Genomic DNA, 57671 nt, shown 5'->3' with positions numbered 1-57671 from the left:
ACCACACCGCCAGTCCGGAGCAGTCGTAGGTGAGGGGTCCGGTGGCGCCCCATTCGTACGGCTTGCCGACCTGGGTCTGGGCCAGGTTCAGCGCGATCATCGCCCGGGGGCTGGCGAGCGGCAGGGTCGCCGAGCCGCTGGCGCTGCCGGAGGCCGAGCCGGATCCCGAGCCCGAGGCGCTGCCGGAATTGCTGCCGATGTCGTCGGCGCCGGTGGCGGTTCCCGCGGCGACCGAGACGGCGATCAGGCCGGTCAGCGTGGTGAGAAGTAGTCGAACGATGCTGTTGCGCGATGGAGTTGTCGCCATGGCTCGCCCTTCGGTTCGGCGCACACCACCCCGACGGCGAGCGACCGGCGACTACTCAGCACACACGAAGTGCACGGGATGACCGCTTCCCCACGGGCATCTCATCCGGACAGCTTGCCTGGCAGTGCGGTTTTCTCAGCGTGGTCGAACGGACAGAACACAGAAGCTCAACGAGACATTTAAAGTTGCCGTGACATAGCTGTTGTACCGCAATTCACATGCGCCCCACAAGAACTAATTCTCCCCCCACACCTCCACCCCAGGTCAGGGGCGTGTCGACACGAAAGAAGGGCGCGTCGCCGCATTGCTCACACGGCGTCGAGCTGCCGGTGCCGCGTCTCGGGCAGCGCGGCGATGGACACCAGCGAGATCGCGGCCATGGCGGCCATGAACCAGCCCACCGCGACCGTGCCACGCGTCTCCCCCACCTGGGCGACGATCAGCGGCGCGGCGCCGCCGCCCAGCACGCCACCGAGGTTGTAGGCGATGCCGGCCCCGGTGTACCGCACGTCGGTACCGAACAGCTCGGGCAGGAACGCGCCCAGCGGCCCCCACACGATCCCCATGCACAGCAGCGCGCCGGACAGGCCGACCACGATCAGCACCGGGTCCCCGGTATTGAGCAGCGGGAACAGCACCAGGCTCCACACCAGCCCGAAGGCCGCGCCGCCGAGCATCAGCACGCGGCGGCCGACGAGATCGGACCACCGGGCCACCGTGAACGTCGCGGCGCCCAGCACGACGACCGCGATCAGGGTCAGGCCCAGCATCGTATTGCGGGGCACCCCCAGGGTTTTCGTCGTGTAGGTGAGGCAGTAGGTGGATGCCGTGTAGAACATCACGTACACGATCACGATGCTGCCCGCACCGAGCAGCAATTCCCTTGGATAGCGCCGCAGCACCGCCGCCATCGGCACCCGGGTGGCGTGCCGGGCCGCCACGAAGTTCGCGAACGCCGGGGTCTCGGCCACTCGCAGGCGGATCCGCAGCCCGACCGCCACCAGCACGAACGACAGCAGGAACGGTATCCGCCAGCCCCACGCGTCGAACGCGTCCTTCGGCAGGCCCTCCGACAGTGCCCAGAACACCGCGGTCGCCACGAAATACCCGACGGGCGAACCCATTTGCGGGGCGGCCGCGAACAGCCCGCGCCGGCCCCGCGGCGCGTGCTCGGTGGAAAGCAGTGCGGCGCCGCCCCATTCGCCACCCAATCCGATGCCCTGCAGGACGCGCAGCAGTACCAGCAGCACCGGCGCGGCCACCCCCAGCGTCGTGTATCCCGGCAGCAAGCCGATGCACGCGGTGGACAAGCCCATCAACAGCAGCGACACCACCAGGGTGGCCTTGCGTCCGATGCGATCGCCGAAGTGGCCGAACACGATCGCGCCCAGCGGACGCGCGACGAAGCCGATGGCGAAGGTGGCCAGTGACGCCAGCGTGCCCGCCACCGACGACAGGGTCGGGAAGAACATCTTGTTGAGCACGAGCGCGGCCGCGGTGCCGTAGATGTAGTAGTCGTAGAACTCGATCGCGGTGCCGATGAAGCTGGCGGTCGCGATGGTCCGTCCCGTGGTGGCCGCGGGGCGGCCGGACAGGGCGGTGGGTGCGGGGTCGGTCACTGCGGTCCTCATCGTCCGGTGCGAATCGCGGTGATGCTACGCGACCTCGTCAGGTCGTCGTCGCGGCCGACCGGAGGAAGAACATGAGGTTTGCCGGGCGTTCGGCGAGTCTGCGGACGAAATAGCCGTACCACTGGTCGCCGAAGGGGACGTACACGCGTAGGTGTTGTCCGAGGCCGATCAGCCGGGATTGTTCGGTGGGCCGGATGCCGTACAGCATCTGGTATTCGAGGTCGTCGCGGTCGCGCCCGGCGGCTGTCGCGAGCAGCGCGGCGGCCTCGATCATCGCCGGGTCGTGGGTAGCGATCATCGGATATCCCTTGCCCGCCAGGAGGATTCGCAGGCACTCCAGGTACGAGGCGTCCACCTCCCGCTTGTGCCGGAAGGCCACCGATTCCGGCTCGCTGTAGGCGCCCTTGCACAGGCGGATCCGCGCGCCTTCGTCGGCGAGGACGCGGCAGTCGCCCGCCGTGCGCCGCAGGTATGCCTGGAGCACGGTGCCGACGGTCTCCGGGTGGTCGCGGCGCAGTTCGCGCACGATGGCCAGCCGCGATTCGGTGGTCGCGTGGTCCTCGGCGTCGATCGTCATCCAGATACCCGCGGCCGCGGCGGCGCGAGCCAGGACGCGGGCATGGCCCAGGGCGGTCTCGTGACCGTCGGTGGGCAGCGCCCGGCCCAGCGCCGACAGTTTCACCGACACCTCGAGCGGGCGTGGTCCCGCCGCGGCGCCGGTCGGCAGTTCGGCCAGTGCCGCGATCAGCCCGAGATACTCCCGCACGACGCGGTCCGCCTGCGCGGGGTCGGCGGTGTCCTCGCCGAGGTAGTCGACGGTGACGAACCGATTGCCGCGCAACAACTCTCGCACCGCGGACAGCGCCGCGTCCCGCGTCTCCCCCGCCACGAAGCGATCGATCATGCGACCGGTGGCGGGCAGCCGGGTGAGGCCGCGTTCGACCCGACGGGAGCGGGCCGCCGCCAGCAACGCCGGGCGCAACGGGTTGGACAGCGCGGACGCGTTCATCGTTCCTCCACGGGTATCCCGGTGGCCGTACTCACGACCGCTCCGAATCCGGTGCCTGGTGCGGGTATTCGTGCGTCACGGGCGGGACGAACGTCTCCTTCATCGATCGCGGGGAGACCCAGCGCAGCAGGTTCAGCGGCGAACCGGCCTTGTCGTTGGTGCCGGAGGCGCGGGCGCCGCCGAACGGCTGCTGGCCGACCACGGCGCCGGTCGGCTTGTCGTTGACGTAGAAGTTGCCCGCCGCGAAACGCAGGGCCCCGCTTGCCTTCTCGATGGCCGCGCGGTCGCGGGCGATGATCGCGCCGGTCAGCGCGTAGGCGGCCCCGGTGTCGACCAGGCGCAGCGCCTCGTCGAAGGCATGCGGGCGGGAATCGTCGTATACGTGCACCGACAGGATCGGGCCGAAGTACTCGGTGCGGAACATCTCGTCGCCGGGATCGTCGCCGAGCAGCAGCGTCGGTGACACGAAATAGCCGACGGCGTCGTCGTACGAGCCGCCCGCCGCGACGGTCACGCCCGGCGTCGCCTTGGCCCGCTCGATCGCGGCGGCGTTGCGGTCGAAGGCGCGCCGATCTATCACTGCCCCACCGAAATTCGCGAAATCGGTGATATCGCCGTAGGACAGCGACTCGATCCGGCCGATCAGCTCCTCCCCGACGCGATTCCACACCGAGCGCGGGACGAACGCGCGGGACGCGGCCGAGCACTTCTGGCCCTGATACTCATAGGCGCCGCGAATCAGCGCCGTCATCAGCGTCTCCGGGTCGGCCGAGGGATGCGCGAGCACGAAATCCTTGCCGCCGGTCTCCCCGACCAGCCGCGGATACCCGTGGTAGCGGTCGATATGGGCGCCCACCTCCCGCCACAGGTGCTGGAAGGTGCGGGTGGAGCCGGTGAAGTGGATACCGGCCAGCCGCGGGTCACGCAGCGCCACCTCCGACACCTCCGGGCCGTGCCCATGCACCAGATTGATCACACCCGGCGGCAGCCCGGCCGCCTCCAGCAGCCGCATCGTGTAATAGGCGGCGAGGGCCTGGGTGGGCGAGGGCTTCCACACCACCGTATTGCCCATGAGAGCCGGTGCGGTGGGCAGGTTTCCGGCGATCGCGCTGAAGTTGAACGGGGTGATCGCGTAGACGAAGCCCTCCAGTGGCCGGTAGTCGCTGCGGTTCCACACACCCGGGCCGGATTCCGGCTGACCGGCCAGCAGTTGCCGCGCGAAATGGACGTTGAAGCGCCAGAAGTCGACCAGTTCGCAGGGCGCGTCGATCTCGGCCTGATACGGCGACTTGGACTGGCCCAGCATCGTCGCCGCGGCGACGGTCTCGCGCCACGGCCCGGCCAGCAGGTCCGCGGCGCGCAGGAATACCGCGGCGCGCTCGTCGAAAGGCAGTGCGCGCCAATCGGATGCGGCGCGCACGGCGGAGTCGACGGCGTCCCGGGCGTCGGCCGATTCTGCGACGCCGAAGCTGCCGAGCACCGCCCGGTGCGCGTGCGGCTGCACGACATCGACGCGGGCGCCACCGCCGGGGCGGTGCTCGCCGTCGATCACATGACAGATGTCGGTGGGGGTATCGGCCAGTTCGCGCAGTGCGGCCCGCAACCGGACGCGTTCCGGGGTGCCGGGCGCGTAGGAGTTGACGGGTTCGTTGGACGGCGCGGGGACCGTGGTGATCGCGTCCATGCAGGAAATAAACCCCATCCACGCCGGGAGCGGATTGTTCGATCGGACGAATTGCGCCGGATACTTTCGTCCGATTGAATGAAGAACGTGACCCACGCCATACCGCTGTCGGACGTGCTGACGGCGCTGACCAGCTCCGTCGTCACACTGGTGGACGCGCCCGCCGGCGAGGACGTGCTGGTCGGTTCCGTGGCGTTCATGGACATCGACGACCTGACCATGGACATGCCGCCCGGCCGGGCACTGCCGGAGGTGTACCTGCAGGTCGGCGTGGGTGACGACGATGCCACGCGCTGGGTGCGCGACCTGGGCGAGCGCTGCCCGGCCGAGCACCGGCCGCGGGTGGTGTTCTCCAAGAGCGTCTCGGCGCGGTTGCGCGAAGCCGCCCACGAGTCCGGGATAGCGCTGGTCGAGGTCCATGCCCATGCCCGCTGGGAGATAGTCCACGCGCTGATCGAACGGATCACTGGGCACGGGCCACGGGCCGCCGTGGAATCCGTGCCCGCGCTCGACACCGACCTGTTCGGGTTGGCGCAGTCGGTGGGCGAGTCGACCGGGGGGCTGGTGACCATCGAGGACGACCAGTCCCGGGTGCTGGCGTACTCGGCCGACAGCACGGCCTCCGCCGACGCCGTGCGCCGGCTGTCGGTGCTGGGGCGGCAGGGCCCGGCCGGGTACCTGCACTGGTTGCAGCGCGCGGGCGTATTCGATCGCCTGCGCAATTCCGGTGAGCCCGTGGAGGTTCCGGCCCAGCCGGAATGGGAGACGCGGCGGCGCTTGGCGATCGGGATCCGCGAGCCGGGGCGCGACGGGCCGCGCGCACCGGCCGTACTCGGCACGATCTGGGTACAGGAGGCCACCGAGCCCCTGCGCGCGGACAGCGACCGGGTCCTGCGCGGCGCGGCTTCCATTGCGGCACGGGTGATCTGGCGTACGCGCCACGCTCCGACGACCGACGCGCTGCTGATCCAGCGGCTGCTCGGCGCGCACGGCGGCGACGTCGACCTCGCCGCCTTCGCCGAGACGTTCGCCATGGCGGCCGACGGGCAGGCCGCCGTGGTCGGGTTCGCCCCGCACGGGTCGAAGAACGCGGCGGCAGCGCTGCCTCGCGGCACGGTCACACTTCGCTTGCACGCCAGTGCCTTCCGGCAGGACTGTGTGACCACCCGGATCGGCGACCGGCTGTACGTGCTGTTCCCCGAGCACCGGTCGGTGGACCGGGTGACCTCGTGGACCCGGCAGGTCATCGAGCAGCTCGCCGAGGGGTCCGGGCTGACGCTGCGGGCAGCCGTCGCCGCCCCGGTCGCCGGACTCGCCGACGCGGCCCGGGCGCGCGCCGAGGTGGACCGCGTCCTGGACCGCACCGCGAATCTGCCTGCGGCCGAGCCGGTCACGACGCTGGCCCGGTCTCGCACCACCGTGCTGCTCGCGGAGATCCTGACGTTGATCGCCGACCGTCCGCAGCTCCGCGATCCCCGCCTGGACACCCTCGTCGACTACGACACCACCTACTCCGCCGAGCTGCGCGCCAGCCTCGACACCTACCTCACCCACCGCGGCGACGTCCGCGCCGCCGCCGCCGAACTACGCATCCACCCCAACACCCTCCGCTACCGCATCCGCCGCGCCACCCAGCTCATGGGCATCGACCTCGGCTCCGCCCCCGACCGTCTCCTGCTGGAAATCCAACTGGCCGTGCACCGGTCGGGCTGACGACATCGGCAGCAGGCCGGGACCGCGCGAACCGGCCTGAGCGGACGCAAATCGTTGCCGCGCGGCATTTTCCGCCGCGGCGAACTCGACTGTGTCCGCTCAGGCCGGGCCTCACGCCTTGGTGATCGAAACCCGCACGCCCCCCGCCACTTCGGCGGCGTCCGGGCCCGGGTCGCCGAAGGTGAGAGTGGTGGCGAGGACCTCCCCGGCGATCAGGTCGCGGTGGGTTTCGGCCCACTGCTTGTGCGCGGCGGGGACGTCGAGGACCAGGGTGATGCGGTCGGAGACGTCCAGGCCCAGGGACTTGCGGGTCTCCTGGAGGTCGCGGATGAGGTCGCGGGCCCAGCCCTCGGCCTCCAGCTCCTCGGTGACCTCCGAGTTCAGCACCACCAGACCGGCATTGCCGGGCAGCGCGGCGGTGGACTCCGGCTCGGCGGCCACCAGCCGCTGGGTGTACTCCTCGGGCAGCAGTTCCACGCCGGCCGCGCTGACCACACCCGCCGGACTCTCCGACCACTCCCCGGCCTTGACCGCCTTGATCACCGTCTGCACGGTCTTACCGAGCCGCGGCCCGGCCGCCCGCGCGTTGACGACCAGCTCGAACCGGCCGTGCGCGGCGACATCGGTGGTCAGATCGACCCGCTTGACGTTCACCTCGTCGGCGACCAGGTCCGTGAACGGCACGAGCCGGTCCGCGTCCGGCGCGGCGATGGTCAGCTCCGACAACGGCAGCCGCACGCGCAGGTGCTGGGCCTTGCGCAGGCTCAGCGCCGTCGAGCACACCGCACGCACCTCGTCCATCGCCGACACCAGCTCCGGATCCTTCGGCAGCTCGGTGGCGGCGGGCCAGTCGGTCAGGTGCACCGAGCGGCCGCCGGTGAGTCCGCGCCAAACCACCTCGGTGATCAGCGGCAGCAGCGGCGCGGCCAGCCGGGTGGTCACCTCCAGCACCGTGTGCAGGGTGTCTATGGCGTCGCGGTCCTCGTCCCAGAACCGCGAACGCGACCGGCGCACATACCAATTGGTGAGCGCGTCGGCGAAGGTGCGCAGTTCGTCGCAGGCGGCGGCGATGTCGTAGACCTCGAGCGCCTCGGTCATCGCATCCCGGGCCGCGGCCAGCTTGGCCAGGATGTAGCGATCCAGCACATGCGGTGAATCCGTGCGCCACACACCGGGTTTCGACGCGTACAGCTGCAGGAACGTCCACGCGTTCCACAGCGGCCGCAGCGCGTGGCTCACGCCCTCGCGGATGCCGCGCTCGGTGACGATGAGGTTGCCGCCGCGCAGCACCGGGGACGCCATGAGGAACCAGCGCATGGCGTCGGAGCCGTCGCGATCGAACACCTCGTTGACGTCGGGATAGTTGCCCTTGGACTTGGACATCTTCAGCCCGTCGTCGCCGAGCACGATCCCGTGCGCCACCACGGATTTGAACGCCGGGCGGTCGAACAGGGCCGTGGACAGCACGTGCAGGTTGTAGAACCAGCCGCGGGTCTGCCCGTTGTACTCGACGATGAAATCGCCGGGGCTGTGCGCCTTCTCGTCGTGGGTGCCCTCGAACCACTCCTTGTTCTCGAACGGGTAGTGCACCTGCGCGTAGGGCATCGACCCGGACTCGAACCAGCAGTCCAGCACCTCCGGCACCCGCCGCATCATCGACTTGCCGGTCGGGTCATCGGGATTCGGCCGCACCAGCTCGTCGATCGCGGGGCGGTGCAGATCCTTCGGCCGCACGCCGAAGTCGTGCTCGAGCTGATCCAGCGAGCCGTACACGTCCACGCGCGGATACTCCGGATCGTCGGACACCCACACCGGGATCGGCGCGCCCCAGTAGCGATTACGACTGATGTTCCAGTCCCGCGCGTTCTCCAGCCACTTGCCGAACTGGCCGTCGCGGATGTGCTCGGGCACCCAGGTGATCTGCTGGTTCAGCTCCACCATCCGGTCGCGGAACTTGGTCACCGCGACGAACCAGGACGGCACCGCCATGTAGATCAGCGGCCGGCCGGAGCGCCAGCTGTGCGGGTAGGAGTGCTCGATCGTCTCGTGCCGCAACAGTTTTCCGGCGGTCTTGAGGTCCTTGATGATGACCGGATTGGCGTCGAAGATCATCTGGCCCTCGTACGGCGGCACCATCGAGGTGAACTTGCCGCCCTGGTCCAGCGGCTGCACGAGCTCGATGTCGTTGGCCGCGCAGACCTCCATGTCCTCCTCGCCGAACGCCGGCGCGAGATGCACGACGCCGGTACCGGAGTCGGTGGTCACGTAATCGGCCTCGAGGACGCGGTGCGCGTTCGGGTGTCCCAGGAAGAAGTCGAACGGCGGACGGTAGCGCAGGCCGACCAGCGCGGCGCCCGAATACTCCGCGCGCACCCGCGGCTCGTCGCCCAGTTCGCGGGCGTAGTGCGAAACCCGTTCCGACGCCAGCAGATACCGCTTGCCGTCGCCGCCCTCGACGTGCACATAGGTGATGTCGGGATGGACGGCGACCGCCAGGTTGGACGGCAGCGTCCACGGCGTGGTGGTCCAGATCAGCGCGTGCGCGCCATCCAGCTCGTGCAGGGGGTGGTCGGCGGGCACGGTCAGCGTCATCTCGACCGTGACGGCCGGATCCTGCCGCATGCGATAGGCGTCGTCCAGGCGGGCCTCCTGGTTCGACAGCGGGGTCTGCTCGTACCAGCTGTAGGGCAGCACCCGGAAGCCCTGATACACCAGCCCCTTGTCGTACAACGACTTGAACGCCCACATCACCGACTCCATGAAGTCGGGATCGAGGGTCTTGTAGTCGTTGTCGAAGTCGACCCAGCGGGCCTGACGGGTCACATACGCGCGCCACTCGTTGGTGTAACGCAACACAGACGATTTGCACGCGGCATTGAATTCCGCGAGTCCCATCTCATCGATCTGTGATTTGTCCGTGATACCGAGCTGCTTCTCCGCTTCGATTTCCGCGGGCAGTCCGTGCGTGTCCCAGCCGAAGCGCCGCTCGACCTTCTTGCCGCGCATGGTCTGAAAGCGCGGGATCAAATCCTTCACGTATCCGGTGAGCAGATGGCCGTAATGCGGCAACCCGTTGGCGAACGGTGGTCCGTCGTAGAAGACGAACTCCGGTGCGCCGGAACGATTCTCGACGCTGGCTCGGAAGGTGTCGTCGGCGGCCCAGTAGTCGAGCACGCGCTGCTCCAGGTCGGGGAACGACGCCTGGCCACCGGAACCGAGAGCGGCGCGCGGATAGGCGGGGACGGGCTCGGGGACGGCGTTGCTGGGGGATGTCTGATCCGCCATGTCGGGCAGTGGTCTCCTCGTGCCGACGCGCCGGTGGGGCGCGTAACCGGTGGGCACGGGGACGATTCCGGCGCCGGTGCGCCGAGACCGCGGTACCACCCCGCTTGTCCGGGCGTCGCGCCGTCGTGCGGCCCGCGCCGAGACCTCTCGTCGTGAGCTGTGACGGGCTCACCCGTTCGGTTCTACTGAGCGCCGAGACCGGGCCGTAGGCCGCGGCCGATGCTGTTCTTCCGAAGGCTCCCCGGTGATCGCCGGATCAGTGCCGATGTTCAGGTTTGATTGTAGCCAGCGTGGGCAATGTTATTTCCGGGCCCCATCGGCGTGGCCCGTCCCCCATGCTCATCGCCGGGCGTGGCGACCGGGACGCGAGGACTGATCGTCGTCGTCGGAGTCGCGCATGGACAGCGCGCTCACCAGCAGCAGCACGGCGCCGACGACACACACCACGATGCACCCCCAGGCCCAGATCACCGAGCCGGTGGTCAGCGCCGTCACCAGCAGGGCGAATCCGATGGCGGCCAGGACGAGCGTCAGGACGAGCATGGTCACCCCCTACGCGGGCCAGGTGGCTCGACGAGCTTGCATACCACACGACAGCACGGCACCCCCGAATCCGGCACAGCCGCGGAGCCGGCGGAAATCCGAACGGAACGAAACTACTTGCCGCCCTGGGCGAACGACGCGGGCGCGTGGTTGTTGGCGCCGTCGAAGGTGTCGCCGCCGTCCACCGGAACCGCCGAACCACGGTTTTCCAGCTCCTCGAGCTGCGACTCCAGGTAGGACTTCAGCCGCACCCGGTACTCCCGCTCGAAGGTCTTCAGCTGCTCGATCCGGCTCTCCAGCACGCTGCGCTGCTGGGTGATCGTCGCCATGATCTCGGTGTGCTTGCGCTCGGCGTCGGCCTGCAGGGCGTCGGCCTTCTCCTTGGCCTGACGCAGCTGGTTGTCCGAGCGGGTCTGCGCGTCGGAGAGCATGGACTCGGCCTTCTGGCGCGCCTCGGCGATCATGCCCTCGGACCGGGTGCGGGCGTCGCTGACCAGTCGCTCCGAATTTGCCCGCGCGTTCGACAGCAGGTTCTCGGCCTCGGTCTTGGCGTCGCTGGTGAGCCGGTCGGCCATCTCCTGCGCCAGGCTCAGCACCTTCGCGGCCTGTAGGTTCGCGTCCGCGGCGTCCTTCGGCGAGGCGGGCGGGGCGGCCTGCACGACCGGCGCCGGCGGCGGCACGGGGACCGGTTTGGGCGGTTCGGGCTGCGGCGGAGCCGGTTTCACGGCCTGCGGCGCCGGGCGCGGCGCCTTCTTGGCCTCGGCCAGCTCGGAATCCAGCTCGGCAACCCGCTGGCGCAGGTCGGCGTTCTCCTCGATGAGGCGTGAGAGCTCCTGCTCGACCAGGTCGAGGAAGGCGTCGACTTCATCCTCGTTGTAGCCGCGCTTCCCGATCGGCGGTTTGCTGAACGCGACGTTGTGCACATCGGCTGGGGTCAGCGGCATGGAAGGATCCCTTCACGCTTCGTACGGAGATCTAGCGGTAGATCTGGCAAGCTATTGTTCTCGGCCCATTCTGTCACACCTAGGCGACCGGCTGCCCGAGCCTACTGGTCACCGACATCAAGATGAACACGATGAAAAGCAGCACCATAATCGACAGATCGAGGCGAATTCCACCCAGGTTCACCGGCGGTATCAAGCGCCTCAGGAGTTTCACCGGTGGGTCGGTGATCGTGAAGATCACCTCCAGGACGACGGCAACTACGCCACGCGGATGCCAGTCACGCGCGAAGTTGCGGATGAACTCGACGATCACTCGGCTGATCAACAACAGCCAGAAGAGGAACAGGAGTACATACAGCACCTGGAACAAGGCCACGTGACCACTTTGCCTCAGAATCGGTGTCCTGCAAACTCCCCGCGCCGTCGGACCGCGGCGTCACTCCCCCGATCGCGGCGTGTCGACCGGGGGCGCGGCCGCGACGCGACTCCCCGGCGGCAACGCTATTTCTGGTTGTAGAAGCCGGTTTCGGCGATCCGGCGGCGCTCCTCGGCCGATACGTCGACGTCGGCCGGTGAGAGCAGGAACACCTTGGTCGCGACCTTGTCGAAGGAGCCGCGCAGCGCGAACGCCAAGCCGGCGGCGAAGTCGACCAGGCGGCGGGCGTCGGCGTTGCTCATCTCGACCAGGTCCATGATCACCGGCGTGCCGTCGCGGAAACGCTCACCGATGATGGCGGCCTCGGCGTAGGTCCGCGGGCGCAGCGTCGTGATCTTGGACAAGGGGCCTCCGTCCTCGAACACCGGCGCGCGGCGCGGTGCCGGCTCGAAACGGGCCTGTTCCTCCAGTCGCCGCTCCTCCATCCGGCGCTCGACCTCCGGGTCGACCGCCAGCGCGCCGTGCGTGGTGCCGCGCACCATCGGCGTGCCGCCGCCGAGCCGGTCCATCCCCCGCCCACGGCCGGACGGACCGGCGTCGATGCGGGTGGGGCGGCGCGGCGGCTCGTACCGGTCGTCGGCGTAGGAGTCCTCGACGTAGTCGTCGCGGCGGGCGACGGTGTAGCCGGGACGGTAGGGCGCCTTGTACGACGGCTCCGCGTAGCCGGGCTCGTCGTCGTAGCGGTCGTCGCCGAACCGGGAACGACCACTGTCGTAACGGGATTCGCCGAAGTCGCGCGGCCGGCGCGCGCTTCGGTCCTCGATCCCCCGAGGGCCGCGGTCGTCGACGTAGTCGTCTTCGTATTCCTCGAGCGGAACCATGCCGAAGTAGGCCTTGAACCTATGCAGCGTGCTCATGCGTCCACCTCGCTTGCACTCGACCCCAGCACGAGCACGCTCGTGGCTGCGCTGACATCTCGCTCGCTGCGCTCGCTCATCCTGGTCGACCTTCCTACGGCACCCGGTTGGCGTGGGGTGTTGAAGTCCTGCTCAGTTCTCGTCAGTCCCCAGCATAATGTTTCGAATGTGACTGATGAGGTTTGTTTGCTATCCCGAGGTTATCGGTCGAGCGCCCATCAAGGCGGTACCGACACGCACGCACGTGGAACCGTGTCGGATTGCGATCTCCAGGTCACCGGACATGCCGGCGGACAGTTCGGTGGCCTCCGGATGGTCCGCACGCAGCCGGGCGTGCAGTTCGGCGAGGCGGGCGAACGCGGGCTCGGGATCGGCGTCCAGCGGCGGAATCGCCATCAATCCGGCCAATCGGAGGTGCTCCGTCTGGGCCACCTGTTCGGCCAGGCGCGGCAGGTCGTCCGGGGCCACGCCGCCGCGGGTCGGATCGCTGTCCAGGCTGACCTGGAGCAGGACCCGCAGCGGCGTGTCGCGCTGTCCGGCCTCGCGCGCCGCGGCGGTCCCGCTGTCCAGCGCCGCGGCGAGCCGTTCGCTGTCCACCGAGTGCACAGCATGGGCCCAGCGGGCGACGGATTTCGCCTTGTTGCGCTGCAGGCGGCCGATCATGTGCCAGCGCACGCCCGAAAGCCGTTGCAGGTCGGCCGCCTTCGCCGCCGCCTCCTGCTCGCGTGACTCCCCGAATTCCCGTCTACCCAGGGCATATAGGTGCTCGACATCCGACGCCGGGAAGAATTTCGTTACCGGAAGCAGCGTGGTCTCGCCCGGATCCCGCCCCGCCGCTCGGCTCGCGGATTCGATCCGCTCCGTCAACTCGGCCAGGGCCCTCGACAGTTCGGTGGCCCGGACGGATTCCGCGGCGGCGGTGCCGGATTCGGCCGTCATAGAACAACTCCCTCGAATGCGAAACGGATCACGAATGTGCCGGGCGTGTCGATTGTCCATTTTCCGCCCATTTCACGGAATCACCTTCGATGATGCCCCCAAAAGAAGGGGCAGCCAGTGATACCGCGTTGCGGTGGGCAACCAGTAGCAGGCCCCTATTCCGATGAACCCGCGGACTCCATCCAGATGACGCCCGCGATGCGGCCGGTGGGCGCGCCGCGACGGTGGCTGAACAGTGTCCGGTCCTCGATGGTGCAGCGCGGGTCGACGGCGACGGCGCCGACACCGGCCTCCTCGAGCTGACGGCGGATGCCCGCGCGCAGATCGAGGCCGGGGGTGCCCTTCGCGGTGGTCGTGGCGCTGCCCGGCAGGTGGGCCGCCACGTCGTCGCGCATGGCCGCCGGGACCTCGTACTGCCGTCCGCTCGCGGCGGGGCCCAGGAATGCCCCCACCCGTTCGAGTCTCGCGCCCGCGCCGACCATGACCTCCAGAACCCGGGGCACGATGCCGATACGCGCGCCCATCCGGCCGGCGTGCACGGCCGCGATCACCCCGGCCTCGTCGTCGGACAGCAGGATGGGCACGCAGTCGGCCGTCAGCACCACCAGCGCCAGGCCGGGCACGGTCGTGACCAGCGCGTCGGTCACCGGCACCGGCTCCGGGCGGGGACCGTCCACCAGCTCGACGTTGCGCCCGTGCACCTGCTCCATCCAGACCAGCCGCTCCGGCGACAGCCCGATGCCCTCGGCCAGTCGTAACCTGTTGCGCCGCACCGCCTCCGGATCGTCGCCGACGTGGTCGCCGAGATTGAACGAGTCGTAGGGCGCCCGCGAGAAGCCACCGGCGCGCGTGGTGGTCACCCGCCGGGTCCGGACCGAAACAGTCGTCATACCCCTGAGGTTAGTAGCCACGCCGCGGCAACCATCCCACGTGCGCCGCCCCGCTCCCGCGAGCCGGATGCGACTCGCCACGAACCGGTGTCCGGTCCGGACAGGTCGCCGACACGAACACACCCGCTCCGGGGTCCGGAGCGGGTGTGTGGATCGGCGGAGCGGTGCCGGGATCGAAGGCTAGCGCCGCATGAACGAGGGCACGTCCACGTCGTCGTCGGTGTCCTCGTCCGGGGGCTGGATGTGCGTGCGGGAGTTGTGCGCGACCGTCGGATCGCTCGCCGGGCGGGACTCGTAGGAGGGCGCGGGGCCGCGCTGCACGGGCGCGGCGGCCGGGGCCGGTTCCGTCGACCGGGTGGATCCGAAGTCGGTGCTGCTGCGCGTCGCGGTCTGGCCGATCTCGCCCGCACGGGCCGAGCCGATGGTGGAACGGCCGGAGGAGTCGATGCGCCGAGACGGGGTGCCGCCGTCGAAACCGGCGGCGATGACCGTCACGCGCACCTCGTCACCGAGCGAATCGTCGATCACCGTGCCGAAGATGATGTTGGCCTCGATATGCGCGGCCTCCTGCACCAGCGAGGCGGCCTCGTTGATCTCGAACAGACCGAGATCCGAACCGCCCGCGATCGACAGCAGCACCCCGTGGGCACCGTCCATCGACGCCTCCAGCAGCGGCGAATTGATCGCCGATTCGGCGGCCTTCACCGAACGGCCCTCGCCGCGTGCGGATCCGATGCCCATCAGCGCCGACCCGGCACCCGACATGACGCTCTTGACGTCGGCGAAGTCGACGTTGATCAGGCCCGGGGTGGTGATCAGGTCGGTAATGCCCTGCACACCGTTGAGGAGCACCTCGTCCGCGGAACGGAAGGCGTCCATCAGGCTGACCGCGGCATCGCCCAGCTGTAGCAGTCGGTCGTTGGGGATCACGATCAGCGTGTCGCAGGATTCCCGCAGCCCCTGGATGCCGTTCTCGGCCTGGTTGCTGCGGCGCTTGCCCTCGAACGAGAACGGGCGCGTCACCACGCCGATCGTCAGCGCGCCCAGCTTGCGGGCGATGCTGGCGACCACGGGGGCGCCGCCGGTACCGGTGCCACCACCCTCGCCGGCGGTGACGAAGACCATGTCGGCGCCCTTGAGCACCTCTTCGATCTCGTCCTTGTGGTCCTCGGCGGCCCTGCGGCCCACCTCCGGATCCGCACCGGCGCCCAGACCGCGGGTGAGCTCGCGGCCGACGTCCAGCTTGACGTCCGCGTCACTCATCAGCAGCGCCTGCGCGTCCGTATTGACCGCGATGAACTCGACTCCCTTGAGTCCCTGTTCGATCATCCGGTTGACGGCATTCACGCCGCCGCCGCCGATACCGACGACCTTGATCACTGCAAGGTAGTTGTGCGGGGGCGTCATGGGCTCTCGCCTTCCTTCGATCTAAAGCCTGTCGTTTTCGGATTCTCGGCAGAACACCAACCGTTCGGTTCGAGCTAACCCGGGCTTTTCGATCGGGCAAACCCTAAACCTCAACAATAGGGTTAGCGTTATGTCAAGTATCCGACTGCTGCGGAACGCTATTCGCACCCGCCGCAATCCGCGCGCAGGCGCGCCGAAACGAGCGTGAGAATCTTGTGTGATCCGTCTCGTCCGAGCCCGCCCCGCATCGTATCGCGAACGGCCGCTCCGTGCGCCGCGAATCGTTCCCGGTGCCCGCGGAATTTCGGCGGCTGCCGGTGACAGTCACCGAAAACACCGAAGGCACAACGGGTATCACTCACTTTACCGTTACCAGATCGGGGCTGGACACGTCGAACACCGTGCCCGGCCGCGTCAGCACCGGCAACACCACTGCGGCCTTGCGCGCCGAATCGTCCGCACCACCCCACAGTACGGTGCGCCCGTCGGTGAGATTCAGTTCGATGTTCGAAACCGACCGTGCCACAACCTCTCCCACCTGCGCGCGCAGCTCCGGCGGAGCGGCGTCGAGCACCGCCACCGCCGCCCGAGTGACCGGGTCGCTACCACTCGGATGATCGGTCGAGAGCTTCGGCACGCCCGGGGGCGGCGGTTCGACCGCGTATTCGACGCTGTCGACGTCGAGCAGATGCGAACCCTGCGGGCTGTCGTAGAACAGCACCGGAGTGCGCTCCTCGACGGTGATCCGCACGGTTCCCGGAAACTCTCGTTGCACGCGAGCGGAATGAATCTTCGGAATGCCCGCCACCCGCCGCGCCACCGCGTCGGTATCGATGCGCAACATCGATCGTCCCTCGGGAATTCGCACCACCTCCCGCACCTGCTCCTCCGGAACGGTCACGAGGCCCTCGATGCGCACGGTGCGCGCCGAGAAAACCGGCGTGAAATAGGCGACGGCTATCGCGACGATCAGCAGCGCCACTACGGGCAAGCCCCACAGCACAATTCGCCGGACCGGCAACTCGCGCAGCCGGTCCGCGCCGCCGATCCGCCCGCCGCTCACCGTCCCGCCGGCGGCCGCACCCGCAGCCCGTCGAGGATCTGTCCCCCGAGCATGGTCACGTCGCCCGCGCCCATGGTGATCACGACGTCGCCGGGGCGGGCCAGGCTCGCGGCCTGACGCCCGACCCGCGACATGTCCGGCTGATAATGCACCGGCTTGCCGACAGCCTGGGCGACCAAGGCGCCGTTGACGCCGGGCAGCGGCTCCTCGCGGGCGCCGTAGACATCGAGCACCACCACCTCGTCCGCCAGGTCGAGCGCGGCGCCGAATTCGGTGGCGAAGGTGGCGGTGCGGCTGTACAGGTGCGGCTGGAACACCACGATCACCCGGCCCTGGCGGGAGCGGGCGCCGTCGGCGGCCTCCTGCCGCACCAGTTCGGCGGCGGCGCCGAGCACGGCACGCACCTCGGTGGGGTGGTGGGCGTAGTCGTCGAACACCCGCACCCCGTTCTCGCGGCCGACGAACTGAAACCGCCGGTGCACTCCCCCGAAACCCTCCAGGCCCTGCAGCAATTCGTCGACCGCGGCCCCGGTCTCGCGGGCGGCCAGCAGCGCGGCCAGCGCGTTCAACGCCATGTGGCGGCCGGGCACCGCCAGCCGCAGCGTGCGCGGCGCGGGCTCGTCGGAGAACTGGAAGGTGACCACGCCGCCGACATCGCGCGGCTCCCACGACAGCATCCGCGCACCGGCCGAGACGGGCGCGCCGGGCAGCTCGCCGGAACCGTAGCCGAGCACGCGGATATCCAGGTCCCCGGCCGCCTGCCGCGCGGCGACCCGCTCGGCCAGCGCGTACGAGCCCGGATCGTCCAGGCACACCACCAGCAGCCCGCCGGGCCGCAATCGCGCCACGAAATCGTCGAAGACCTGGACGTAGGCCTCGTCGGAACCGAAGAAGTCCAGGTGGTCGGATTCGATATTGGTGACGACCGCGACGTCCGGGTCGTACTGCAGCAGCGAGCCGTCGGATTCGTCGGCCTCGGCCACGAAGAAACCGCCGCTGCCGTGATGGGCGTTGGTCCCGGCCTCGTTCAGCTCGCCGCCGACCGCGAAGGACGGGTCGAGTCCGCAGTGCTGCAGGGAGACCACCAGCATCGAGGTCGTCGAGGTCTTGCCGTGGGTGCCCGACACCAGCAGCGTGCGATGGCCCCGCATCAGCTCGGCGAGCACGGTGGGGCGCAGCAGCACGGGCACCCCGCGCCGCTTCGCCTCCACCAGTTCGGGATTGGTCTTGGGGATGGCCGCGTAGGTCGTCACGACCGCCGTCGGCCCGCCGGGGAGCAGATCGAGGGCGGAGGCGTCGTGTCCGATGCGCACCTGGGCGCCGCGGGCCCGCAGTGCGAGCACGCCGCGACTCTCCTTGGCGTCGGATCCGGAGACCGCGCCGCCGCGCGAGAGCAGGATGCGGGCGATGCCGGACATCCCGGCGCCGCCGATGCCGACCATGTGCACGCGCCGCAGCAGCGGCGGTAGTTCCTGTTCCGTCACCGGCCGGCCACCTCCACCACAATCCGCGCCACCGTGTCGGCGGCCTCGCGATGGCCCGCCCCGGCGGCCGCGGCCGCCATGCCCGACAGCCGCCCCGGATCGGTGAGCAGCGGAATCACCTCGTCGATCACGTATTTCGCGGTCAGTTCCGAATCCGGCACAATTCTGCCACCACCCTGGGCCACGATCGGGCGGGCGTTGAGTTCCTGTTCGCCGTTGCCGTGTGGCAGCGGGACGTAGAACGCGGGCAGGCCGACCGCCGACACCTCGGCCACGGTCATGGCGCCGGATCGGCACACCGCCGCGTCGGCGGCGGCATAGGCCAGGTCCATTCGAGACAGATAGGGCAGCGCCACATACTTCGCCGCGCCCTGCGGATCGACACCCGTGATCTCCAGGGTGTTCTTGGGGCCGTGCGCGTGCAGCACCGACACCCCGGCCGCCGTCAGCTGTGTCGCGGCGGCCGACACCGCCTCGTTGAGCCGTCGCGCTCCCTGCGAGCCGCCGAACACCAGCAGCACCGGACCCTCGGCGGGCAATCCGAAATGGGCGCGGGCCTCCGCGCGCAGCGCCGCCCGGTCCAGGGTCGCGATGGTCTCGCGCACCGGGATTCCCACGATCTCCGCGTCGCCGCGGCCCCGCGCCCGCACCCCGGAGTTCGCCACCGCGGCCAGCACCCGGGCGGCGCGACGCGCGCCCACCTTGTTCGCGATGCCCGCCTTGACGTTCGCCTCGTGCACCACCACCGGCACGGACCGCCGCCGGGCACTCCCGAGCGAAACACCGCGCCCGGCCGCGAGATACGCGGGCAGCGCGACATAGCCGCCGAAACCGACGATCACGTCCGCCTCGACCTCCTCGATCACCGCGCGGGTGCGCGCCACCGCCGACCGCACCCGCGCGGGCAGCCGCAGCAGATCGCCGGACGGCTTGCGCGGCAACGGCACCGGCGGAATCAGTTCGAGGGGATATCCGCGTTCGGGGACCAGCGCGGTCTCCAATCCGCGTGCGGTGCCCAGCGCGGTGATCCGGATCGAGGGGTCCACCCGGCGCAGCGCGTCGGCGACCGCCATCGCGGGTTCGATATGGCCGGCGGTGCCCCCGCCCGCGACTATCACCGAGAGTGCCCGTCCCCCAGGTCTTTCCGTCTCGGACCTGACGCTCCCGCCGGTTGTCACCTCGAATTACCCCGTTCTCTCGCATGTGTCATCGGATAGCTCGGTTCCCAGGCGCGCGTCGAGCGCCACGAACTCGTCGTGCGGCTCTCGCGCCGGCCCGTATCCGCCGCCCGGCGCCGGGCGGAATCCGAATCTATCGAGCGGCGCTGCGGCGGTTCCGAACCACCCCGCCGACCGCTGCCGCGCCGGTCGCCCGGGGCCAGTTCGCGCCGTGGCGGCGCGGCGCGCAGACCCGAGCGGCCGCGCGCGGCCTGGGCCCGCGCCGCGGAGTACATCTCCGGCCTGGGCAGCCGCAGCAAGCGGCTCATCCGGCCGTCCTGTCCGGCGTGCAGCGCCGCCACCGCCTCGGGTTCGTGCCGGGCGGCGCTGGCGATGATGCCGAACATCAGCAGCGTGATGGCCAAGGACGACCCGCCCGCCGACACCAGCGGCAACTGCAGACCGGTCACCGGGAGCAGCCCCACCACATAGCCGATGTTGATCAGGGCCTGCCCGGTGATCCAGAAGGTCGCGGTCGCGGTGAGCAGCCGTAGGAACGGATCCACCGAGCGGCTCGCGATCCGCAGCCCGGTGTGCGCGAACAGCGCCAGCAGGCCCAGAACCAGTGCGCAGCCGAGGAATCCGAGTTCCTCGCCGATGATCGCGAAGATGAAATCGTTGTGCGCGTTGGGCAGATAGCTCCATTTGGCGCGGCTCTGCCCGAGCCCGCGGCCCCAGATGCCGCCGTCGGCGAGCGAGAACAGCGCCTGGCGCGCCTGATAGCCGATACCCTGCGGATCGTCGCCAGGATTGAAGAACGCGCGCATGCGGTCGGAGCGATACCCGGCCGACAGCGCCAGCACGCCCGCGGCGATCACGCCCGACACCGCGATGGTCACGAACAGCCGCACCGGCAGCCCGCCGAACCACAGCAGCGCCGCCAGGATCAGGCCCAGCGCGATGGTCGTCGACAGGTTCGGCTCCAGCACCACCAGCAGGCACGCCAGCAGACCGGCCGGCACCAGCGGCACCATGATCTCTTTGTAGTTCGCCTGCTCCGAGCGCCGCGCCGCGAGCAGGTGCGCGCCCCAGATGATCAGCGTGACCTTCACGACCTCCGACGGCTGCACCGAGGCGAACCCGAGATCGAACCAGCGCCGCGACCCCTGCACCTGCGAGCCGATGCCGGGAATCAGCACCAGCACCAGCAGCAGCACCGACCCGGCGAACAGCGGGAACGACAGCTGCCGCAGCCGCCGCAGCGGTAATCGCAGCGCCAGATAGAACAGCACCGCGCCGATCGCCGCGAACAGCGCCTGCTGGATGAACAGCTTGTAGGCCGACCCGCCGTCGGCGTAGGACTCGACGCTGGACGCCGACAGCACCATCACCAGCCCGAGCGTGGTCAGCAGGGCGGCGATGGTGACGATCAGATGGAAGTCGGCCAGCGGGCGCGCCAGCCAGGCACCGAACCAGGTTGCGGTGGGCTTGCGCGCCTTTTCGGTCACTGCGGGCTCCCGATATCTTCCTCGTCGAGCGCCTGCACCGCCGCGACGAAACTGCGTCCCCGGTGGGTGTAGTCGGCGAACATGTCCAGTGAGGCCGCGGCGGGCGCCAGCAGCACCGTGTCCCCGCGGCGGGCGTAACCGGCGGCGAGCCGCACCGCCCGCGCCATCACCGCGTCCGCCCCATTGATCTCGGACGTGAGTTCCACACCCATCACAGCATCGTCACCCGAACCCAGCTCGACCACGGGGACATCGGGCGCGTGTCGCGCCAACGCCGCGGCGACGACCGGGGCGTCCTGCCCGAACAGCACGGCCGCCACGAGCCGATCCGCGACCTCTTCGACCAGATCGTCGATGTGCGCGCCCTTGAGCTGACCACCGGCCAGCCAGACCACCTGCGGATGCGCCAGGATCGAGGAGCGCGCGGCGTGCGGGTTGGTGGCCTTGGAGTCGTCGACGAAGGTCACCCCGACCAACTCGCGCACCAGCGCGGCGCGGTGCGGGCCCACCTTGTGCTCCTGCAGGCCCTCCTTGACGAATTGCGGTGCCACGTCGATGGATCGGGTCAGCGCCGCCGCGGCCAGGGCGTCGGCCACGCCGGCCGGTCCGGCCGGGCTGATGTCGCCGGTCTCGGCGAGGATCGCCGCCTTGGTGAACGCGCGGTCGAGCAGCTTGCCGTCGACCACACCGAGTTCGCCGTCGGCGGGCACGCCGATCCGGAAGCCGACGGTGCGGCGCGCCTTGGACTTTCGGGCCAGCGCGGCGGCCACCGGATCGTCCAGGCCGACCACGCCGACGCGGCCGGTCAGCGCCCGCGCCTTGGCGGCGGCGTAAGCGTCCAGGCCGCCGTGCCAATCCAGGTGGTCCTCGGCGACATTGAGCACCACGCCGGCCTCCGGGCGCACCGACGGCGCCCAGTGCAGCTGGAACGACGACAGCTCCACGGCCAGCACCTGCGGACCGGGGTTGCGCCGCAACGCATCCAGGATCGGCAGGCCGATGTTGCCGCAGGCGACGCTCGGGATACCGGCCGCGCGCAGGATGGCGTGGGTCATCTGGGTGGTGGTGGTCTTGCCGTTGGTGCCGGTGATCACCAGCCACTTGCGCGCCGGGCCGTACAGCCGGGCCTGATCCACCCACCAGGCGAATTCGACATCGCCCCAGACCGGGATGCCCTCGGTGACCGCCGAGACCAGCACCGGCGAGTCCGGCCGCCAGCCCGGGCTGGTGATGACCAGCGCGAACCGGTCCAGCGCGGCGGGCTCGAGCAGTTCGTCGCCGGTGGCGGTGGTGAGTCCCAGTTCGGCGGCCTCGGCCATCGCCTTCTCACCGGCGTCGGTGACCACGGGCCGGGCCCCGATATCGCGCAGCGGCTCGATCAGCGACCTGCCCGACACCCCCCATCCCGCGACGAGAACGTCACGGCCACGCAGGAATTCGAGCATGGGGCCCGGTGAACGCAGGGCCCGCGGAGTGTGTTCGACCATCGCTGCTTTACCCGACCTGAGAGAGATATTCGCTGTAGAACAATCCCAGTCCGACTGCCGACGCTATGGCCGCGAGCAACCAGAACCGAATGATCACCGTAGTCTCTGCCCATTTGCTGAGTTCGAAGTGGTGGTGGAACGGCGCCATTTTGAACAATCGGTTCCGGGTGGTGCGGTACACCGCGACCTGCAGCACCACCGACGCCGTCTCGGCCACGAACAGCGCGCCGATCACGATCATCAGCAGTTCGGTGCGCGTGGTGATGGACAGCCCGGCGAGCAGGCCGCCCAGCGCCAGCGAGCCGGTGTCGCCCATGAAGATCTTGGCCGGAGCCGCGTTCCACCACAGGAATCCGATGCAGGCGGCCGCTCCGGCGGCACAGACCAGGGCCAGGTCCAGCGGGTCGCGCACGTTGTAGCACCCCGCCTCGGCGTGCGTCGAGCAGGCGTTGCGGTACTGCCAGAAGGTGATGATCACGTAGGAGCCCAGCACCAGGCTCATCGACCCCGCCGCCAGTCCGTCGAGTCCGTCGGTCAGGTTCACCGCGTTCGACCAGGCGACCACCACCAGGCAGACGAAGGCCAGGAAGATGATGACACCCATCGACACCGTGGTGATGTCGCGGACGTAGGACAGGTGGCGACTGGCCGGGGTCTGCTTGTTCGCGCCGGGGAACTGCAACGCCAGCACGCCGAAGATGACCGCGGCGGACAGCTGCCCGAGATACTTCCCCGCCGCGGTGAGCCCGAGATTGCGCTGCTTGCGCAGCTTGATGAAGTCATCGATGAAGCCGACCGCGCCCAGCGCCGTGGTCAGCGACAACACCAGCAGGCCCGAGACGGTCGGCCCCTCGGCCTCGTACCCGATACCGATCAGGTGCGAACCCCAGTACCCGGCCCACAACCCGACCAGGATCGCCACGCCGCCCATGGTGGGGGTGCCGCGCTTGGCCTGATGGCTCTCCGGCCCGTCGATGCGGATCTCCTGGCCGAAACCGCGCCTGGCGAACATCCGGATCAGCAACGGCGTCAGCAGGATCGACACCGCCAGGGCGATCGCCGCCGCGAACAGGATCTGTCTCATACCGCCGCCTCCGTGCCTGCCCCGGGAGCCGCGATGAGGTGTTGCGCGACCGCCCACAGCCCGGCCGAGTTCGACGCCTTCACCAGCACCACATCACCCGCCGCGATCTCGTCGTCCAGCACCGCGATCGCGGCCTCGATATCGGGGACGAGGACCGATTCCTCACCCCACGAACCTTCCATCACCGCACCCTGGTGCAGCGCGTGCGCCGGACGCCCGGTGCCGACGACGATGAGCCGATCGACGTCCAGGCGCACCGCCAGCCGGCCGATGCGGTCGTGTTCGATGACCGATTCCTCGCCCAGCTCGGCCATCTCGCCGAGCACCGCCCAGGTCCGGCGGTCGGTCTCCTTGGCCATGCTCACCAGCGCCTTGAGCGCCGCGCGCACCGAATCCGGGTTGGCGTTGTAGGAATCGTTGACGACGGTGACGCCGTCGGCGCGGGTACGCACGTCCATGCGGTGCGCCGAGGCGATCCGCGCGCCCGACAGCGCCCGCGCCACCGTCTCGGGGTCGGCGCCGCACTCCAGCGCGACGGCCGCGGCCGACAGCGCGTTGCCGACCTGGTGCTCGCCGTGCACGGCCAGCCGGACCGGCACCTGGAAGCCCTTGGCGTGCAAGGTGAATCGGGCCCGCGCGTCGCCGTCGAGGGCGACGTCGGTGGCCCGCACGTCGGCGCCGGTCGACTGACCGACGGTCACCACCCGAGCGTCGGTGCGGCTCGCCATGGCCGCCACGTTCGGGTCGTCGGCGTTGAGCACCGCGACGCCGGACGGCGGAAGCGCCTCCACCAGTTCGCCTTTGGCCTGCGCGATCGCCTCGCGGCTGCCGAACTCGCCCAGATGCGCGGTGCCGACATTGAGCACCACGCCGATGGTCGGCGGGGCGGTCTCGGTGAGCGCCTTGATGTGTCCGGGTCCGCGCGCGGACAGCTCCAGCACCAGGAACCGGGTCGCGGCGTCGGCACGCAATGCCGTCCACGGGTGGCCCAGTTCGTTGTTGAACGAACCGGGCGGGGCGACGACCGGGCCCAGCGGGGCCAGCACGCTCGCCAGCAGATCCTTGGTGGAGGTCTTGCCCGACGACCCCGTCACGCCGACGACGGTCAGCCCGCCCGCCACCAGCCGGTCGATGTTCGCCCGGGCCAGCTTCGCCAGCGCCGCCAGCACGGCCGCACCGGAACCGTCGCGGTCGTGTGCCAGCGCCATCGCGCGGCTCGGCGCGGCGCCCGCGGGCGTCACCACGATCGCGGGCACACCGACCGGGCGCGCCGCCAGCACCGCCACCGCGCCCGCGGCCACCGCGGCGGCCGCGAAGTCGTGGCCGTCACTGTGCTCGCCCGGCATCGCCAGGAACAGGTCGCCGGAATTGATTCGGCGCGAATCGAATTCGACCGCACCGGTCACCGTCACCGCGGGGTCGGGTACATCGTGCAGCGTGCCGCCGACGACGTCCGCGATCTCCCGCAGAGTCATCTCGATCATGAAACCGTCAGGTCCTTCGCTTTCCGTGAAAGGGCCTCCGCCAGCACCTCGCGGTCATCGAACGGATACTTCACACCCGCAATCTCCTGCCCAGTCTCGTGTCCCTTGCCCGCCACCAGCACGACGTCACCCGGTCGGGCCCAGTCCACGGCGGCGGTGATCGCCGCGGCGCGGTCGCCGAGCTCGACGACCTCGCCGCGTTCGGCCTCCGCGATGCCCAGCGCGCCACCGCGAATCGCCTCGCGGATGACCGCCGGATCCTCGCTGCGCGGATTGTCGTCGGTGATGATCAGCAGATCGGCGCCGCGGGCCGCGGTGGCGCCCATCAGCGGGCGCTTCCCGGCGTCGCGGTCGCCGCCCGCACCCACCACCACGGCCAGCCGCCCGCCGGAACCCTTGATGTATTCGCGCAGCGTCGCGATCACCGACTCCACCGCGGCCGGCTTGTGCGCGTAGTCCACGACGGCGAGGAAGTCCTGGCCCCGGTCCACGCGCTGCATCCGACCCGGCACGTCCACGTGCGCCAGCGCCGCCGCCGCGGTCGCCGCGTCGACGCCCGCCGCCTCGCACACCGCGACCGCCAGCAGGCCGTTGGCAATGTTGTAGCTGCCCGGAAGCCGCAGTCGCACCGGGATTTTCACGTCCTGCCGGGCGGCGGTGAAGGTCTGCTCGCCGCCGTCGGCCGACGCACCGAGCGCGAGCCAGTCGGGGGCGGCCTCACCGGTCGGGCTCGCCGCCGTCGCCACGGTGACCACGGGCGTGCGGCCGCCCACCTCGCGCGCCAGGCGGCGGCCCCACGCGTCGTCGACGCAGATCACGCACTGCTGGGCGGCCACCGGCGACTCGGGCTCGAACAGTCGCCGCTTGGCCGCGAAATAGTCCTCGAAGTCGGCGTGAAAGTCCAGGTGGTCCTGCGACAGATTGGTGAACGCGCCCACCGCGAACCGCACCCCGTCGACCCGGCCCAGAACCAGCGCGTGGCTGGACACCTCCATCACCACCACCTGCACGCCCTGCTCGACCATCAGCGCGAACATCGCGTGCAGCTGCGGCGCCTCGGGCGTGGTCAGCGCGCTCGGCACCCGGCGGCCGCCGATGCGGGTCTCGATGGTGCCGATCAGCGCCGTCTGCCGGCCGGCCGCGGCCAGGCCCGCCTCCACCAGATACGACGTGGTGGTCTTGCCGGAAGTGCCGGTGATGCCGAGTACTTGCAAGCGCTGTGACGGGTTGCCGTAGATCGCCGCCGACAGCTCGCCCAGTATCGCGCGCGGATCGTCGTGGACCAGCACGGGCACATCCAGCGCGCCGATCTGTTCGGCCCCTGCGGGATCGGTGAGCACCGCGACCGCACCCTGTTCGACAGCGGCGGCGGCGAATCGGGCGCCGTGCGCCCGCGCCCCGGCGAGACCGGCGAACAGATCGCCCGGCCGCACGGCGTTAGACCGCTGTTCGATGCCGGTGACCGCGATGTCGGCGAGATCGCGACTCGGGCGCGCGCCCGTGAGCTCGACGACCGTTCGCAGCGCGGTGGACGGCGGCGCCGCGGGACGCAGGACCTGCGGGCTGGGCTGCACGGGCACGAAGCTCCTCTCGATGTATGCGGTTCTGCGGTGCCGTCTCCCCCGGAACGGATCGGATCGACGTGTCAGGTTACCGCCAGGCCGACGCTGCGGGTTCCCGGCCATACCGGTTCGGTCCGCCCGGCTCGGTCACCGGTCCTGTTCCCGGTGCCGGAACGGGTTCCGAGCCTGCTCCACGGGTTGCCACCGCCGTCCGGGCAGGCTGCGGAGCACACCTGGCGCATCCCGTCCGACCCGTTCGGGAGGCATGCGGCGACCGCGTGGCACGCGGGGCGCGCCGAGGGGGTCCGCCGATCCGGCCGACGGGTACCGTTGCATCAGGCGAACCATTCTCACATCGCTTGCAGGACAAGGGGCTTGGCGGGCGGGGAGGGCGGGATCCGGTCGCGCTGCAGCGCCCAGGAGGCGATGTTGTGGAACAGCGGCGCGGCCGACTGCCCGCCGCTGCCGTCCGAGCTGCGGATCGGCGCGTTCAGCATGATGCCGACGACGTAGCGCGGGTTGTCGGCGGGGGCGATGCCGGCGAAGGTGATCCAGTAGCGGTCCGCGGAGTAGCAGCGGCAATTCCCGTCGATCTGCTGTGCGGTGCCGGTCTTGCCCGCCACCTGGTAGCCCTCGACGCCGCCGGAGGGCCCGGTGCCCTGTTGCACGCCCATCGGATCGCGCTGCACCACCGACTGGAACATGCCGCGCAGGGTCCGTGCGGTCTGCGGGCTGACGACGCGCACACCGTCGGGCTGCGGCTCCTCCTCGCGGTTGCCGCCCGGGCCGATCTCGGCCTTCACGATGCGCGGCGGCACCCGTACGCCGTCGTTGGCGATCGCCTGGTACATGCCCGTCATCTGCAGCAGGGTCATCGAAAGGCCCTGGCCGATAGGCAGGTTCGCGAAGGTCGAGCCCGACCACTGGTCGCGGGCCGGGACGCTGCCGCCGCTCTCGCCCGGCAGGCCGACGCCGGTGCGCTGCCCGAGCCCGAACCGCTTCAGCATGTCGGCGTAGCGGTCCTCGCCGACGCGCTGCGCCAGCATCAGGGTGCCGACGTTGGACGACTTGCCGAAGACGCCGGTCGTGGTGAACGGGGTGACGCCGTGGTCCCACGCGTCGTGCACGGTGACACCGCCCATGCTGATCTCGCCGGGAACCTGGTGCACCTCTTCCGGATTCGTGAGGCCGTACTCGATGGCCGAGGCCGCCGTGACGATCTTGTTCACCGAACCCGGCTCGAAGACGTTGGTGACCGAGGGGTTGCCCATCTGGGCGGAACCCCAATCCTTCGCGCCCAGTTCGGGATTGAACGTGTTGTCGTTGGCCATTGCGAGCACCTGGCCGGTGTGCGCGTCGAGCACGACGGCGGAGGCGTCCTGCGCGCCCGACATCTGCTTGGCCTGCTGGACCTGCTGCTGCACGTAGTACTGCAGATCCGAATCCAGGGTCAGCTCCACGGTCGCGCCGTCGACGGCCGGCTGGCGGTCGCGCTCGCTGCCGGGGATCACCGCGCCGTCGGAGCCCTGGTCGTAGGTGTGCGAACCGTCGGTGCCGGCCAGCTGCGAGTCCATCGAGGACTCCAGGCCGATGGCGCCGTGCCCGTCCCAGCCGGTCGCGCCGATGACGTTGGCGGCCAGCGAGCCGCCGGGGTAGTCGCGGCTGTCCTGGCGGTCCACCGTGATCTCGGGGTACTTCTCCTTGATCTCGGCGGCCACGCGCGCGTCGACATTGCGCGCCAGGCGGACATAGGTCTCGTCGCTGCGCAGCATGGCCAGCAGCTCCGATTCCTTCGGGGCGGCCGGGCCGAGCTTTTCGTGGATCGTCTTGGCGATCGCCTGCAGCCGCTGATCCGGCTCGGGGGCCTTGGCGGATTTCGCCCGCGCCTCGGCCAGCTCCTTACGCACCTGCACCGGCAGGAAGGTGAGTTCCTTGGTCGCGATGGTGAAGGCGAGCGACTTGCCGTTGCGGTCGGTGATCGGCCCGCGCAGCGCCGCGTCGGCGACGTGCACAGTACGCTGCCCGGCCGCCTCCGCCGACAACGACGGCGCGGAAACGGTTTGCACCCAAAGCAATTGGACCGCGACGACCAGCAGCGCCGCCATCATCAGAATCCGCCCCACCCCGAACCGAATCCGAGCCGAGGCATCCGCCGCAGTCTCGGCCACCCTCCTCGAGCGTTTGCGCGGCCCCCGCGCCGGCGCCCGCCGAGCCGCCGAGCGCCCACGAGCCGGACTCATCGCACCGCCCCACCCGCCGCGGGCGACTCGACGGACTCGGCCTCCGGCGCTCCGGCTACCGCCGGACCCTGCTGCCCCGCAACAGCTTCGGCTCCCGGCGAGGTACCGCTCGCAGCCGGTGCGGAATTCGCGGAATCGGTCGACGACCCCGGGACCGGCACGGCCCGATCAAGCGGCCCGGAAGCCGGAACTGTCTGTCCCGGAACCGAACCCGCAGACTGCGGGGTCGATTGGTCCGAAGCAACGGGCGCCACCGAGCCCTGCTCTGCCCCTACCGGGCTCCCCGTGGCCGGTGCGGCAGGCAACTGCGCCGGGGCGGGCTCGGCTGGGTCCTGCTGTTCCTGGTTACCGCCCGCCTGGGTCGGCGTTGCGGCCGCGTCTTCTGGTGCGGTGACCTGTCCCGCGACCGGGGCCTGATTCGCCCCGGGCGCCTGGTTGGCGCCCGCATCAGGGTTGGTGCCCGCACTCGGATTGGTGCCTGCAGCTGGGCTCGCGCCCGCGGGCTGGTTGGTGCCCGGGGTGGGGGTGGTGGTTACCGGGACGAGGCGTTCTCCTTGGGCCTGGACGAGTTTGGGGACGGCCGGGGAGGCGGAGGGGGTGGTGTTCAGGGGTGGGGCGGGGGCGCCCTGTTCGGGGGTTTCCTTGCCTATCACCGTGATTGTGCCGTCGGGGGCGATGAGCAGGCGCGACGGGTCCTTCGCGGGGATCATGCCGAGTTCGCGGGCTCGGTTCGCCAGTTCGGGGGCCGAGTCGGCGGCGGCCACCTCGCGCTGCAGGGCCGCTCGCTCGTCGCTGAGCTGGCGGTTGATGCGGCGGGCGTCGCCGAGCTGGTAGCTGTCCTCGGCGGCGTGGGTCGTCAGGAGCAAAGTGACCATCAGGCCGCCGGCCAGCAGGGCGATGATGCCGGTGACGAACGGCAACCGGCCCGCCATCGCGGACGCGGCCCGGCCCGGCAGCGGCGGCAGGCCGCCGCCCTGGACGCGGTTGCGGCGCCGGGCGTAAGCGCGCTGCGCCGCACCGGATTTCACCCGCTCGGCCTGCTCCACCCGCTGCGGCGCGGCCTTCTCGCCGCGCCGCGGCATGACCTGCGCGGCTCGCTGCTCCGCGGTCTTGGCCGCCCGCCGGGACGACTCCCGCCGCGGTGCGTCCACCCGTGTGCGCACGCTCATATCTCCGCCTCCCCTACTGCGTTCAACCCCGTCGGCCGGCTCGGCGCGACGGCAAGTCCGGTACGCCGCGTGGTTTCCCACGAGGGCTGTCCCGGCCGCACCGATCGCGCCATGTTCATTCGGCCTCCGCTATCCGTTCCGCGGCCCGCATCCGTACCGGTGCGGCCCGCGGGTTGTCCTCGATCTCGCCTGCGGAAGCCTTCTCCGCCCCCCGAGTGAGGATCCTGAATTCCGGCCCCATGCCGGGCAGTTCGACCGGTAGCCCCGCGGGCGTGCGCGACGTGGAGCGCCGCGTCAGCACCTGCTTGACCACCTTGTCCTCGAGCGATTGATACGACATGACGACGATGCGCCCGCCCACCTCGAGCGCGGCGAGCGCCGCGGGCAGCGCGGCCTCCAGCGACTCCAGCTCCCGATTCACCTCCACGCGCAGCGCCTGGAAAGTGCGCTTGGCGGGATGACCGCCGGTGCGCCGGGTCGCGGCGGGAATGGCGTCGTAGAGCACCTCCACCAATTGGGCGCTGGTGGTGAACGGCCGCTGCTGCCGCCGCCTGAGGACCTCGCTCGCGATGCGCCCCGCGAACCGTTCCTCGCCATAGGTTTTCAGCACCCGGGCCAGCTCGCCGTGGCTGTAGGTATTGAGCACGTCGGCGGCGGTGAGTTCGGCCGTCGGGTCCATGCGCATGTCCAGCGGGGCGTCGATCGAGTAGGCGAAGCCGCGTTCGGACTCGTCCAGTTGCATCGACGACACACCCAGGTCCATCAGGATCGCCCGGACCGAACTCGTCGCGGACAGCCCGGCGGACTGCAACGCCTCGGCCAGACCGTCGTATCGGGTGTGCACCAGCGTGATCCGGTCCTCGAACGGCCGCAGCCGCTCACCGGCGAGCCGCAGCGCCTCGGTGTCGCGGTCCAGACCGATCAGCCGGATCGCCGGATACGTGCGCAGGAAGTGCTCGGCATGACCGCCGAGACCGAGGGTCGCATCGACCAGGACGCCACCGGAATCCAATGCGGGACCGAGGATTTCGTCTGCGCGGCGCAGGAGGACCGGAACATGGCGGGGAGTCTGGTTCGCATGATTCACCTCGACCTCCCGGATCCTGCCTCAGGGTGTCGCCGGCGGTGCCAGGCGTGGCGCACACGCCGCAGGGGCCGCCCGCGAATGGACTCACACGTCGTGTGGTGGATGCCCCGTGGTCTCTGACCGACCATCGGCACCTGGCGTTGGGGAAGTACGTCAGGGTCCTGGTCGGGCAGAGGCCGCGGGGCACTCGCCTCGTCGGGGCTAGAAGATTCCGCCCAGCGACTCGTCTCTGGCCTGCGAGTAATCCTCCTCGTGTTCGGCGAGGTAGGACTCCCACGCCTGTTTGTCCCAAATCTCGAGGAAGTCGACCGAGCCGATCACCACGCAGTCCTTGGTGAGGTTCGCGTAGCGGCGGTGCTCGCCCGACAACGTGATCCGGCCCTGTCCGTCCGGACGCTGCTCGTCCGTGGAAGCCGCCAGGGCTCGGACGAAAGCCCGTGCCTGCGGATTGTTCCGGGATGCCGCGGCGGCTCGTCGCGCCAGCGCGGCGAACTCCTCCTTCGGATACACGGCAAGGCTGTGGTCCTGACCTTTCGTGACCATCAACCCTCCCGCCAGTTCGTCCCGAAACTTCGCAGGCAACGTCAGTCGCCCCTTGTCGTCCAGTCGAGGCGTATAGGTACCGAGAAACACCGTCTCGACACCTCCTGCTGGATCACCTCGTCTGGTCGGCCTCCATCAGTGCGCGTCCCACATTACCCCACTTTCCCCCACTTTCAATCGAAAGCGGGGGCGATCTCGGTCGGCCCGCGGCGGATTGCCCAGCTCATGTCAGCTATCACCGAGGTGGGGAGTTTCCGCCGAGTTCCCCCGACGCATGTCGCCGATGCGTCCGGCGACCCGACAACCACCAGCAAACCCGCAGATCGGGAAGGCCCTTTCGGCGCGGTGGGCGGAAGTGGGGGGCCGGGGTGGGTGGATGTGGGGAGTTCTGGAAAGTAGGGGTGCGGCGATACCCGGCGGCCCCGGATGAGATGCACACAACAAAAACGACACGCCGTGCATCGCACGGCGTGTCGTGAAGCTTCGGGGCGCTAGTTGTCCTGTTCGAACCGGCGCCTGAACCGGTCCTCCATGCGGGCGGCGAACCCGCCGGACTTGCGCGACTTGCCCTTGGGAGCGGCGGAACCACCGCCGCCGCCCGGCCCCGGCTGCGCGTCGCCGTCCCCCTTGCGGCCGGTGCCCGGCAGACCCGAGCCACCCAGCAGCAGCAGGACGCCCGCGCCGAACATGACGATGAAGCCGAGCAGACTGATGATGGGGAACCCACCCGGCTTCACGGGCAGCGCGATACCCGCGACGAGAAGAACCAGGCCGAGGACGAACAAAGTCGCCGATTGAAGTCTGCGTCTGCCCGTGGCAGAACGTAGGCGTCCGCCACGGACGGTCGAGGCGAACTTGGGATCCTCAGCATAGAGAGCGCTCTCGATCTGTTCGAGCATGCGCTGCTCGTGCTCGGAGAGTGGCACGGTACCTCCCCCGGCACTTGTCGTGGTAGTCGTCTCCGGGTAGACGACAAGTAGCCGACCTTGGCGGCTACCTGCCCTCAATGATACGAGTTCGATCAGTGCACTACCACCTACTCGCCGATGTTCAGGCCGTGCCGTCGCCCAGGCGGGCCTCGGCGGGGCGCAATCGGGCCGCCGTACTGACCAGGTCCTCCACGTCGTGCAGGAATGCGCCTACCCGAGAAGCGAACTCGTCGGCGCGCGGCGCGTCGACCGGACGATCCAGCCCGGCCTCGATGGCCGCGCGGGTCTCGGAGAAGGAACTGAAGTAGTCCGCCCACATCACGAACTCGGGCGCGGCCTGCTGCATCAGCACCCAGGCGTTGCGCGAACGGGCCCGCGGCGCGCGGTCGGCGCCGGTGATCGCCAGCACCGCCCCCGCGCCTCGCAGGGCCGCCAGGTAGGCGGTGCGGAACCGTTCGCGCGGGTCCCCCTCGGCGGCCGACTGCATCAGCAGACCGTCGGCGCGGTCCAGCAGACCGCCCGCTCGTCCGGGACGTCCGGGATACCCGATCCGACCAGCCATTGCGGTACCTCCAACCCTTCGCACACCCTTGGTCCGCCGAGTGCATCGCCGACCGGACGGACCGAACAGGTATTCGAACGTTTCAATTGAGTGTGAATATAGAGACGACCACCGACAACTTTCCGCGTTCGAACGAGAGCCGCGCCGCCCTGACATGACCGCCCTCAGACCGCACCACACCCCCGCCCCCGTCGTCGTCGACCTGTCGGTGGCCGCGCTACGCGCCCGGCTGCACGATGCGCTGGCGGTGTATGTGGCGGCCATGGACTATCCGCGCGGCACCGAACACCACCGCGCGCCGATGTGGACCGAGCACACCACCCGGCCGGGCTGGCAGGCGGTGGGCGCGGTGATCCCCGACGACAACGGCCGGTTCGACCTGCGCACCGCGCCCCTGGTGGCCGTCGCCTACGGCTACAGCGGGGCGGCGCACCAGTGGTGGCATCAGCAGGTGCACAACGGCATGCGGCGGTCGGGCTGGCCCGAGCACGCGGCGCGCGAATTGCTCTCGGACTACTTCGAACTCACCGAACTGCACGTCCATCCCAGCGCCCAGGGGCGCGGCATCGGCGAGACGCTGCTGGTCCGGCTGCTGAAGGATCGGCCCGAGCGGGCGGTGCTGCTGTCCACGCCCGAGGTCGACCACGAGGCCAACCGGGCCTGGCGGCTGTACCGGCGGCAGGGATTCACCGACGTGGTCAGGAATTTCGTCTTCTCCGGTGACACCCGGCGGTTCGCGGTACTGGGCCGCCGGCTGCCGCTGGAAACTTCGTGACCGATGTGAACGTGGTGGTCGTGGGATCCGGCCACAACGCGCTGGTCGCCGCCTGCTACCTGGCCCGGGCCGGGCATCGGGTGGAGGTGCTCGAGCGGGACGAGGTGCTGGGCGGGGCGGTCTCGACGGTGCCGCGGTTTCCCGGTCACCAGGTGGATCGAGGTTCCTCGGCGCACATCATGATCCGGCACACCGGCATCGTCGAGGAACTGGCGCTCGACCGCTTCGGACTGCGCTATCTCGATTGCGACCCCTGGGGTTTCGCGCCCGCGCCCCGCGGCGACGGGACGCCGCTGGTGTTCCACCACGACCTGGACCGCACCTGCGCGTCCGTCGAGGCGGCCTGCGGCGCGCGCGACGCCGCCGCGTACCGCCGCTTCGTGGAGGTCTGGGGTCCGCGCTCGCGCCGGGTGATGCGGGCGTTCGCCGGCCCGCCGGGACCCACTCGTTTAATACGTTCGTTCTGGGGACTTGACGCGCGCGCGGGTGGCAGCGCCCTGTCGCGGGATTTCCTGCAGTCCGGAGACGCGCTGCTGGACAGCTGGTTCGACGACGAGCGGCTGAAGGCGGCGCTGGCATGGTTCGGCGCCCAGTCCGGACCGCCGATGTCGGAGCCGGGCACCGCGCCGATGGTGGGCTTCGCGGCGCTGATGCACACGCTGCCGCCCGGTCGCGCGGTCGGGGGCAGCGGCGCGCTGACCACGGCCCTCGTGAGTCGGCTGCGGGCCGATGGCGGCGCCGTCTCGTCCGGCGACGCGGTCACCGAACTGCGCCGCGAGGGCGACGGATGGCGGGTGCGCACCGAATCCGGCCGAAACCTGCCCGCGCACACCGTGATCGCGGGCACCCACATCCTGACCACGCTGGAGTTGTTGCGCCGGGGCGACTTCGACCCCGCCGTGCTGGACGACTGGCGGCGGCGCATCCGGGTCGGCCCCGGCATCGGCATGGTGGTCCGCGCCGCGACCGACGCGCTGCCCCGCTACCCCGGCGCGTCGATCGAGGAGTCCACCCGCGGCCTGCAACTGCTGGTCACCGACCGGCGGCAGCTGCGCCTCGCGCACGGCGCCGCCCTGGCCGGGGAACTACCGCCGCGCCCGGTAGTGCTCGGGATGAGCTTCAGCGCGCTCGACCCGTCCATCGCGCCACCCGGACAGCATCAAGTGTCGCTGTGGGCGCAGTGGCACCCCTACCGGCTCGCCGACGGCAGCGCGTGGAGCGCGCACGCCGAGCGCGAAGGGGATCGCATCATCGCCGAGGTCGACTCCGCCGCACCGGGTTTCGCCGCCTCGGTGCGGGAGCGGTTCGTGCAGACGCCCGCCGATCTGGAACGCGAGCTGGGGCTGGTCGGCGGCAATGTGATGCACGTGGAGATGTCGCTGGACCAGATGTTCTTCTGGCGGCCGCTGCCGGAGCTGTCCGGCCAGCGGGTGCCGGGCGCGCCGGGACTCTATCTGACCGGCGCGTCCACCCATCCCGGTGGCGGCGTGTCGGGGGCCTCCGGGCGCAGCGCCGCCCGCCTGGTCCTGCGCGATCTGCGGCGGTCCCGGCTGCGGCGCGGCCGGGGATGACGGTCCGGCGATTACCGGCGGTCACGGCGATCGCGTTGATCCTCGCCCAGATCGCCTATCCGCTGACCAGCGGCATAGGCCGGGACCGGGTGACCGTGGTGGTGGTCGTGCTCGCGGTGGTCACCGCCCTCGCGCACGCCGGGTCGACCCGCGGCCCCCGCTTCGCCGCCGGGTTTCTGCTGATCGTCTCGGGTATCGGACTGGTCGCCGAAATCGTCGGCACCGCATACGGATTCCCATTCGGCTGCTACGGGTACGCGCAGGGCCGGCTGGGACCGGCGGTGGCGGACGTGCCGCTGCTGATACCACTGGCCTGGACCGGCGGGCTGTACCCGGTATGGGTGGTGGCGAATCGGCTGAGTTCCGTTGCCGCCGTACGCATTCTGCTCACGGCCGTCGGTGCGGTCGGCTGGGACTTGTTCCTGGATCCGCAGATGGTCGCCGACGGCCAGTGGACCTGGTGCTCCCCGCAGCCGGGACTGCCGGGCCTGGCGGAGATTCCGTACACCAACTATCTCGGCTGGTTCGCGGTCGCGACCGTGATGGCCGCGCTGCTCGAGTTGCTCGGCCGCCGCTACCCCGCGACGACCGGCACCCTCACCGTCCCCGTCGTGGTCTTCCTGTGGACGTGGCTGGGCTCCGCGCTGGCGCACGCGGCGTTCCTCGGCCTGCCCGCGTCGGCGGCCTATGGCCTGCTCGGGCTGGGAGTGCTCGGAATACCTCTGTCGGCGAGCGCATTCCGCACTGCCGCCCGCTCGCCGGGCTGATTCGCCGGCCGGGACGCTGCGTACCGCCGCCCGAACAGCGCGTCATCTCACCCGCCGCGCGGCTCCCGGCCCGTCGCATGCCGGGGCAACCGGCGTGCCATGGCACGATGTGAGCCGTGCAGCCGAGTCCGACAACCCCGAAGCCCGACGGCACGAGCCTTCGCTCGCCACGCCGGCGCCGCCATCGTGCCTGGTCCCTGGTGATGCTGACGGTATTGCTGATGCCGTTGCTGGCGGGCTGCCTGCGCCTGCAGGTGTCGATGGGGGTGTCGTCGAACGACCGGGTGTCGGGACGCATCGTGGTGGCCGCCGTGCCCGCCAACGACAAGGACAAGGGCCCGGAGCTGAAGGTTCCCGAGACGCTGGCGAGCAAGGTGCGGGTGGAGTCGTACACGCAAGACGGCTATAGCGGCAGCCAGGTCTATTTCGACGACCTCACCTTCGGCGAGGTGCAGCAACTCGGCCAGCTGTCCGAAGAGACGCAGGGCATGTTCAACCTGCAGTTCATCCGCACCGGCGACCTGGTCACCCTCAGCGGGCGCGTCGATCTGCGCACCGTGCCGCCGCAGGGCTCGGACGTGCAGTTCACCGTGGCGTTCCCGTCCCGGGTCGGCACCACCAACGGCACCAGGGAGGGCGACTCGATCGTCTCCTGGAAGCTGCCGCCCGGTGATGTCAGCACGGTGCGCGCCGAGGTGAAGTACGCCGACCCGAACACCCGCTCGTTCGCGGGGTGGGCCGGTATCGTCGGCGGCATCACGCTGGCCGTCGCGGCCGTCGTCGCGGTGCTGGCGTATCTGGGCCGCAACCCCACACCGCCGTGGGCGCGCACCGACACGTAACACCCCGCCGCCGAATCCCCTTGTTCCGGTCCGTGTTTCGGGCCGGTCACGGTCCTCCCCGGTGGCGGTGCGAGGACGGAAACGGGCGAGACAGCCGTCGCCGCGTGTGAAAGGCTGGATGTCACATGAACAGGACACGTGAGAAGGCGGCGCGGGCGGGCGTCGCGAGTGTGGCGAGCCGATCCGGCGGCGCGCTCCACGGTCCGGTGCTGGCGGGTACCGCGCTCGCGGGCGCCGGCGCCGGGCTGGCGGCGCTCAACCGGTTGACGGTGCGGCAACTCGACGCCGTGCCCACCACCGTGATCGAGCCGGTGACGGTGTGCGTCCCCGCTCGCGACGAGGTACGCCGGTTGCCCGCGCTGATCGCGGATCTGCGTGCGCAGCAAGGCGTTCCGCGGCTGCGGGTGCTGATTCTCGACGACCGTTCGGCCGATGCCACCTACGAGGCGGCCGCCGCCGCGGCGGGTGGCGACGAACGGTTCACGGTGATCTGCGCGGAGACCGAACCCGAGCCCGGCTGGACCGGCAAGGCCGCCGCCTGCGCGCGCCTGGCCGACATCGCGGGCATGACGGTCGGTTCCGACGCACCGGCCGGGGCGCTGGTGTTCCTGGACGCCGACGTGCGGCTGCGGCCGGGTGCGATCGCCGCCGCGGTCGGCGAATTGCGCAGGGCCCGCGCGGCATCGGTGTCACTATGGCCGCGGCAGCGGGCGGGGACGCTCGCCGAGGCGCTGGTGCAGCCGCTGCTGTGCTGGTCCTGGGCGGCGTCGCTGCCCATCGGGATCGCCAACCGGAGCCTGCGACCGTCCACGGCCGTCTCGTGCGGGCAGTTCCTCGTCTTCGACGCGGCCACCTATCGCGCCGTGGGCGGGCATGCCGCCGTCGCCGCGGACGTCACCGAGGATCTGGCGCTGTCGCGGGCGCTGCGCCGGGCCGGGCACCACACCGCGCTGGTGGGCGGCGGCCGGGTCGCGAGTACCCGGATGTACCGGGGCGCGGCCGATCTCGACGCGGGATACACGCGGTGGCTGTGGTCGGCCTACGGTTCGGCGGGCGGCAGCGCCGCCGTCGGCGCGGTGGCCGCGCTCGCGTTCCTCGCGCCGCCGGTGGCCGCGCTGTGCGGGCGCGGGCGCACCCGCACCGCCGGGCGTATCGGCTACGCCTGCGCCGTCACCGCTCGGCTGCTGGCCCGCTCACTGGAGTCGGGCGGCGGTCTGCGGCCCGCGGATGTTGTTGCGGCCCTGGCCCATCCGCTGTCGATCGCGGCCTATCTGCGGCTGTCGGCGCGCTCACACCGCCTGCACCGCGCGGGCGCGCTGAGCTGGAAGGGCCGTCCGCTGCCCGCCCGCGCCGTCTGAACTCAGGACACCGGGACGATCCCGACCGTCGGCAGGAAATAGCACGTGCGCTCGCCGTTGCGGACCGAGCCGAACACCGCAGCCAGCACGGTGCCGGAACCGGTGTTCACCGGCACCGCGCGCACGCCTCCCGCGGGCATGGCGGCGGCGAAGAAGTTCTGCACGGCCTGCTCGGCGAGCGGGCGGACCTCGGCGGGCACATTCGGCGGCACCATCGCCTTGACCACCTGCGCCAGCGGGTTCATCGCGGCGAAGCCGCCGCGGCCGGTGGCGGTGTTCAGCCACGCCACCTGCATGCCGGAGGTATCCGCACCGTCGGCTTCCAGGCCGTACGGCACGAAGGCGAACATGGTCTGGCCGGACTTCACCGCCGCCAGGTCCAGGCCGGGCGTCGGCACCGTCGTCTTCGGCCACGGGCCGGGCAGCGCGCCGGCCAGAGCGGGCACCAGCCCCGCGGTGGTGCCGTCGTGGCACAGTGCCGAGGCCGAGGGGTACAGGAACGGCTGCACCCCCAGCCGCTGCAGGCTCTCCACGGCGGACTGGTAGGCACTCAGCAAATCATTGGTACCGGCTGCCTCCACGCGCCCGGCACCGGCGACCGCGGCGCCGGGGTCCAGCGGAGCGGCTGCCGCCGACCAGGATCCGGCGCAGGCCAGGGCGACCGAAACGCCCATCGCACCGGCGATACGAACCAGACTGCGCAACACGGCCATCGGAGTTCTCCTCGTCGTCACGGTCGGACGTGAGGGTACTCGCGCACGGAGCACACACTCGGCAATCGAGCCGCGAAACGCCGATCAGGCGCTCACGGGGGCGGCCGTCACGGTGTAGCCGAGGTTGGTGAGCACCTCGGTGGTGGCCTTGGCGAAGTTGAGGGTGATGAAGTGCAGGCAGGGCGCACCCTCGTCGATCAGGCGCTGACCGATCTCGGTGGCGATCTCGATGCCGACCGCGCGCACGTCGTTGCGGTTGGCCTCCGGATCGTTGCCCCCGGCGCGTTCGAGCCGCCGCATCAGCGCCGGCGGCACCGGCCGGCCCGACAGTTCCTCGGCGCGCTGCACGGTGCGCAGCGAGGTGATCGGCATCAGTTCCGGGATGATCGGCTTGGCGCCCTCGACCGCGTCGCAGGCCGCCACCCGATCCCGCAGGCGCAGGTAGTGCTCCACGTCGAAGAACATCTGGGTGATCGAATACTCCGCTCCCGCACGCAGTTTCGCGCACAGGTAGGCGGTGTCGTGGTCGAGGTCCGGGGAGCGGTGATGCCCCTGCGGGAACGATGCCACACCCACGTGGAAGTCGCCGAGGCCGCGGACCATGCGCACCAGGTCCTCGGCGTATTCCAGGCCGTCGGGGTGCTTGCGCCACTCGCCCAGCGGGTCGCCGGGCGGGTCACCGCGCAGCACCAGCAGATTGCGGATACCGGCGTCGGCGTAGGTGCCGACGATCGAACGCAGTTCCGCGACGCTGTGCTCGACCGCGGTCAGATGCGCCACCGTGAGCAGGGTCGTCTCCCGGGCGAGCTGGCCCGTCACCCGGGCGGTGCGGTCGCGGGTCGACCCCCCGGCCCCGTAGGTCATCGACACGAACGCCGGATGCATGCGCTCGAACTCGCGGGCGGCACGCCACAGCCGCGCCTCGGCGGCGGCGTCGCGCGGCGGATTGAACTCCACCGAGAACGGAATGGTCCCGTCGGGACGCCTGACCAGCTGCCCTACGACGGACGGAGTTCCGGAAACCTGCGGCGTCCGGGTCGTTCGGCCTGGGGTCGAGCGTCCCCGTACGTTGTCGAAACTCACCGAACCAGTGTAAGTGGGGTGGCGCCGCTCACTGCGGCCCCTGGGCGCATCGGCCGCGAATCGGTAGGTCGGTAAGGTTCCATCCGGGGTGCGGTCGTGCCCCGAATTACCTATAGCCGCATAAACGGCTCGCCGACGCGTCGAACCACTGGGAGGTTCCTATGTCCGCCGGACCGACCACCCCGACCAGATCGGCCCCGATCGCTCCCGCGGCGCTGGTGGCGGCCGTCGATACCGCGCTCACCGAGTTCTTCACCGACCGCCGGGACCTGGTCGGCGAGCTCGGCCCGGTATTCGTCGACGCGGTCGCCGAACTCGAGGATTTCGTGCTGCGCGGCGGCAAGCGCACCCGCCCCTCGTTCGCCTGGACGGGCTGGCTGGGCGCGGGCGGCGATCCGGCCGGACCGCAGGCGGGTCCGGTGCTGACCGCCTGCGCCGCTTTGGAACTCGTGCAGGCGTGCGCGCTGATCCACGACGACATCATCGACTCCTCGCGCACCCGCCGCGGCTTTCCGACCGTGCACGTGGACTTCGAGAAGCGCCATCGCGAGCGCGAATGGCGCGGCGACTCGGGGCATTTCGGGATCAGCGTGGCGGTGCTGATCGGTGACCTGGCACTGGCCTGGGCCGACGATATGGTGTCGGCGGCCGGGCTGGACCCGGCCGCGCGGGTCCGGTTCGCCCCCGTGTGGGCGGCGATGCGCACGGAGGTGATGGGCGGGCAGTTGCTCGACATCCACGGCGAGGCGGGCGCCGACGACTCGGTGGAGGCGGCGCTGCGCATCAACCGCTACAAGACCGCCGCCTACACCGTCGAGCGGCCGCTGCATCTGGGTGCCGCGCTGGCCGACGCCGACCCGGCGCTGATCGCCGCCTACCGCGAGTTCGGCACCGATATCGGCATCGCCTTCCAGTTGCGCGACGACCTGCTGGGCGTCTTCGGGGATCCGGCGGTCACCGGCAAACCCTCGGGCGACGACCTGCGCGAGGGCAAACGCACGGTCTTGGTCGCCGAGGCGCTGCGCCGCGCCGATGCCACCATCCCGGCGGCGGCCGAACTGCTGCGCTCGTCGCTGGGCACCGACCTGTCCCCCGACACAGTGACGCGGCTGCGCGCGCTGATCACCGAACTCGGCGCGGTCGACGAGGTGGAACGCCGCATCGCCGACCTCACCGACCGCGGGCTGGCGGCGCTCGAGCACAGTTCGGCCACGCCGGAGGCGAAGGAGCGGCTGCGGGCGATGGCGCTGGCCGCCACCAAGCGCGTCGCATGACGCGCCCGACGACCATAGGAGCCTTCGCGTGAGAACCGTTGCCGGACCGACCGATCGGATCGTCGTGATCGGCGCCGGGCTGTCGGGACTGTCGGCCGCGCTGTACCTGGTGGGTTCCGGGCGCACCGTGACCCTGCTCGAACGGGCCGACCATCCGGGCGGCCGGGTCGGCGTCTACCGCGGTCCCGATTACGAGATAGATTCCGGCGCAACCGTTCTCACCCTCCCCGGCCTGATCGACGAGGCACTGGCCGCGGCCGGGGGCACGGTGCGGGGACCGCGCATCCACCACCTCGCCCCGGCCTACCGAGCCCGCTTCGCCGACGACTCCGTGATCGACGTCTTCGACGACCCCGACGCGATGGCCGCGGAGGTCACCCGCGCCTGCGGGCCCGAGGAGGCCGGGCGCTATCTGCGCCTGCGCGATTGGCTGGGGCGCGTCTACACCGGCGCGTACGCCGAATTCATGGACACCAACTTCGATTCGCCGCTGGACCTGATCCGGCTGCCCGCGAAGCGGCGAGCACTGGCCGAGCTGGTCCGGCTGGGCGCGTTCGGGCGGCTCGGCGCACGGGTGCGCCGGACCCTGGACGACCCCAGATTGGCGCGGCTGTTCACCTTCCAGGCCCTGTACGCGGGCATGGCGCCGGCACAGGCGCTGGGCGTGTACGGCGCGATCCCGCACATGGACACCTGCCTGGGCGTGTACTACCCCGAGGGCGGCATGCGCGCGATTCCCGCGGCCATGGCCGCCGCTCTCACCGCCGCGGGCGGACGTCTGGAGCTGAACACCGAGGTGACGGGCATCGACTACGCCGACGGCCGGGCGCGCCGCGTGCGGACCGCCGACGGCCGGACCTTCGACTGCGACGCGGTGGTACTCACCGCCGACCTGGGCGCGCTGGAGCGCTTCGGCATTCGCCGCCGACGGCCGCTGCGGGCCTCGCCCTCGGCGGTCGTCGCGCACGGCACCGTCCCCGCCGAGATCGCCGCCGCCTGGCCGGTGCGGGCGCACCACACCATCGACTTCGGCGCCGCGTGGGACGCCACGTTCGCCGAGATCGCCGCCCGCCGTGGCCGCGGCCGCCCGATGCGCGACCCGTCGCTGCTGCTGACCCGTCCCGCGCTCACCGATCCCGGCCTGTTCATCGACCGCCCCACCGGCCGTCACGAGCCGCTGTCGCTGCTGGCGCCGTGCCCGAATCTGCGTGCGGCGCCGTTGAATTGGACCGAGATCGGCCCCGCCTATCTGCGCGAGCTGCTCGCTGTCCTGGAACGCCGCGGCTACCACGGCATCGCCGAGCACTTCACCGTCGACCACCTCGACACCCCGCACACCTGGCAGGCCCAGGGCATGCTCGCGGGCAGCCCGTTCTCCGCGGCGCACCTGTTCCGCCAGACCGGCCCGTTCCGCACCCGCAATCTCCCCGGGACCCCCGCCAATGTGGTGCTCGCGGGCTGCGGCACCACTCCCGGAGTCGGCGTGCCGACCACCGTCCTGTCCGGAAAACTGGCCGCTCAGCGCATCATCGGCACGGGTCCGGCACGGCTCGGGGCGACCGCGGGAGGTGACCGGCACGGCCGCGTCGCCTCCGCATGACCGAGTCCGGCGGACGGCGACAACGCGGTCGCCGACGGAGAAGTGCCGGGCTCCGAAATAGGACACGGAGTCGTCGCGGGGCGGCTCCGACGTGATACCGGCCGACCGACGCGCTAGTGTTCCCCGCAACCAATTAAACTAGCGGCCGACCTTGTAGACAGCGGTCCCGACCGCACCGACTTCCCCGGGGGGACCCGACGACCTATGCCGACCCCCGACACGAACACCGCCACCATGGCGGACACAGCAATCACCGAGGCACCGGCTCTCGCCGCCCCGGCGGTACCGCGCACCCTGCGCTGGTGGCTGCACTTCTCCGCCGATTTTCTGCGTAGCCCCGAGGGGCACGCGGCGCTGCTGGGCTTCTGGGGCGCGCTGATGATCACCTGCGGCGGCCTGGGCGCCGGCGCGGTGCGGCGCAGCGATCCGCTGCTGGAGGCGGCGCACCTGTCCTGGTTGCGGTTCGGGCACGGCTACGCCCTGGCGACCATCGGGGTGTGGATCGGCGTGCTGGCGATGATCGTCGCGTGGGTTCGGCTGGGGCGGATCACGATCGGCACCTCCGAGCGCGGTAGCGCGGTGACGCTCAACGAGTTGCGCGCGGTCGTCGGCATCTGGATCTTCCCGCTGTTGTTCGCCGTGCCCATGTTCAGCGCGGACGTCTACTCCTACCTGGCGCAGGGCGCGCTGCTGCGCGACGGCTTCGACCCGTACACGGTCGGTCCGGTGGTGAATCCCGGTGTGCTGCTGGACAATGTGAGCCCGGTGTGGACCACCACCACCGCGCCGTACGGCCCGATCTTCCTGCTGCTGGGCAAGTGGATCACCACGGTCACCGGCGACAACGTGGTGGCCGGGACCTGGGCGATGCGCCTGGTGATGCTGCCCGGCCTGGCCCTGATGATGTGGGCGGTCCCGCATCTGACCAAGCACCTGGGCGGCAAGCCGACGGTCGCGCTGTGGCTCGCGGTGCTCAATCCGCTGGTGCTGATCCACCTGATCGGCGGCGTGCACAACGAGATGCTGATGGTCGGGCTGATGGCCGCGGGCATCGCGCTGGTGCTGGAGCGCCATCACGCGGCGGGCATCGTGGTGGTCGCGATCGGCGTGGCGATCAAGGCGACCGCGGGCGTGGCACTGCCGTTCCTGGTGTGGATCTGGATGATTCACGAACGGGAGCGGCGGTCCGCCGAGGACAAGGGGCCGCTGCCGCATCCGCTGTGGACCTTCGCCAAGATCGGTGGTCTCGGGCTGTCGGTGTTCGCGGTGGTGTTCGCCGCGGCGTCGGCGGTCGCCGGGGTCGGGATCGGCTGGCTCACCGCGCTGTCGGGTTCGAAGAAGATCATCAACTGGCTGTCGCTGCCAACCATCATGGCGCACATGGTGACCTGGGTGACGCCGCTGCGGGTGGAGTCGGTGCTGACCTGGACCCGCGGCCTGTGCGCGGTGGCGCTGGTCGCGATCCTGATCTGGACCTGGTGGCGGTTCAAGCACAGCGAGCGAGAGGCCGTGCTGGGCATCCTGATCGCCTTCGTCGCGATCGTCATCCTCTCCCCCGCCGCGCTGCCCTGGTACTACTCGTGGCCGCTCGCGCTGGCCGCCGGATTCGCGATGTCGACCACGACGCTGATGGTGCTGGTGGGCCTGTGCACCTGGCTGATGCTGGTGTTCCAGCCCGGCGGCGCGATCGGGCTGTACAACCCGGTGCACGTCGCCGCGGCCACATTCGTCGCGGTGGTGGCGGCGCTGTCGTTGCGCACGGTGGATCCGCTGCGGCTGCGCGCCGACACCGGCAGAACCCGGCAGTGACGCCCGGCGGCTTCGATGCGTCGACCGCCTACCGGTACTGCCGCACGGTCGCGGCCGCCCACGGCCGCACCTATTTCCTCGCCACCCGCCTGCTCTCCGCCGAGCAACGCCCGGCCGTGCACGCCCTCTACGGCTTCGCCCGCACGGTCGACGACATCGTCGACCACGGCGCGAGAGACGCTGCGGCACAACTGGATCTGATCGAGCAGCTGCTGCGCGAGCGGCTGGCGTTTCCGGCCCGCGACACGACAAGGCTCGAGCGCGTGACCGTCCGGCCGGAGTGGGAGCCGGTGCTGTGGGCGGTCGGCGACACCATCGACCGGTTCGCCATTGCGCCCGAACACTTCTGGACGTTCCTGGACGCCATGCGCATGGACGTGCCGGGTTCACCGCTGTTCCGCAACCGCTACGCCACCATGGCCGAGTTACGCGGCTACATGCGCGGGTCGGCGGCGGCGATCGGGTTGCAGTTGCTGCCCGTCCTGGGCACGGTCGGCCCGCGCGCCGAGGCCGAGCCCGCCGCCGCGGCGCTGGGCGAGGCCTTCCAGCTCACCAACTTCCTGCGCGACGTGGGCGAGGACCTCGACCGCGACCGGATCTACCTGCCCGCCGACGAACTGGACGCCTTCGGCGTGAACGCCGACCTGCTCGCGCACTGCCACCGCACCGGCCGCACCGATGCGCGCGTGCGCCGCGCCCTGGCGCACTTGATCGCCACGAATCGCGCGCTGTATCGCCGCGCCGAACCCGGCATCGACCTGCTGCACCCCCGCGTGCGACCGGCCATCCGGACCGCCGCCACGCTGTACGCCGGGATCCTCGACGAGATCGAGCGCTCGGACTACGCGATATTCGCCACCCGCGCCGTGGTCCCCCGACACCGGCGCCTGCGGGTCGCCGCCAGCGAATTCGGGCCCGTGCTCGTGCCCTTCATTCGAGCCGGTCGGTAGCCCACCCCGGCTATTCGTGCCTGGCCTAACGGGCGCGCGGCCGCCCGCCGCCGTGTCGATGGCGGGCGGCGTCGATCCGCGTCAGAAGGGCTCGGCCGCCGCGCGGCGGACCACCTCTCGGGCGAGTGGGCCGTGGATGGCGTCGACGGGACGGCCGGGAAGACTGTCGTCGTCGGTGTAGAGCCACTCGAGAATTTCCTCGTCGGTGTATTTCGCGTCGCGCATCACCGTGATCAGGCCGGGCAGGGGCTTCACGATGGCGCCGGTGGGGTCGAAGAAATCCTTCGGGACTCCGGCGACGCCTTTCCGGCGAATCGCCAGCAGATGGTGATCGCGCAACATCTGATGCACACGAGTCACGGCCAGGCCGAGTTGCTCGGCCACCTCGGGCAGCGGGAGCAGGGTCACCGACTCCGGGACGACATCGTCGCTGCAAGGGAATGCACTCACCCGGATAACGGTAGACGGTTCGTCTCCGCACGTCGTGAGACACCCGGACGGTAACCGCCTATACCATCGACACCAGCCGCCACGGGGGCGGCGTTCGCTTGTCGCAGCCGAGGCGAGAGGTGAGAGCTTTGTGAAAGTCGGAGGACATCTGTTGATCGGCCAGATGCTGGACGGGCGCTACCGGATCGACGCGCCCATCGCGCGCGGCGGCATGTCGATGGTGTTTCGGGGGGTGGATACGCGGCTGGACCGGCCGGTGGCGATCAAGGTGATGGACCCGAAATTCGCCGGCGATCCGCAATTCCTGAGCCGGTTCGAATTCGAGGCCCGTTCGGTGGCCAAGCTGAAGCATCCGTCCCTCGTCGCCGTGTACGACCAGGGCATCGACGGCGAGCACCCGTTCCTGATCATGGAACTGGTCGAGGGCGGCACCCTGCGCGAACTGCTGCGCGAGCGCGGCCCGATGCCGCCGCACGCCGTCTACGCGGTGGCCGAACCGGTGCTGCAGGCGATCGGGGTGGCGCACGCGGCGGGCCTGGTGCACCGCGACGTCAAACCGGAGAACGTGCTGATCTCCGATGCCGGCGAGGTCAAGATCGCCGACTTCGGGCTGGTGCGCGCGGCCGCCGGATCGAATATGACCTCGGCGAGCGTCATCCTGGGCACGGCCCACTACCTCTCGCCCGAGCAGGTCACCGACGGCAACGCCGACGCCCGCAGCGACGTGTACTCCTTCGGCGTCCTGATCTTCGAGATGTTGACCGGGCGGACCCCGTTCACGGGCGACACCTCGCTGTCGATCGCGTACCAGCGGGTCGAGAAGGACGTGCCCAGCCCGAGCCGGTTCATCGCCGGGGTGCCGCCGGAGATCGACGAACTGGTCGCCCACGCCACGGCGCGCGAACCCGCGCACCGTTTCGCCGACGCCACCGAGATGGCCGGCGAACTGCGGCGCATCGCCGGCGAGCTACACCTGCCCGCGTACCGGGTGCCCGCGCCGAAGGAATCGGCCGAGCACCTGTCGTCGCGGTACCGGATCGGCCCCACCCCGGCGCCCGCGGCGAGCGCACCCGACGCGACGACTCGCTTCGCCGCCGAGCAACCGGCCCCGCAACCGCAGCACACGCGGGTGATGACCGCGACGCAACCGCGGCCCGAGGACCACTACCCCGACTACACGAGCCCGCCGCCGCCCCCGCAGCGCTCCTACGTCGACGATTTCGAGGCCGACCGCGACAGATCCCGGCGCCGGATGTACATCTGGGCCGCCATCGTGGTCGTGCTGGCGCTGCTGCTCGGTCTGGGCGGCTGGTGGCTCGGCGTCGGCCGCTACGCCGCCGTGCCGCCGATCGCGGGGATGGACACCGACCGTGCGACGGTGGTGCTGCAGAACGCCGGATTCGATACCACGGTGCGCGACAAGGCCTCCGACACCATCCCGGTCGGCGGCGTGGTCGGCACCGATCCGGCGGCCGGCGCCCGAGTGGTGAAGGGCTCCACGGTCGCGGTGCTGGTCTCCAGCGGCAAACCCCAAGTGCCGCAGGTCCAGCCCGGCGACAATATCGACAAGGTGCGCCAGGCCATCCGAGACGCCGGACTGAAACCGGTCGACAGCGGCGAGAAGCCCAGCACCGCACCGAAAGGCACACTGGCGCAATTGGATCCGGGTCCGGGCACCGTCCTGCCGATGGACGCGACGGTGAAGGTGTACCGCAGCAAGGGATCCACGCCGGTGAAGCTGCCGGACGTGCGCGGCAAGACCGTCGACGAGGCCCGCGCGACGCTGGACAAGGCCGGAATCACGGTGCAGGACACCAGAACCGAGTTCGACGCGCGTATCCAGTCCGGTCAGGTCGCCGGGACCGATCCCGAGGCCGGTACCAGCCTGCTGTCCGGCGCCTCGGTCACCCTGATCGTCTCGAACGCGGTGAAGCTCCCGGACGTGGGCGGCAAGAGCGTGTCGGCCGCGCGCAGTGAACTCGAGGCGCTCGGGCTGCAGGTCGTCCTGAGCAATATCTTCACCGGCAACGACCGCGGCACGATCCGCGGCCAGACGCCGATCGCCGGTGCGAGCGTCGAGCCCGGCAGCACCGTCACACTGGTCGTTCTGCCGTTCTGACCGGACCTTTCCGGTCCGGCCGCGCCAGTGACAGATCCGCTCCCACACTCGCTCCGCCGAGCACCTCGGCAACGCTGAGTCCGACGCGCGCCGCGACCAGATCCAGTGCCTGTTCGAGGACCTCGCTCGCGCTGGTCCCGACCACCTGCGACTGCTCGAGCCGTCCGATGCCGCGGGCGATCCGCACCCGGCAGCGCCACGCGTCGGTGGCGCGCTCGGACTCCGGCCGCTCGATCACCACCGACGCGGGCACCCCGTCGATCACCAGTTCGTGCTGCACCAGGGCGGCCCGATCACGTCCCGCGAATCGACCGCGGCCGGAGCCCGGTCGATCGGCGCCGGTTTGCAATCCTCCGGCTACCGTTACCACATTCATCGGTCCTCCCAGGGCAGATCTCAGAATCACCATTGCCGCTGGCAACGGGTACCTGAGAACCTAACCCAACCGACCGAAGTCAGCAACAGCTCAGCTAACTTTTAACCCGGTGTCCTTCCTCAGGCCACCGCGAGCAGCGGCGTCCCGGTTTCCGGATCGTTGATCGCGACCACGGCCGACGTGCTGAACACATCCACCGGCATACCGCCGACGCTCGGGCTGATATTCGTCGTGACCTGCGCGGATTCGGCGGACGGATCGAAGCCCCAGGAGATGTTGAAGATCAGCAACCGGCTGCCGTCGCGCAGCACCACCTCCGACGGGATCCCGTCGCGGTCGCGGTCACGCAGCAAACGCAGGATATGGCGATCCGCGGGACCGACGCGCAGGGTCCCGAACTCACGAAAGACGACGTTCAACGCTCGATGTCCGTCGTTCTCACCGCAGCATCTCCGCGACCAGGAAGGCCAGCTCCAGCGACTGCTGGGTGTTCAGCCGCGGGTCGCATGCCGTCTCGTACCGGTCCTCGAGGTCCAGGTCGGAGATGTCCTGGGCGCCGCCGAGGCATTCGGTGACGTTCTCGCCGGTCAGCTCGATGTGCAGGCCGCCCGGATGGGTGCCGAGCGCGTGATGCACCTCGAAGAAGCCCTGCACCTCGTCGACGATCCGATCGAAGTGGCGGGTCTTGTAGCCGGTGGACGACTCGTGGGTGTTGCCGTGCATCGGGTCGCACTGCCAGATCACCTGATGGCCGGTGGCCTGCACCTTCTCGATGATCGGCGGCAGCACGTCGCGCACCTTGGTGTTGCCCATCCGGGCCACCAGGGTCAGCCGGCCCGGCTCGTTGTTCGGGTCGAGCCGCTCGACGTACTCCATCGCCTGCTCCGGCGTGGTGGTCGGGCCGATCTTGAGACCGATCGGGTTGGCCAGCAGCTCGGCGAACGCGATGTGGGCGCCGTCGAGCTGGCGGGTGCGCTCACCGATCCAGAGGAAGTGCGCGGACAGGTCGTAAAGCACCGGGTCGCCCGACGCGTTCTCCGCCAGCCGCAGCATGGCGCGCTCGTAGTCGAGGACCAGCGCCTCGTGGCTGCAGTAGATCTTGGCCGACTGCAGACTCGGGTCCTGCACGCGGCAGGCGTTCATGAACCGCAGGCCGCGGTCGATCTCCTCGGCCAGTTGCTCGTAGCGGGCGCCGGCCGGGGACTTGGCGACGAAGTCGCGGTTCCAGTCGTGCACCTTGTGCAGGTCGGCCATGCCGGCGCCGGTCAGCGCGCGCACCAGGTTCATCGCGGCGCTGGCGTTGGCGTAGGCGCGGACCAAGCGCGACGGGTCGTGCTCGCGCAGCGCGGCGTCGGCGGCGATCGAGTTCACCATGTCGCCGCGGTAGGACCGCAGGCCCAGCGCGTCGGTGTCGGACGAGCGAGGTTTGGCGTACTGCCCCGCGATCCGGGCGACCTTCACCACCGGCAGACTGGCGCCGTAGGTGAGCACGACGGCCATCTGCAGCAGCGTGCGGATGTTGCCGCGGATATGGGGTTCGGTGTTGTCCGCGAAGGTTTCCGCGCAGTCGCCACCCTGCAGCAGAAACGCCTCGCCGCGAGCCACCTCGGCGAGGTGCTCGCGCAGTTCTTCCACTTCGGCGGGCACGCTCAGCGGCGGCACGCTCTCCAATACGGTGCGCATTTTCGCCGCGAGGTCCGGATCCCACGAGGGCTGCTGCAGGGCGGGGCGCGTGAGCGCGTCGTCGAGTCGCCGACGAAGCTCGGCAGGCAGCGGAGGCAGTTCCGGCAAGCGGTCGATCGGTACGTCGACGGTCCAGTTCACCTGCTCAGGATAATGACCCACCGCGACCCTGTGGTAACCCGGAGGTAGGGGGCGTGCGCGAACACCCTCGCCCGGCCCGTAACCTCGATAAGCCCCGGGGCGAACCGCGCGGGGCTGCCGGTGCCCGGCGGGGACCCGTCCGGCCGACCACGAGGAGCGATCGCGCTGAAATACTTTTATGACTGCGAATTCATCGAGGACGGGACGGTGATCGATCTGGTCTCGATCGGCGTGGTCTGCGAGGACGGGCGCGAATATTACGCGGTGTCGAGCGAATTCGATCCGGGGCGGGCCGGGCCGTGGGTGCGGCGCAACGTGCTGCCCAAGCTGCCCTCCCCCGCCTCGCCGCTGTGGCGCAGCCGGGCGCAGATCCGTGACGATCTCTACCGCTTCCTGGTGCCGCGCCCGAGTGTGGAACCGCAGCTGTGGGCGTGGGTGGGGGCGTACGACCACGTGGTGCTGTGCCAGTTGTGGGGGTCGATGGTCGATCTGCCCAGCGCGTTACCCCGCTATACCAATGAGCTTCGCCAGCACTGGGATATGGCCGGGCGACCGCCGTTGCCGCCCGTGCCGCCGGACGCTCACGACGCGCTCGCCGATGCCCGCCACAATCTGGCGAAGTACGAGGCGATCGAGGCGTATCGGCGGCGGCAGGCGTCCTAGCTCGCCAGCGTCTCGGGGACGCGGTCGGCGTCGGGGCGGCTGCCCGACGGCACGTCCTTCTTGAGGCTCGCGGCGTAGACGTCGACGTACTCCTGACCCGACATCCGCATCAGCTCGTACATGATCTCGTCGGTGACGGCGCGCTCGACGAAGCGGTTGCCGCCCATGCCCTCGTAACGGGAGAAGTCGATCGGCGCACCGAATTTCACCGTCACCTTGCGGGGACGCCACCGGAACGGACCGGGCGGGCACACCTCGTCGGTACCGATCAGCGCCACCGGGATCACCGGGACGCCGGTCTCCAGGGCGAGGCGTGCCACCCCGGTCTTGCCCTTGTACAGCCGGCCGTCGGGCGAGCGGGTGCCCTCCGGGTACAGGCCCACGAGCCGACCCTCACCCAGCAGCTTGCGCGCGGTGTTGAGGGCGGACTCGGCCGCGTCGGCGCCGCTGCGATCGATCGGGTACTGACCGGTGCCGGAGAAGAAGAACTTCTGCAACCGGCCCTTCAGCCCGGGGGTGGTGAAGTATTCGGCCTTGGCCAGGTAGGTGATCCGGCGGGGGCTCAGCAGCGGGGTGAACAGCCAGTCGGTGAACGACAGATGGTTGCCGGCGAGAATGGCTGGGCCGCTTGTCGGGATGTTCTCCACACCTTCGACCTCGGGCCGGTTGATCAGGTGCAAGAGCGGTCCCACCAGAACGAACTTCAGCAGCCAGTAGAACATCGCGTCCTTTCCCAGTGATCTTGTACGGGACCGGCCTCCTTGCAGGCACCTCCGTCGATGCCGACTCTACCGCCGCCGCCGAGTTGTGACCAAGCCCGCACGCACGAATTCACACGGCCGGAACTCACACCGTCGAGCCTGCTCGTCGGCACCGACCGGTGAGGGGTCTCGTGGCGAGCCCGTCCGATCCGGGAGCCGCATCCGGCCGATTCGGCACGGTCGCACCCGGCCCCCCGGACCGATGGCCCGCCGCGAGACGCCTCTCCTCCCGCCATACCCGCCTCGCGGTCTCCGAAGCACCTGTCGGGGAATCGATTACCGACGCCGCGTCCCGGTCTTGGCGCCCGGACCGCGGGCTCCGGCGTTCGCGGAACCACGGCCCGAGGATCCATTGGGCTGTGCGCGAGTTGCCTTGGCGCTGTTCGGCTGTGGTTGCGCCGCCTTGACACTGTTGCGCTGCGCGCGGGAGCGAGCAGCGGTACGGGAGCCTCGATCGTCAGGCTCGCCGGAGCCGGATTCGTCATCCACCCCCGAACCGCTGCGCGAGGCGGAGGTGGCGGGTTCCAGGGCCGAGCGGGCCAGTTCCGCGGCGCCGATCATGCCCGCGGCCTCGCCCAGCTGGGTGGTGCGGATGCGGGCGAGCGGGCGGTGGCGGGCGCCGGTGACGGCGGCGGCGTAGTGCTCGCGGGCATCGTCGAGAAACAGTGCCGCCGAGGAACTTACGCCGCCGGCGATCACGATCAGGTCCGGGTCGAAGATGTCGCCGACGAACGCCAGGCCCAGTCCGAGCCAGCGGGCGAAATCGGCCATCACCTGCAGTGCCACCGGGTCGCCGTCCTGTGCGGCGCCCGCTACCTTGCGACCGGTCAGCGCGCCCGGATCGGCGAACACCTCGCGCGCGAGGATGGTGGAACGCATCGGGTCGGTGGCCAGCATCTCGATCGCGGTGTCCACCAGAGCCGTTCCGCTGCAATACCTTTCCCAGCAGCCGCGTTTGCCGCACGGGCAGGCCCGGCCCTGCGGCACCACCTGCAGGTGGCCGAGTTCCGGTGCGACACCGTAGCTTCCGCGATACAGCCGCCCGTCGACCAGCAGCGCCGCGCCGATCCCGGTGCCGATCGCCACCAGCACGCCGTTGTGCGCGCCCGCCGCGGCGCCGAACCGGTACTCGGCCCACATGGCGGCGTTGGCGTCGTGCTCGAGGATCACGGGCAGGCCCAGCCGCTCGGTGAGCCGGCCCGCCACGGCGCTGTCCTCCCACGGCAGATGCGGGGCGAAGCGCACCGACGATCGAGTCTCGTCGACGAATCCGGCGACCGCCAGCCCGACCGCGCCGATCTCGTGCCGGGACCGCAACTCGCGCACGGCCCGCGCCAGGCCGTCCTCCAGGGCGCGCGCGGCGTGCGGGGTGGGGGCCTGCACGGTGTCGAGCACCTCGCCGGAGCCGTCGACCACCGACGCGCGGATGTTGGTACCGCCGACATCGATGCCGACGGTCAGCGGGGCCTCCCGCCCGTTCCGTGTCGTCATACCTTGATCTGCACCGGAATCGAGACGTACCCGGGGCGGGCGCCAGGGCCGGGCGGCTGTTCCGCGCGCGAATCCTCCTGCGGCGCATCACTTTCCGGCTCCGGGTCCGGCAAGACAGGTTCCACCGGGATCCCCGCCAGCGCCTCCCGCAACACCGTCACGATGGCCGTGCCGTGCTCGGCCAGCGTCGCGACCACATCGTGATGCTCCCCCCGCACCAGCGCGGCCGCCGCGCAGATCGGACACCAGCTACACCCGTCCCACTCCACCCGCCCATCCACAGCGGCCCGCCGCAACACCGGCTCCACCCGCTCCAACATCGACTCCGCGAGCATCCGCAACTCCTCGACCAGCTCCCCCAACTGATCCTCATGCCGATGCTCCCCCGCAAACCCACGCGCCCCAGCCGCTTCTCGCTCCCCCTCGCCTGCCCCATCACCTGGTGAACGGACACCCGCAAACCCACGCGCCCCGGCCGCTCCCCCGTCCCGCACCCCCGACCCGGCATCTCGCGCACCACCCGAATCATCGTGCCGCGAGTCCGTCCCCGAATCGCCTGACTGCCTTCGTGATTCGCTGTCCTGCGCGTCCCGCGAACCACCGTGCGCGCCGGATACTTCGCCGCTCCACGGGTCGCTCCCGCTACGCCGCCGGTCTCCGCCGCGCGTTACGTCGCCGGGCGGTGTGCTTGCTGCTGCACCGTCCGGAGTGCGCGGGGATTCCGCGGTCGGTGCGGGTTCCGGGTCGCGGGGGCGGGTGAACTCGCGGTCGGGGCCGCCGGGGGTTACGCGGTCGGACCACGGCCTTCTGCGGGCTGTGCGGCGGGGGCGGTTCGTGGGCCTGCCGCGGGGGTTGTCCGGGGTGTGGCCGTCGGGGTAGTCGTTCATTCCGGAACCTCGTTGGGTGCGCTCATCGCGGCCACACTTCGGGATCGGGGCGGAAGCGGACGACCAGGTGGTCGCCGTCGAGTTCGGCGCCGTCGACCGTGCATCGGCGCAATACCGGGGCCAGGCGCATGCGGCGCCGCACTCCGTCCGCTCCCACGATCAAATCGTCCTCCACTCGTCCCAGTCGCAATGTCGCCGGGTCGACCACGGGTAACCGCATCCGCAGCGTGAACACCGACCGCGGTCCCGCGCCCGACTCCAGCCGCACCACCGGCTCGCCGGGACGGGAGTCCGCGATATTCGCATCGCCGAGCTCCGTGGTGTTCGTGTCGCCAAGCATAGGGTCTGTCTCCGGTATTGCCCGGTTCGCGCGCGAATCCACCGCGTACGACAAATCGGTCAGCTGATCGATCCCGACCGGCTCGGGCCCGTTGTGATAGGACACCGAGACCGGGACGCCCGCCATCCGGCGCCGCAATTCCTCGATCACTTCCGATTGTTCGGCGCGCCGCGCCTGGTACCACTGCACCGCGGGATGCGCCGACTCGGTCTCGGGCGCCGGCGGCAGCACCTTGTTCACGATCACCTCGTCCAGGCGCAGGCCGAGTAGCGCGGCCGCCGAACGCACCCGCGCGGTCTCCGCGAGCGCCACCCGCTGCGCGCCGGTGATCAGCCGGGCCCCGGTGCGGCCGCGATCGGCCAGCAGATCGCGGACCTCGGCGACGGCGGTCGCGATCCGTTCGGCCGTCACCGCCAGCACCGCGCGGCGCAGGTCCCGCCCGGCCGCGCTGAGGGCGCGGGCGTGCGCGGGCCACACCCGATCCAGATAGTTGAGCAGCGTCTCCGGCGCGGTGATCAGACGCAGCATGTCCGCCGAGGGCGGGCAGTCGACGACGATCACGTCCCAGTCGTCCTCGTCCGCGAAACCCGCGATCTCGGTGAGCATCAGCAGTTCCTGCACGCCGGGCAGCCCGGTCAGTTCCGCGGGATCCAGCGTCGCGAGGTCGACCCCGTGGTCGTGCGCGGCGCCGTTGCCCAGCAGGCGCAGCACGTCCCGGAAGCGATCCTCCAGCAACTCCAGCGAATCGATCTCGATGACATCGAGCCCGGGCAGCACCGACGCCACCCCGGCGACGGTGCCCGGATCGTGCCGGAAACGGAACCCGAGCGCGTCACCGAGCGAATGCGCCTGATCGAGCGAGGCGACCAGCACCCGAGCGCCGGACCTGGTGTGCGCCATGGCCGTCGCGCACGCGAGCGTCGTCTTACCGACCCCGCCCTTGCCGATGAACAGTTCGAGGCGGGTCCGTCCCGCCGATCGGTCCGCCGTCACCGGGCCCGTCAGCCTTCGACCCGCTTCTTGAGTTCCTTGAGCGCCGTATCGGTGATCACCTTCTCGGCTTTGCGCTTGAACATGCCGATCATGGGGATCGTCAGGTCCACGGTCAGCTCGTACACCACCTGGGTGGTGCCGTCGGGCTGATCGATCAGTTCGTAGGTGCCGTCCTGCGCCTTCTGCAGTTCGCCGCTGATCAGCTGCCAGCTCACCGCCTTGCCGTCGGGGCGCCAGGTGTAGGAGAGCAGATAGGTGTCCTTCACGACACCGGCGTCGAGTACGAAGCGCGCGGTGCGGGCCCGCCCGTCGGGGAACTTGTCGACGACCTCCACCGACCGCGCCGCGGACACCCACTCCGGATACGACTCCAGGTCGGCGATGACGCTCATCACCCGATCCGACGGCGCGTCGATGATGATCGACCTCTGGGTCCGGTCGGCCATGACTGGCAGCGTTTCCTTTCCGACTCGCGGTGCGGGAGAACAGGTTTCGAGCGACGGACTAGCGGGAATCGTGTGCGGGGGCGATTCCGGCGGCGCGACCGGCCTCCAGCCGCGCCTTGATCTCGAACGACATCTTCTTGCCGGCGACCCGACGCGCCCGGTTGAGCGCCGCCATGTCCCGCCGCGACAACCGGGACGCGTCACCGGGTTCCGCGTGCAGGAAGTAGTGCAGGATCACGCCGTCCAGGCAGGGCTCGAGCCATACCTCCATGGTGCCGTCCATCGGACCCGCGACGGTCCAGCGAAATCCCTTGTCGCCGCGGTCTTCCCGGACGTCGAGGGTGAGATCCGGCCACCACAGCCGCCACCGGCCGCGGTCGGACAGCACCTCGGCCACCGCGGTACCGGGCGCGGCGACGAAGGTCTGATCGGCCACCTGGACAGTGCTCATGCCGGTGAGCCTAACCCACCGGCTACCGGCGGCTCGATCGCACGCTCCCATCCAGCAGCGCGCGCAACCGGCCGCCGAGCACGTCCCAGCGCCATTGTTCGGACACCCACGCGCGGCCCGCGGCGCCCATGCGAGCGGCGGCGTCGCGGTCGGCGAGGATCCCGACGAGGGCGTCGGCGATCTGGCTCTGCGAACGCCCGTCGACCACATGGCCGGTGCGTCCCTCCCGCACGGTCTCGGGCGCGCCGCCGGAATCACCGGCCACCACGGGCACCCCGGTCGCCGAGGCCTCGAGGTAGACGATGCCGAGGCCCTCGACGTCCAGACCGGCGCCGCGGGTGCGCGACGGCATCGCGAACACGTCGGCGAGGGTGTGGTGCGCGGCCAGTTCCGCGGACGGCACCCGGCCGGTGAACACCACGTCGCCCGAGAGGTCGAAGGCCTGCGCCAGTCCGCGCAGCTTCTCCTCGTAGGGGCCACCGCCCGCGATCACCAGCACCGCGCCGTCGATCCGCTCCTTGATCTCGCGCATGGCGAGGATCAGCATGTCCTGTCCCTTGCGCGGCACCAGCCGGGACAGGCACAGGATGGTCGGCCGGTCGCCCAGTCCGTAGCGCGCCCGAAGTTCTTCGCGCGCTGCCGGATCCGGGCGGAACACCGTGGTGTCGACGCCCGGCGGCAGGTACTCCAGCGCCGCCTGCGGACCGAACGCGGCAGCGAACCGCCGCCGCGTGTACTTGCTGACATAGGTGATCACGTCCGTGTGGTCACCGATCGCCCGCAGCGACTGGCGCGCCGCCGGTAGCATCGACCAGCCCACCTCGTGCCCGTGCGTGCTGGCCACGATCCGATGCGCACCCGCCCGCCGCAGCAGCGGAGACATCAGCGCCAGCGGTGCGGCCGCGCCGAACCAGACGGTGTCGCACCGCTCGTCGCGCAGCAGTTTGGCGGCTCGCCGCAGCACCAGCGGCGTCGGCAGCATCAGCGTCGTCGGATGCCGGACGACCTGAAACGGCTGCTCGGCGTCGAAACGCAGATGGCTGTCGCCGCGCCAGCGCGGCGCGTACACCACCAGCTCGTCCGGCGGTAATTGCAGCGCCAGCGAATGCACGTACGACTGGATA

At 70.5% G+C, this 57671-nt stretch carries 50 protein-coding genes and 1 pseudogene (2 of these 51 running past the window's edge); 12 read left to right on the top strand and 39 right to left on the bottom strand.

Annotated elements, in window-relative coordinates; all coding sequences use genetic code 11:
- From ACFMRZ_RS34700 to pruA, 4 genes are all read right to left on the bottom strand, one after another.
- A protein-coding gene (locus ACFMRZ_RS34700; RefSeq protein ID WP_400182407.1) for a C40 family peptidase crosses the window boundary here: on the bottom strand, positions 1-307 show its 5' portion. It extends 239 nt beyond the left edge of the window; the window shows 307 of its 546 coding nt (coding positions 1-307); the start codon lies at positions 305-307; its stop codon lies beyond the left edge, outside the window.
- Between the two features lie 308 nt (positions 308-615).
- Positions 616-1926: an MFS transporter gene (locus ACFMRZ_RS34695; protein ID WP_400182406.1), complete on the bottom strand. Its 1311-nt coding sequence runs from the start codon at positions 1924-1926 to the stop codon at positions 616-618.
- Positions 1927-1975: 49 nt separating this feature from the next.
- A complete protein-coding gene (locus ACFMRZ_RS34690; RefSeq protein ID WP_400182405.1) occupies positions 1976-2947 on the bottom strand; it encodes a proline dehydrogenase family protein in 972 nt (323 codons plus the stop codon).
- Between the two features lie 31 nt (positions 2948-2978).
- The gene (pruA, locus tag ACFMRZ_RS34685; protein WP_400182404.1) at positions 2979-4631 is read right to left on the bottom strand and encodes an L-glutamate gamma-semialdehyde dehydrogenase; all 1653 of its coding nucleotides are present in this window, start codon (positions 4629-4631) and stop codon (positions 2979-2981) included.
- A 78-nt stretch (positions 4632-4709) separates the two neighbouring features.
- Here pruA and ACFMRZ_RS34680 point away from each other — a divergent pair, with 78 nt between their 5' ends.
- A complete protein-coding gene (locus ACFMRZ_RS34680) occupies positions 4710-6344 on the top strand; it encodes a PucR family transcriptional regulator (RefSeq protein WP_400182403.1) in 1635 nt (544 codons plus the stop codon).
- A gap of 111 nt (positions 6345-6455) precedes the next feature.
- Here ACFMRZ_RS34680 and ileS read toward each other — a convergent pair whose 3' ends face one another.
- From ileS to ACFMRZ_RS34570, 22 genes are all read right to left on the bottom strand, one after another.
- A complete protein-coding gene (gene ileS, locus ACFMRZ_RS34675; RefSeq protein WP_400182402.1) occupies positions 6456-9629 on the bottom strand; it encodes an isoleucine--tRNA ligase in 3174 nt (1057 codons plus the stop codon).
- Between the two features lie 339 nt (positions 9630-9968).
- On the bottom strand, positions 9969-10172 hold the full coding sequence (locus ACFMRZ_RS34670; RefSeq protein ID WP_280275459.1) for a hypothetical protein: 204 nt from the start codon (positions 10170-10172) through the stop codon (positions 9969-9971).
- Between the two features lie 113 nt (positions 10173-10285).
- Positions 10286-11116, bottom strand: a complete 831-nt coding sequence (locus tag ACFMRZ_RS34665; protein ID WP_280364385.1) for a DivIVA domain-containing protein — start codon at positions 11114-11116, stop codon at positions 10286-10288.
- 79 nt (positions 11117-11195) lie between these two features.
- Positions 11196-11492: a YggT family protein gene (locus ACFMRZ_RS34660; RefSeq protein ID WP_400182401.1), complete on the bottom strand. Its 297-nt coding sequence runs from the start codon at positions 11490-11492 to the stop codon at positions 11196-11198.
- A gap of 125 nt (positions 11493-11617) precedes the next feature.
- The gene (locus tag ACFMRZ_RS34655; protein ID WP_280275456.1) at positions 11618-12409 is read right to left on the bottom strand and encodes a cell division protein SepF; all 792 of its coding nucleotides are present in this window, start codon (positions 12407-12409) and stop codon (positions 11618-11620) included.
- Between the two features lie 189 nt (positions 12410-12598).
- Positions 12599-13348, bottom strand: coding sequence for a YggS family pyridoxal phosphate-dependent enzyme (locus ACFMRZ_RS34650; protein ID WP_400182400.1), 750 nt, complete (start codon positions 13346-13348; stop codon positions 12599-12601).
- A 155-nt stretch (positions 13349-13503) separates the two neighbouring features.
- On the bottom strand, positions 13504-14238 hold the full coding sequence (pgeF, locus tag ACFMRZ_RS34645; protein WP_400182399.1) for a peptidoglycan editing factor PgeF: 735 nt from the start codon (positions 14236-14238) through the stop codon (positions 13504-13506).
- Between the two features lie 180 nt (positions 14239-14418).
- A complete protein-coding gene (ftsZ, locus tag ACFMRZ_RS34640; RefSeq protein ID WP_400182398.1) occupies positions 14419-15645 on the bottom strand; it encodes a cell division protein FtsZ in 1227 nt (408 codons plus the stop codon).
- Positions 15646-16003: 358 nt separating this feature from the next.
- Positions 16004-16708, bottom strand: coding sequence for a cell division protein FtsQ/DivIB (locus ACFMRZ_RS34635; RefSeq protein ID WP_400182397.1), 705 nt, complete (start codon positions 16706-16708; stop codon positions 16004-16006).
- Complete coding sequence (gene murC, locus ACFMRZ_RS34630; protein WP_280275480.1) at positions 16705-18150, bottom strand: UDP-N-acetylmuramate--L-alanine ligase; 1446 nt, start codon at positions 18148-18150, stop codon at positions 16705-16707. Before murC ends, ACFMRZ_RS34635 begins: the two co-directional genes overlap by 4 nt.
- A gap of 38 nt (positions 18151-18188) precedes the next feature.
- Complete coding sequence (gene murG / locus ACFMRZ_RS34625) at positions 18189-19370, bottom strand: undecaprenyldiphospho-muramoylpentapeptide beta-N-acetylglucosaminyltransferase (protein WP_280275451.1); 1182 nt, start codon at positions 19368-19370, stop codon at positions 18189-18191.
- Positions 19367-20857, bottom strand: a complete 1491-nt coding sequence (gene ftsW / locus ACFMRZ_RS34620) for a putative lipid II flippase FtsW (protein ID WP_280275450.1) — start codon at positions 20855-20857, stop codon at positions 19367-19369. Before ftsW ends, murG begins: the two co-directional genes overlap by 4 nt.
- The gene (gene murD / locus ACFMRZ_RS34615) at positions 20854-22302 is read right to left on the bottom strand and encodes a UDP-N-acetylmuramoyl-L-alanine--D-glutamate ligase (protein ID WP_400183040.1); all 1449 of its coding nucleotides are present in this window, start codon (positions 22300-22302) and stop codon (positions 20854-20856) included. The genes ftsW and murD overlap by 4 nt, the downstream gene beginning before the upstream one ends.
- Positions 22303-22351: 49 nt before the next feature.
- Positions 22352-23428, bottom strand: coding sequence for a phospho-N-acetylmuramoyl-pentapeptide-transferase (mraY, locus tag ACFMRZ_RS34610; protein WP_187684008.1), 1077 nt, complete (start codon positions 23426-23428; stop codon positions 22352-22354).
- Positions 23425-24912, bottom strand: a complete 1488-nt coding sequence (murF, locus tag ACFMRZ_RS34605) for a UDP-N-acetylmuramoyl-tripeptide--D-alanyl-D-alanine ligase (RefSeq protein ID WP_400182396.1) — start codon at positions 24910-24912, stop codon at positions 23425-23427. Before murF ends, mraY begins: the two co-directional genes overlap by 4 nt.
- Complete coding sequence (locus tag ACFMRZ_RS34600; protein ID WP_400182395.1) at positions 24909-26492, bottom strand: UDP-N-acetylmuramoyl-L-alanyl-D-glutamate--2,6-diaminopimelate ligase; 1584 nt, start codon at positions 26490-26492, stop codon at positions 24909-24911. The genes murF and ACFMRZ_RS34600 overlap by 4 nt, the downstream gene beginning before the upstream one ends.
- A gap of 332 nt (positions 26493-26824) precedes the next feature.
- Positions 26825-28714 carry a peptidoglycan D,D-transpeptidase FtsI family protein gene (locus ACFMRZ_RS34595; RefSeq protein WP_400182394.1) on the bottom strand — a complete coding sequence of 630 codons (1890 nt, stop codon included), beginning with the start codon at positions 28712-28714 and terminating at the stop codon, positions 26825-26827.
- The gene (locus ACFMRZ_RS34590) at positions 28711-29883 is read right to left on the bottom strand and encodes a hypothetical protein (RefSeq protein WP_400182393.1); all 1173 of its coding nucleotides are present in this window, start codon (positions 29881-29883) and stop codon (positions 28711-28713) included. The genes ACFMRZ_RS34595 and ACFMRZ_RS34590 overlap by 4 nt, the downstream gene beginning before the upstream one ends.
- Before the next feature lie 115 nt (positions 29884-29998).
- A complete protein-coding gene (gene rsmH, locus ACFMRZ_RS34585; RefSeq protein ID WP_280275446.1) occupies positions 29999-30970 on the bottom strand; it encodes a 16S rRNA (cytosine(1402)-N(4))-methyltransferase RsmH in 972 nt (323 codons plus the stop codon).
- 201 nt (positions 30971-31171) lie between these two features.
- The gene (mraZ, locus tag ACFMRZ_RS34580) at positions 31172-31603 is read right to left on the bottom strand and encodes a division/cell wall cluster transcriptional repressor MraZ (RefSeq protein ID WP_187684014.1); all 432 of its coding nucleotides are present in this window, start codon (positions 31601-31603) and stop codon (positions 31172-31174) included.
- A gap of 401 nt (positions 31604-32004) precedes the next feature.
- Positions 32005-32439, bottom strand: a complete 435-nt coding sequence (locus tag ACFMRZ_RS34575) for a DUF3040 domain-containing protein (RefSeq protein WP_280275445.1) — start codon at positions 32437-32439, stop codon at positions 32005-32007.
- Positions 32440-32563: 124 nt separating this feature from the next.
- Positions 32564-33004 carry an SAV_6107 family HEPN domain-containing protein gene (locus ACFMRZ_RS34570; RefSeq protein WP_280275444.1) on the bottom strand — a complete coding sequence of 147 codons (441 nt, stop codon included), beginning with the start codon at positions 33002-33004 and terminating at the stop codon, positions 32564-32566.
- 154 nt (positions 33005-33158) lie between these two features.
- Here ACFMRZ_RS34570 and ACFMRZ_RS34565 point away from each other — a divergent pair, with 154 nt between their 5' ends.
- The 5 genes from ACFMRZ_RS34565 (at position 33159) to ACFMRZ_RS34545 (ending at position 38317) form a co-directional block, all read left to right on the top strand.
- The gene (locus tag ACFMRZ_RS34565) at positions 33159-33779 is read left to right on the top strand and encodes an N-acetyltransferase (protein ID WP_280275443.1); all 621 of its coding nucleotides are present in this window, start codon (positions 33159-33161) and stop codon (positions 33777-33779) included.
- Positions 33780-33784: 5 nt separating this feature from the next.
- On the top strand, positions 33785-35350 hold the full coding sequence (locus ACFMRZ_RS34560) for a phytoene desaturase family protein (RefSeq protein WP_400183039.1): 1566 nt from the start codon (positions 33785-33787) through the stop codon (positions 35348-35350).
- Positions 35347-36117 (top strand): carotenoid biosynthesis protein, encoded by a 771-nt coding sequence (locus ACFMRZ_RS34555; protein WP_400182391.1) that lies wholly within the window; start codon positions 35347-35349, stop codon positions 36115-36117. The genes ACFMRZ_RS34560 and ACFMRZ_RS34555 overlap by 4 nt, the downstream gene beginning before the upstream one ends.
- Positions 36118-36233: 116 nt before the next feature.
- The gene (locus ACFMRZ_RS34550) at positions 36234-36959 is read left to right on the top strand and encodes an LppM family (lipo)protein (protein ID WP_400182390.1); all 726 of its coding nucleotides are present in this window, start codon (positions 36234-36236) and stop codon (positions 36957-36959) included.
- Positions 36960-37084: 125 nt separating this feature from the next.
- Positions 37085-38317, top strand: a complete 1233-nt coding sequence (locus tag ACFMRZ_RS34545; protein WP_400182388.1) for a glycosyltransferase — start codon at positions 37085-37087, stop codon at positions 38315-38317.
- Positions 38318-38319: 2 nt separating this feature from the next.
- Here ACFMRZ_RS34545 and ACFMRZ_RS34540 read toward each other — a convergent pair whose 3' ends face one another.
- Entirely contained in the window at positions 38320-39030 is a 711-nt protein-coding gene (locus ACFMRZ_RS34540; RefSeq protein ID WP_400182387.1) for a hypothetical protein, read from the bottom strand.
- 84 nt (positions 39031-39114) lie between these two features.
- On the bottom strand, positions 39115-40113 hold the full coding sequence (locus ACFMRZ_RS34535) for a methylenetetrahydrofolate reductase (RefSeq protein WP_280364361.1): 999 nt from the start codon (positions 40111-40113) through the stop codon (positions 39115-39117).
- A 161-nt stretch (positions 40114-40274) separates the two neighbouring features.
- Between ACFMRZ_RS34535 and ACFMRZ_RS34530 the strand changes: the two genes are divergently transcribed.
- From ACFMRZ_RS34530 to ACFMRZ_RS34515, 4 genes are all read left to right on the top strand, one after another.
- Positions 40275-41387: a polyprenyl synthetase family protein gene (locus tag ACFMRZ_RS34530; protein WP_400182386.1), complete on the top strand. Its 1113-nt coding sequence runs from the start codon at positions 40275-40277 to the stop codon at positions 41385-41387.
- 28 nt (positions 41388-41415) lie between these two features.
- The gene (gene crtI / locus ACFMRZ_RS34525; RefSeq protein ID WP_400182385.1) at positions 41416-42987 is read left to right on the top strand and encodes a phytoene desaturase family protein; all 1572 of its coding nucleotides are present in this window, start codon (positions 41416-41418) and stop codon (positions 42985-42987) included.
- Between the two features lie 234 nt (positions 42988-43221).
- Entirely contained in the window at positions 43222-44796 is a 1575-nt protein-coding gene (locus ACFMRZ_RS34520) for an alpha-(1->6)-mannopyranosyltransferase A (protein WP_280275435.1), read from the top strand.
- Complete coding sequence (locus ACFMRZ_RS34515) at positions 44793-45746, top strand: phytoene/squalene synthase family protein (protein WP_400182383.1); 954 nt, start codon at positions 44793-44795, stop codon at positions 45744-45746. Before ACFMRZ_RS34520 ends, ACFMRZ_RS34515 begins: the two co-directional genes overlap by 4 nt.
- Positions 45747-45827: 81 nt before the next feature.
- Here the strand turns inward: ACFMRZ_RS34515 and ACFMRZ_RS34510 are convergent, their stop codons facing one another.
- A complete protein-coding gene (locus ACFMRZ_RS34510; protein ID WP_280275433.1) occupies positions 45828-46196 on the bottom strand; it encodes an Rv2175c family DNA-binding protein in 369 nt (122 codons plus the stop codon).
- A 163-nt stretch (positions 46197-46359) separates the two neighbouring features.
- On the opposite strand from ACFMRZ_RS34510, the gene pknB reads away from it, so the two are divergent.
- Positions 46360-48315, top strand: a complete 1956-nt coding sequence (pknB, locus tag ACFMRZ_RS34505; protein ID WP_400183038.1) for a Stk1 family PASTA domain-containing Ser/Thr kinase — start codon at positions 46360-46362, stop codon at positions 48313-48315.
- On the opposite strand, the gene ACFMRZ_RS34500 is transcribed toward pknB, so the two are convergent.
- The 3 genes from ACFMRZ_RS34500 to ACFMRZ_RS34490 form a co-directional block, all read right to left on the bottom strand.
- The gene (locus ACFMRZ_RS34500; protein ID WP_280275432.1) at positions 48290-48691 is read right to left on the bottom strand and encodes a hypothetical protein; all 402 of its coding nucleotides are present in this window, start codon (positions 48689-48691) and stop codon (positions 48290-48292) included. The two genes, pknB and ACFMRZ_RS34500, sit on opposite strands and share 26 nt — an antisense overlap.
- 119 nt (positions 48692-48810) lie before the next feature.
- Positions 48811-49110 (bottom strand): hypothetical protein, encoded by a 300-nt coding sequence (locus tag ACFMRZ_RS34495; RefSeq protein ID WP_280275431.1) that lies wholly within the window; start codon positions 49108-49110, stop codon positions 48811-48813.
- Positions 49111-49129: 19 nt separating this feature from the next.
- Complete coding sequence (locus ACFMRZ_RS34490) at positions 49130-50515, bottom strand: class II 3-deoxy-7-phosphoheptulonate synthase (RefSeq protein WP_280275430.1); 1386 nt, start codon at positions 50513-50515, stop codon at positions 49130-49132.
- Between the two features lie 165 nt (positions 50516-50680).
- Between ACFMRZ_RS34490 and ACFMRZ_RS34485 the strand changes: the two genes are divergently transcribed.
- Positions 50681-51178, top strand: coding sequence for a polyadenylate-specific 3'-exoribonuclease AS (locus ACFMRZ_RS34485; protein WP_280275475.1), 498 nt, complete (start codon positions 50681-50683; stop codon positions 51176-51178).
- Here the strand turns inward: ACFMRZ_RS34485 and ACFMRZ_RS34480 are convergent.
- The 7 genes and pseudogenes from ACFMRZ_RS34480 to ACFMRZ_RS34450 form a co-directional block, all read right to left on the bottom strand.
- Positions 51175-51900, bottom strand: a complete 726-nt coding sequence (locus ACFMRZ_RS34480; protein WP_280275429.1) for a lysophospholipid acyltransferase family protein — start codon at positions 51898-51900, stop codon at positions 51175-51177. The genes ACFMRZ_RS34485 and ACFMRZ_RS34480 overlap by 4 nt on opposite strands.
- Positions 51901-52464: 564 nt before the next feature.
- Positions 52465-53430 (bottom strand): annotated as a pseudogene (locus ACFMRZ_RS34475) (ROK family protein); the annotation flags it as partial.
- Positions 53427-53792: a hypothetical protein gene (locus ACFMRZ_RS34470; RefSeq protein WP_400182381.1), complete on the bottom strand. Its 366-nt coding sequence runs from the start codon at positions 53790-53792 to the stop codon at positions 53427-53429. The pseudogene ACFMRZ_RS34475 and the gene ACFMRZ_RS34470, both read right to left, overlap by 4 nt.
- A 547-nt stretch (positions 53793-54339) precedes the next feature.
- Positions 54340-55650 carry an ArsA family ATPase gene (locus ACFMRZ_RS34465; protein ID WP_400182380.1) on the bottom strand — a complete coding sequence of 437 codons (1311 nt, stop codon included), beginning with the start codon at positions 55648-55650 and terminating at the stop codon, positions 54340-54342.
- 8 nt (positions 55651-55658) lie between these two features.
- Entirely contained in the window at positions 55659-56096 is a 438-nt protein-coding gene (locus tag ACFMRZ_RS34460) for an SRPBCC family protein (RefSeq protein ID WP_187684034.1), read from the bottom strand.
- 58 nt (positions 56097-56154) lie between these two features.
- Positions 56155-56547 (bottom strand): polyketide cyclase / dehydrase and lipid transport, encoded by a 393-nt coding sequence (locus tag ACFMRZ_RS34455; protein ID WP_400182379.1) that lies wholly within the window; start codon positions 56545-56547, stop codon positions 56155-56157.
- Between the two features lie 22 nt (positions 56548-56569).
- A protein-coding gene (locus tag ACFMRZ_RS34450) for a glycosyltransferase family 4 protein (RefSeq protein WP_400182378.1) crosses the window boundary here: on the bottom strand, positions 56570-57671 show its 3' portion. 50 nt of this gene lie beyond the right edge of the window; 1102 of the gene's 1152 nt are visible here — the last part of the coding sequence; its start codon lies beyond the right edge, outside the window; the stop codon is at positions 56570-56572.

Source organism: Nocardia sp. N2S4-5, assembly GCF_044628355.1.
Taxonomy (GTDB): domain Bacteria; phylum Actinomycetota; class Actinomycetes; order Mycobacteriales; family Mycobacteriaceae; genus Nocardia; species Nocardia wallacei_B.
The sequence above is the reverse complement of the archived record's forward strand: the minus strand, read 5'-3'. Positions and strand labels throughout refer to the sequence as shown.

Excerpts from the sequence above, each read along its gene's own strand:
- ACFMRZ_RS34540 (WP_400182387.1), bottom strand. The coding sequence starts at position 39,030 with ATGGCCGTGTTGCGCAGTCTGGTTCGTATCGCCGGTGCGATGGGCGTT.
- murC (WP_280275480.1), bottom strand. The coding sequence starts at position 18,150 with ATGGTCGGCATCGGCGGCGCCGGGATGTCCGGCATCGCCCGCATCCTG.
- ACFMRZ_RS34665 (WP_280364385.1), bottom strand. The coding sequence starts at position 11,116 with ATGCCGCTGACCCCAGCCGATGTGCACAACGTCGCGTTCAGCAAACCG.
- ACFMRZ_RS34460 (WP_187684034.1), bottom strand. The coding sequence starts at position 56,096 with ATGGCCGACCGGACCCAGAGGTCGATCATCATCGACGCGCCGTCGGAT.
- ACFMRZ_RS34595 (WP_400182394.1), bottom strand. The coding sequence starts at position 28,714 with ATGAGTCCGGCTCGTGGGCGCTCGGCGGCTCGGCGGGCGCCGGCGCGG.
- ACFMRZ_RS34545 (WP_400182388.1), top strand. The coding sequence starts at position 37,085 with ATGAACAGGACACGTGAGAAGGCGGCGCGGGCGGGCGTCGCGAGTGTG.
- ACFMRZ_RS34590 (WP_400182393.1), bottom strand. The coding sequence starts at position 29,883 with ATGAGCGTGCGCACACGGGTGGACGCACCGCGGCGGGAGTCGTCCCGG.
- ACFMRZ_RS34670 (WP_280275459.1), bottom strand. The coding sequence starts at position 10,172 with ATGCTCGTCCTGACGCTCGTCCTGGCCGCCATCGGATTCGCCCTGCTG.
- ACFMRZ_RS34480 (WP_280275429.1), bottom strand. The coding sequence starts at position 51,900 with ATGTTCTACTGGCTGCTGAAGTTCGTTCTGGTGGGACCGCTCTTGCAC.
- murD (WP_400183040.1), bottom strand. The coding sequence starts at position 22,302 with ATGCTCGAATTCCTGCGTGGCCGTGACGTTCTCGTCGCGGGATGGGGG.
- ACFMRZ_RS34500 (WP_280275432.1), bottom strand. The coding sequence starts at position 48,691 with ATGAATGTGGTAACGGTAGCCGGAGGATTGCAAACCGGCGCCGATCGA.
- ACFMRZ_RS34520 (WP_280275435.1), top strand. The coding sequence starts at position 43,222 with ATGGCGGACACAGCAATCACCGAGGCACCGGCTCTCGCCGCCCCGGCG.
- ACFMRZ_RS34565 (WP_280275443.1), top strand. The coding sequence starts at position 33,159 with ATGACCGCCCTCAGACCGCACCACACCCCCGCCCCCGTCGTCGTCGAC.
- mraY (WP_187684008.1), bottom strand. The coding sequence starts at position 23,428 with ATGAGACAGATCCTGTTCGCGGCGGCGATCGCCCTGGCGGTGTCGATC.
- ACFMRZ_RS34690 (WP_400182405.1), bottom strand. The coding sequence starts at position 2,947 with ATGAACGCGTCCGCGCTGTCCAACCCGTTGCGCCCGGCGTTGCTGGCG.
- ACFMRZ_RS34555 (WP_400182391.1), top strand. The coding sequence starts at position 35,347 with ATGACGGTCCGGCGATTACCGGCGGTCACGGCGATCGCGTTGATCCTC.
- ACFMRZ_RS34530 (WP_400182386.1), top strand. The coding sequence starts at position 40,275 with ATGTCCGCCGGACCGACCACCCCGACCAGATCGGCCCCGATCGCTCCC.
- ACFMRZ_RS34650 (WP_400182400.1), bottom strand. The coding sequence starts at position 13,348 with ATGACGGCCGAATCCGGCACCGCCGCCGCGGAATCCGTCCGGGCCACC.
- ACFMRZ_RS34570 (WP_280275444.1), bottom strand. The coding sequence starts at position 33,004 with ATGGCTGGTCGGATCGGGTATCCCGGACGTCCCGGACGAGCGGGCGGT.
- ftsZ (WP_400182398.1), bottom strand. The coding sequence starts at position 15,645 with ATGACGCCCCCGCACAACTACCTTGCAGTGATCAAGGTCGTCGGTATC.
- murF (WP_400182396.1), bottom strand. The coding sequence starts at position 24,912 with ATGATCGAGATGACTCTGCGGGAGATCGCGGACGTCGTCGGCGGCACG.
- pruA (WP_400182404.1), bottom strand. The coding sequence starts at position 4,631 with ATGGACGCGATCACCACGGTCCCCGCGCCGTCCAACGAACCCGTCAAC.
- ACFMRZ_RS34455 (WP_400182379.1), bottom strand. The coding sequence starts at position 56,547 with ATGAGCACTGTCCAGGTGGCCGATCAGACCTTCGTCGCCGCGCCCGGT.
- ACFMRZ_RS34680 (WP_400182403.1), top strand. The coding sequence starts at position 4,710 with ATGAAGAACGTGACCCACGCCATACCGCTGTCGGACGTGCTGACGGCG.
- ileS (WP_400182402.1), bottom strand. The coding sequence starts at position 9,629 with ATGGCGGATCAGACATCCCCCAGCAACGCCGTCCCCGAGCCCGTCCCC.
- pgeF (WP_400182399.1), bottom strand. The coding sequence starts at position 14,238 with ATGACGACTGTTTCGGTCCGGACCCGGCGGGTGACCACCACGCGCGCC.
- ACFMRZ_RS34655 (WP_280275456.1), bottom strand. The coding sequence starts at position 12,409 with ATGAGCACGCTGCATAGGTTCAAGGCCTACTTCGGCATGGTTCCGCTC.
- pknB (WP_400183038.1), top strand. The coding sequence starts at position 46,360 with ATGCTGGACGGGCGCTACCGGATCGACGCGCCCATCGCGCGCGGCGGC.